Here is a 44966-nt window from a genome sequence, read left to right as displayed (position 1 = left end):
CACCCACTCTCCGCGTATCGTTAATTCACTAAGCATTTCGCCTAATGACACTGCAGTACCGCGGTAGTATCTTTGATATTTTTTACTGATCTCTTTGGCTAAGAAAAGCTCTCTGTTCTCATCCAGTATCGAAATCTCATTTAAAAGCTTTTCCAGACGGTGAGGTGCTTCATACAGTACAGTGTTGTAGCCATTGTTCATTGCATCACTAAGGGCAGCAGTTCTCTCTTTGCCTTTATGCGGTAAAAATGCGTAAAAAAGAAATTTTCCTTCTTCAAAACCACTCGCTGCATAGGCAGTCGTCACTGCAGAGGCACCAGGAAGTACATCATAGGGTATATTGTGTTTCTGAGCATGTGCTACAAGTATCTGTCCAGGGTCAGAGATAACCGGCATTCCTGCATCACTGACATACACAACCTCTTTATCTTGCAAAGTACTTCCAAACTCCTCAAGTCTTTCCTCTCCATTATGTTCATTAAAAGAATAAAATTCTGCATCAGGATACGCCATATCAAACCGCTCTTCGAGTAAACGTAAAAGCCGCTTGGTCTGACGTGTATCTTCACATAAAAAGAGTTCTGCTTTTTCAAAAATCTTCATAGCTCTGATCGTAATATCTTGTGGATTTCCAATAGGTGTAGGGATAAATGTTAACATAATACATACTTTAATGTTTGAAGAGAATAAGTGATTGCCGATGTTCAAGCAAACTTAGCATAAGTGCAAGCATAGAGAGCGATGCTCTCTATGTCATTAGGATTAACCTAATTTATATTTATTCTTAAACTTCTCTACTCTACCAGCAGCATCAAGAATTTTTTCAGAACCAGTAAAGAATGGGTGACATGCATTACAAATGTCAATACTCATCTCTGCTTTATTTGTTCTAGTTTCAAACTTATTACCACATGCACATGTAACTGCACATTCAACGTAATCTGGGTGAATTTCTTTTCTCATTTTCTAACCTTTTAGTTTATTTGGTGACAGGTAACTAACCTGTTCTAGTCGATGACTCTTCCTTTTTCTATGAAAAAAAGGGTCATTGCAACGCTCTTTGGCGAGACAACATAGGGCGAAATTATAGCAAAATATTTTTAAAAAATTATAAAAGTCCTCTCAATATATTAATTTATACTTTTTGCACTTTTGATTAACACTATTTGGTATATAATGCATAACACTATAAAAAAGGAAAAACAATGAAAAAAATAATTATTGCAATGACTCTCATTTTGATGTCATTCTCATCACTACACGCTATGAATATGGGCACGGGAATGAATAAACATGCGCTAAAACATGCTAATCCTATGCCAAATCTTATGCGTATCGCTATTAAAAATGCTGATCTTTTAGGTATTGACCAAAAACAAATGACTGCGTTAAAAGCATGGTCCGATACAAATAAACCTAAAATGAAACAGATGATTCAACAAGTCATGCACGAAGAAGCAATGCTTTTAGAAAATGCTCTGACCACTGACAATGATTCAGTGAAAGAAGCAGAGGTGATGCTAGAAACACGTAGAAAGATCATCGAGATGAAAGCAAACTGTAATGCAAACTTAAAAACGATCTTGACTAAAAAACAATATCAGCAAGTAGTCACTATCTATAGAAGTGTACGATAATTCTCGTACACACCTCTTTAGCTGGTAAAACGTTAGAGCAACAGTTTACTAGCTACTGCACAAACTGCACTTTCACTTTTTAAAACCAATGGTGTATCCAGTCCGATGATATTTTCAGGCTTAAAAAGTGCCACTTCACCTTCATGAAAACCACCCTCGCAACCTATGACAATCGTTGCAATATGATCTTGTGGACCTAACTTATTTTCAGAAAAATTCAACATTTTACTTTCCGGGTTTACATTAACAAAACTCTCCAGATCCTCTGCCATCTCCAACTGCATCATTTCGCTTCGTCCTGATTGCTGAGAAGAGTTTAAAAGTATCTTTTCCAAACGTTTAAAATCGACTTTAAAACTTTTTTGTGAACGTTTACAATAGATAAAAGTGATTTTTTCTACACCCATTTCATTCAAAGAAGGCAGTACTTTTTCAATGTTCTTGGGGTCAATGACACACCAACCTATATGTAACGGTACTTTTGCTTTAATTTCAAGTGTTTGACTCTCTTGAAGTTCAAGATTGACCGCCCGTTTGTCTATGTAGCTAATAAGATATCGATGAAGGAGTCCATCTTCAAGGTTACGAATGTACAGGGTATCCTCTACCTTATGTCTTCGCACTTTGAAAATGTAACGATGCTCATCTCCATGTAGAGTGAGCTGAGGATTACCTGCTTCTTTATGATAAAGATATAACATGATTACAGTGCTACTACGCCTTTAACTTTAAGTACCATAAGCACAATCATCACCACAACCAATAAGATCTGTACTGAAGATATTTTCAAGAATGCACCTTTAAGTAACTTGTGCGTATCAGGATTTTGTAAATTCGCCATCTTAATAAGTTTATATTTCTTGATCTCTATATACATCAACACAGCCCAAACCACTACCATGATTATAGTACTCAATGACCATCCCAAATCACCTGCGAAAACAGCTATAATACCTGCAAATGCTATCATCGTAGCAATCGCTTGAAAGATCATCGTATAGATAAAACTTGCTTTTCTGAATCCCAATGGATTTTTTGCTGTCAACATAGGGATAAACAATCCTCCGACCAAAAAGCCTAAAAAGACTTTCACTAAAATACTGTGTGCTGCTAACATCTCTGCTATCATATGAATTTCCTGTAATTTTGATTTGTTTAAAAGCGGATTATACCCTATTTTGTTATAATCGAACCCAACTTAATTTTAAAGGTTCAAAATGCCTGTTTCTATCACTCAAGCGCTTGATATTATTTATGAGAACAGCCCTGTAGTAGGCTCTGAACTACTACCTATAGAGATGACATTGGGACGGGTGATGAGTGAAGACTCCATCGCAACATTTGATCTGCCGCGTTTTGACAACTCTGCAATGGATGGGTATGCTGTAAAATGTTCAGATGCTAACAGCACAGTGGAATGTATAAATATTATCTATGCTGGAGATGATCCGCAGATGACACTTGAGCCTACACAAGCCATCAAAATCATGACAGGAGCACCTATTCCAGATGGTTGTGAAGCCGTGATCCCTATAGAAAATGTGACAGTAAATGAGACACAGATAACCTTACCAAAAGAGATACAAAAAGATGGACATATAAGACATGCAGGTGAGGATATCAAGCGAGGCAATGTCTACTTGCACAAAGGGGAGAAGGTCACTGCATACAGTATCGCACTGCTTGCCAGCCAAGGAGTAACACACCTAAGAGTAACACGCAAAATAAAGGTTGCTGTATTTGGCACAGGAGATGAACTGCGTCCACACTTCGAGAAGATAGCACCGAAGCAACTCTATAATTCAAATACGCCTATGTTCTTAGCACGTGCGAAAGAATTAGGTTGTGAAGTACAATATATAGGTAGCTCTGGTGACACTATGGAGTCTTTAGAATCTGCTATAAAATCTGCTCTGAATGCAGATATTATCATCACATCTGGTGGTATCAGCATGGGGGACAGAGACTTCACCAAGGATGCTTTTGCAAATTTAGGGATGGAACTGCACTTTGACAAAGTAGATATCAAACCAGGAAAACCTACAGCTTTTGGTACCATTGGAGACACGGTTGTGATCAATCTGCCTGGAAATCCTCTTGCCTCTATGGTGAATTATGAAATGTTTGTACGTGCAGCTATTCGTAAAATGTCTGGTATGAATGCCTATTATCATCATACGATATCTACACAGATGAAAGAAGATTTCAAATTAAGAGCCGGTAAACATACCGTACGTCTAGGGACATTTGACGGAAACACATTTATACCATTCAATAAGCAGCTTCCAGGGATGATCTCACCTTTAGAACAGGCCAATGCCATGCTCATTACAACACCGGATATTTCGAGCCTTGAAAAAGGTAAAACTGTGAAAATATTGCCAATATCATGGGAATTGAGTGCTTACGAAAAAGAAGATTTTTTTACGCGTTAATTTTGAAAGAGGGACTTCGCCCTCTAGATATTCTTATATCTGTGAAAGATAATCAGCTACTGCTTCAATCTCTTCATCGGACATAGTAGCGGCTTGTCCCTTCATGAGCGCACCCATACCAGCTACATTTTTTGTACCGGCTTTGTACTCATTCATAGAAGTAATCAATGCTTCCTTGTCTTGACCAGCAATGATCGCTGATTTACCAAGTGCTGCAGTCTTACCATCTACACCGTGACACCCTTTACATTTATCATAGGCTGCCGGCGGTGATGCCGGTGTCAATGCTGCAGTTGCCGCTTGCGTTAATTCCTCTGCTTTGGCCTCTGCTTCTACTTTGAGTTCTGCTGCTTTTTCTACCGCTTCAGCTGACATTTTGTCCGCTTCAACTTTTGCTTCTGCTGCCATCTCGGCTGCCGCTACTTTTGCTGCTTCAGCTGCTTCAGCCATTTTGATCTTTGCTGTCTCAAAAGCACTTACAGTATCTTTTTTAACCGCTTCTGCTATGGCAGTTTTATTCACTTCCTCTACTACTTTTTTTGTCTCTTCTCCACACGCTGTGAATATTATAGCTGCTACTGCGAGAGAAAATATTGTTATTTTTTTCATGATCTATCCTTTATTTTTATTTAGATACTGGTTTTGCAGGAGCTGCTGGTTTCGCTGCTACTGGGGGACATATTCCTGGTGCTGGTTTTGCTGCCTCTGCAGATAATGCTGGTTTCGCTGGGGTAGCTGCTTTTGCGACCTCTGCCGGTAGTACTTTTTCAGCTGCCATCGCTGGCTTTGCTGGTAAGGCTTTTTCTGCCGCCAGTGCAGGTTTAGCTGCCTCTGCAGGTAAAGCCTGTTTCGCAGGTTCAGCTGGTTTGGCTGGCTTTGCAGGTTCGGCTGTTTTTGCAGGCTCTACAGGTGTTGCAGGAGCTGCTGGTTTGGCCGGTTCCACACATTTCGCTGCTTCTGCAGGCAATGCTGGTTTTGGTTTTTTTGGATTTACAAGTGGTTCTGTAACTTTTTCAGTTACTTTTGCTTCTTCAGCATATGCTGTAAGCCATACACTCATTACTGCAAGAGAAAGAAATAATAACTTTTTCATAATCTATCCTTATTGTTTTAATAACTATATTATAGCAAAAAATAAAGAATCTAAACTTTTTTAGGATTTGTGATAAGGGTATGGTTTAAGAGTTTATCCCAAAGCGTAGTGTCACTCCACTCACTTTGTACCTGAGGTGAAAAGCGTATATCTTCAAGTTTTATGATACCCATCTGTTCACTATGCGCATCTTCTTTAAACCCTTGTGCATATCCTGTATCTGTTTCATGTACGATGATACTGTGAAGCTTTACTTCTTTTTCTCCATTTTGCATATCTGTACATGCCAAAACACGTTCTACCATAAGATAGATCACGCGGGAAAACTGTTCTGCCGAAGGAGAAACGGGAAGTTCCACCCATCTGTTACTATAGGTCTTCATGGCATCTATATACTTTTTATCATCTTTTGACCAAAGCGTGATCGCATGGTCAAAAGAGTCTATCAGCTCTTTGATATACCGTTTAGTAAGTCCAAAGTCGTACACCATTTGTCCATCGTCAAGATAGTTTGACTCTAAAAGTACTTCAATTTTATAAGAGTGTCCATGGATATTTTCGCTGCAGCGTTGCGTTGTACAGTCACGTACAATATGAGCATTTTCAAATTTAAAAAGTTTTCTGATTAACATCTTTCTTCCTCAACTAGGAGTATATGAATCTGATTTTAACCAAGCTAACTAAAATTTAGGTTACACACCCTGGGTTGTATCAAAAACACGTATATGTAGTCTATCGCTATACTTAAAATTATGTTTCATACAAAATTCAAAAACAGATTTGTCATTTTTCCAAATACTATCTCTGCTTTCACCTACAGGCATACAATACACGGAAAGTTCCGGCAAGATCTCTCTTATAACTTCTATCTCATCTAACGCTGAAGTTGCCGCCAGATGTGCATCAATAGTAAACTTCAAAAAAGCCTCTTTAGCATGATCGCCTATAGAACGAAGTGCTTGGGGAACGATACGTTTTTCTTCAGGTTCACCTGAATTCGCCAACTTTAATGAGAGTGCAAAGATACACGACTTGTAGGCTGGATACTTTTCAAAATCTATCTCGATCGTACCATTGGTTTCAAAAGTGATCTCAATCCCTTCTGAAACCAACCACTGAACTACTGCATAAAATACTTTATCATTGTGATACATTAAAGGTTCACCACCCGTAATAACCATGTGTGGTTTATACCCTATGATGCTAAATTCATTTTTAAGTTTGTCGATCAGTGTTTTGCTGTCATCTACTTTTGTCCATGATTTGGCATAGGCACTGTCTACAGCAAAATAAGTGTCACATCCGTAACGTACTTCACCATCGACTTCATAGCTTGCACCAAAACCAGGACAGTTCAGGTTACAGCCACCTGTACGTAAAAAATACGAAGGCACTCCAGCATATTTACCTTCACCCTGGATCGAAAAAAACTCTTCAGTAAGGTAAAACATCAGCCACCAGTTTCATAAAAAGCACGTGAGGATATCTCTTTCTCTTCATTAGGATTCTCTTCAGTCCAGCGGTTCTCTTTAGGTTTGTCTTTAAGTACCTGAGCCAAGACATCTGCTGCACCCTGGATATCACCCTTTTTTACTGACTCAGCAATGCTCATCGCCTCATCAAAATAGAGACAAGGAATAAGATTTCCTTCTGCCGTAAGACGTATACGGTTACAGTTTTCACAAAAATCGTGTTTATGCGGGTCTATCAGTCCAAATTCTGTACCATCTTCAAGTGCGTAGTTGAATGATGGGCTGGCACCTTCACGTCCTAAAGCACGAATCGTATGCCCTTCTTTTACTTTTTCAAGTATCTCTCTCCCATGCATACCCTTTAGTGCCTGATCTGCATGCCTGTTTTCCATATACTCTATGAAACGTATTTTAATATTTCGTGCTTTACAATATTCTAATACATCCAATATCTCACCATCATTGATGCCTTTGAGCGGTACCATGTTGATCTTGACCTTAAGCCCTACTTCTAACGCTTTTTCTATACCTTTTAGTACTTGAGGAAGTACATCTTTACCCGCTATCTTAGCTGCAACATCTGCATGCAATGAGTCCAGTGAGATGTTCAATCTTTTCAGTCCCGCATCTTTAAGCCTTTGTGCTGCTTCAGGTAACAGATATGCATTGGTGGTGAGTGCCAGATCTATGTCGGGTTTATAGTCAGATATCATTTTGATAAAAGTATCCAGATTTTCTCTCAAGAGAGGTTCTCCACCAGTCAGACGGATCTTAGTCACACCTTCATCTATGGCTACTTTTACAAATAAAAAGAGCTCTTCAAAAGAGAGCAAGTTCTCTTTAGGCACCCATGAAAAAGGTTTTTCCGGCATACAGTATTGACATCTGAAGTTACAACGTTCTGTGACTGAAATACGGAGATAATCAACCTTACGGCCATGTCCATCTATAAGCATATAAAATCCAATGTATAATTTTTTAATATTTTTTCTTAGGGTAGCAGAATGTAGATAAAAAAGGGGTGATGTGTATCAAGAAAGTATGGACAAGGCAGCGCCTTGTCCTAAATGGTTAGAGATTAATGTAAATCTCTCCATTGTGATTTCTTCCATAAGAATGCAAGAATTGAGAATACAATAAAGAAACCGATAACCCATGGTCCAAGTGCTTCTCTTTTCTTTTTACTAGGGTCACCTGCTTCAGTAAGGTATGCTTCTACTTTTTCATACCCTTCCTTATTTAAACCAACTCTAGGCATAGATGTACCAGGCATTTGACTTTGTGGGTTCTCCATAAATGTCTCCATAAAATGATGACTTCTTGCTCTAATGATCATAGAAAGATCAGGAGGAAGTTTCCCCATATATGCTTTCACTGCATCCTGCTCTTCGATCACTTTGATCTTATGTGCAAGCTCATCTTTTTCATATTTGAATGACGGTGTGTCTCCTAGTTGTGTCAACTTATCATAACGTACTGCATGACATCTTACACATGCTTCCATGTACGCTTCTTTAGGTGTTACTTCTCCAGCTTTATGCTCAAGCATATAGGCTACTACATCAGCGATCTGCTGATTGTCACTCATCATAGATTTGATCGAACCCATTGGATGCATCATCGTATCTGCATATTTATGGTCCACATTTGATGCCATTGCAGGGTCTTTGATCACAGCGATAAGATAGTTCTTATCATAGATCGCTCCTGCATGATCAAGGTTTGGTGGAATCACACCACCCATATTCATGTTTGCACCATTATGACAACCCATACACATACCATAACCTGCTTCACCTGCTGCAGCATTTCCTTCAAGTTTAGCTACCTCAGCTACATCAGCCCAGAATGCTTTTTTCTTAGCCACTAATGCTGCATCACCTTTACGTTCAGCTTGTATAATATCATCTGTTCCATCATAAGTGAATCCATGACTCTCTATAACGATCTCATTTCCCTGAGCATCCACTTTTTTATGCATCTCATGATGAGCAAACGGCTCAACTAACCAATATGTAAGTAGCGAAAAGAATACAACAACGCCAAGTATTTTTAATTCTCTCATATTACGCTCCTTTCTCTAACTTTTTTTCGAACATGGTTATAACAAACAATGCTGGACCCATCAACAAGAAAAGAATCGCAAAGAATGTTCCTAATGTATTGAAGATACCTTCTGGCGGTAATTTACCTAGTGCAGTCAGTGCAATCATATCAATAACAAGTACCCAGAACCATACCTGGAAAAGACCTCTCTTATGTGCCGGAGCTACATTTGGACTTCTGTCAATAAATGGCAAGAAGAAGAAGGATGCCTGAGCAATACCAAACGCAATTAACCCTACATCTTTATTAAATGGACGTAAGATCTCATATGACCACAAGAAGTACCACTCAGGGTAAATGTGTGCTGGTGTCTTAAGACCATCTGCCGGATCAAAGTTCACTGGGTCCATCGCAAAGTTAAAGTTATAGAACACCAAATAGAAGAAGAGTACAAAATAGACACCCATCACAAAAAGGTCCTTACTTAAAAATACTGGAGAGAATGGAATTACTTTAGACTCTTTTCTCTTTCCTGCCTTCCAAAGGTCTGCCGCTTCTTCAAAATCTATCTCTTCACCTTCTTGATTATTTACATGTGGGATTCTAAGTGTTCCAAAGTGTAAAACTATGAGACCGATAATTACCAATGGAAGCAAGAATACATGTAACATAAAGAAACGTGTTAAGAATGCATCACCTGGAACATAATCACCACGGATCCATTCAACAAGACCATACGCTTCAAGTGAACCACCAGAGAAAAGGTTAGTAATAACCATACCTGCCCAGTAAGACATTTGTCCCCATGGAAGCATATATCCAGAAAATGCTTCTGCAGAAAATGCAACAAAAAGTCCCATACCTGAAAGCCAGATAAGTTCTCTTCCTCTCTTATATGAACCATAGTAGATACCTGTGAGCATGTGAATGTATATAATGAGGAATACAAGTGATGCACCGATACCATGGATATGTCTCCATAACCATCCATAGCCCACTTCACTCATGATCGTATAGTTTACAGAGTCAAATGCGAGATTTGTATCTGGTTTGTAGTACATAAGTAAGAAGATACCAGAAAGTACCAGCATACCAAATGTTGCTGCCAATACCATTCCCATTGCCCATAAAAAGTTAATGTTTTTTGGGATCCAATACTCAGTGTTCATTACTTTCTTAATAGTATTGACAGCTAAACGCTGATCTAACCACTCATTAAGACTATTTGCTTTTTCAAATTTTGCCATAAACTCCCCCTTATACCGTAATGCCAGCTTCTAGCATTTTCTTATACTCTGGACCCGCTTCACCAAGAACAAGCTTTGTACCATCAATTCTAAATGGAGGGATCTCTAGCGGACTAGGCGGTGGTCCAAATGACTCTTTTCCGCTAATATCAAACAAACCACCATGACATGCACATAAAAAATCCTGCTTGTCTTTTCTATATGCCGGAATACACCCTAAGTGCGTACATAAACCAATAGAGACATGGAATCGGTCAGAACCTATAATCACATCTCTATCATCTTGTGGCATATCTGCAGTTTTCTTAAGAACGAAGATAGGTTTCCCTCTCCATTTCTCAACTGTAAGTTGATTCTCTTTAGCCCCTGCCAGATCAATCGTAGTAAACCCTGCTGCCTTTACACTCGGCAATGGATCCCACGAACGCTTAGCGGCATATAGTGCACCAACACCACCTACAGCAGCACATGCACCGAGTGCCATACCCATAAAGTCACGACGACTTTTTTCTTCATTTGCCATACTTCTTCCTCCTAAATGTAAATCAGTATAATGTGTTATTATATAGAACTTTTGATTAACCTATAATTAAAAGTTCTTATTTTATAGAGGGGGTTAAGGGAGATATAACTAAAAGTAAATTAAGACTGTTTCAGTCTTAATTTCTATCTATTAGTACATGTTATTTTAATACGATCTTTTGATCGTCATATTTTTCTATCTTATTTTTTGTTTTTTTGTGCCATTTTTATATGTACATGTATAATTTCTAAAGCCGCAGGTGTCACACCCGATATTTGTGATGCCGCGAACAATGTAGGAGGTGTAGAAAGTTCAAGTTTTTCTACTATTTCATTGCTCAATCCTGAAATATGACTATAGGCAAAACCTTCCGGTATTTTGATTTTAAGCATATCACCCATCTGTAAGATCTGTTGTTGCTGTTTCTCAATATATCGGCTATATTTTGCTTCTACTAGAATTTGCTCTATCACCTCATCATCGTACTTATCAAACTCTGGTAGGATCGTTACAAGCTTTTCTCTATTGAAATCACCACGTCCTATAACATCCATCATATACGTTTTATCACTTATTTTCACTGCACCTATAGACTCAAGTTTTGCTAAAAATTCTTTTGTAGGCGTTGCATGATGTATCCTCAAGTAATCCAAGGCCTCCTCTAAGTTCGCTTTTTTCTCTTCAAACTTTTCCATATAATCAGTATCCAAAAGGCCTAATTCTTTACCATAATGCGAAAGTCTCATATCTGCATTGTCTTCACGTAAAAGAAGTCTGTACTCAGCACGGCTGGTAAACATACGATATGGTTCTTTCGTTCCTTTGGTCACCAAGTCATCTATCAGTACGCCTATATACGCTTCATCACGTCTAAGTATTAAAGGCTCTTTACCCTGTATACTCAATGCAGCGTTAATTCCTGCCATGAGACCTTGTGCTGCTGCTTCTTCATATCCAGTAGTACCATTGATCTGTCCAGCAGTATAAAGCCCTTTGATTTTCTTTGTCTCAAGTGTATGTTTCAGGTCTGTTGGCTGTATGTAATCATACTCTATGGCATACCCGTAACGTACGATTTTTGCATTTTCCATTCCTGCAACAGAACGCACCATCTCAAGCTGTACATCAATAGGTAAAGATGTACTCATACCATTGATATAGTACTCTGTCTCATCGATGGTTTGAGGTTCCACAAATATCTGATGTCTAGGTCTGTCTCTAAAACGGCTGATCTTATCTTCTATACTAGGACAGTAACGTGGTCCCACACCTTCAATCTGACCAGAGAACATGGGTGCTCTATAGAAATTACTCTCGATGATCTCATGAGTATCTTCATTGGTATAGGTTATATAACAAGGCAATTGAGTAGGATTAAACGTTGCTTTGTCTGTTCTAAAAGAAAATGGTGGAGGCGGTGTATCACCCGGCTGTACTTCCATCACTGAAGTGTCAACAGACTTTGCATCGATACGCGCACAGGTTCCTGTTTTTAGACGACCAATATTCAATCCTAAACCACGTAAGTACTCAGCCAATTCTACAGAAGCAAATTCACCTTGTCTTCCTGCAGTTTGCTTTTTATCTCCTATGTGAATAAGACCATTGAGAAAGGTTCCAGCGGTAATAATGACTTTAGGTGCTGTATACGTGTTACCAAGTTGTGTCGTGACACCTTTGACTTCACCCTCTTCTATCACGAGACCATCAGCTATCTCCTGTTTTACATCAAGATTGTCTGTATTGAGTACCACGTTACGCATATAGATACGATACTGATCCATATCTATCTGTGCACGACTACCTCTTACTGCCGGACCTTTAGAAGCATTGAGTGTACGGAACTGTATACCTGTTTTATCGGTACACAGGCCCATCTCACCACCAAGTGCATCCACTTCCCGTACCAGATGGCCTTTAGCCAATCCACCTATAGCAGGGTTACACGAAGAAGCCCCGATCTGTTCTGCTAATATTGTGATCATCAATGTTTTACTGCCCATACGTGCAGATGCCAAGGAAGCCTCTATACCCGCATGTCCACCACCGATGACTATGACATCATAATTCATAAAAAACCTTACTTCTTATTCACAAGGAAGAAGAAAAAATATATATTTTGCTATAATAATCGAATTATATCCAAAAAATATCATTTTAAAATACGACTGGTCGTATGAGCCAACTGCTGAAGTTGACTTAGAGTCAGCGTAGTATTTTGGACTTTGTTCAAAATGCGTTCTAATCAAGGAAGTTTATGTTTACAGGTTTAATTCGTGAAATTGCTACTGTTAAAAGCTATCAAAATAACATTTTGACCATCAAATCAAAACATCCGGCTAAACTTGGTGATTCCATTGCCATAAACGGTATTTGTCTAACCGTCATCAAAGTACACAGTGACGGGTTTGAACTTGAACTGGCAGACGAAACACGTTCGATCATAGATGAAAGTAAGATCTCAGGTGCTGTACACATGGAACCTGCCATGATGATGAATGACCGTTTTGAAGGTCATATCGTACAGGGACATGTCGATTGTGTAGGTACTGTTTCACGGATCACCCCGAGAGAAAATGCCACAGACTTCATCATCACTGTTGACAAGAAATATATCGTACATATCATCCCTAAAGGATCTATCACCATCGATGGTATCTCACTCACGGTCAACGATGTAGGAAAAGACAACTTCAGGCTCACCATCATTTCCCACACACTTAAAGAAACTTTGATGAAAAACTATAAAGTGGGAACAAAACTGAATATAGAAACCGATGTTTTTGCCAGGTACATAGACCATATACTGGCACACAGAAGCTCGCAAAAAAGTATGAGCTGGAATGATGTGGATAGTTTACAGATGACATACTAGTGAATATTTACGACTATTTAACCCCACAAAGTGGTGAAACCCACACCACCCTTCTCGAACATAAAAATATCAAGATAAACCGTATCGCAAGTTCAGATGATTTAGATGAAAAAGTGTATATACAAGCAGAAGATGAATGGCTAGTTGTAATTGAGGGTCAAGCTACACTGATTCTAAATGATGAAAAGACAACTCTTATAAAGGGAGATACACTCTTCATCCCTTCAAAAACACCCCATCGTGTTTTAAGTACACAAAATGGTACTGTTTGGCTAACGGTTCACATCTTTTAAATACTCTGCATCTTTCATACTGCGTGCTTCTGTATTACGTACTTTTTTCAATTCCATATCTATATATTCCAAATCCAACATCTTTAAACTAGCCACAGTTGAATAGCGCATCAGTTCAGCTCTGTGTACAAAAATATAAAAATCGTTTTCATACAGTCCCAAACGTATGGCTGCTGCTGTTGAGTAGGTTGTTAAAAGTGCATCATCTTTGCAAATGTTCCTTATGTCACAGAAGTGTTCTGTTGTCCAAAGCAGTGGGTTGTGTGCAGGACTGAAGGCATCTTGATAAATAATGTCTACCTTCTCTTGAATCTTCGGTATGCTTTTTCTTGCATCTCCTAAAAGTATCTCTATCTTAAACTGTTCATCTTCATAGTAAAGGTCTTGGCTTATGGCTTTAATAATGTATTTGATGCTGTCAAACTCCGTAGGAAACTCAAAAGTATCCAGTGAACGAACAAGCCCTTCATCAAACTCCGGAGAGAGTATGTGTACTTTTGTCTTTAAGCCTTGTGTTTTGATGTAGTGTAGTGTGGAAAAAGTGTTATAGCCCAAACCAAAACAGATATCTAAAATAATCAGTTGCTGCTTATCTTTGCTTAAAGCCAAAGCGGGCTTTACATGTTTCTCTAAAGATTCATGTAAAGCACCATCTTTTGTGGAGTGATAGGGTTCATCAAATTCAACAGAAAAGAGTGTATTGGTACCATCTTCACATAGTACTAACTTTTTTTGTTCTCTTAACGATGCATCATATTTCATCAAGATCTTTAAATCTAGATACAAGGATAGATATAGACATTATTTATTTGCATCTTTAAGTTGTTTTTTTGTCATTTTTAACTTCTTATTGCTCATTGTACCGATGCCTCTCTTGATGACCTTTTCCGCAATGCGCTGTGCTTCATCCAACGAGTGCATTGTATAAGTACCACATTGGTGTAAATTAAGTTCTGGGATATCTTTTTCACTTTTCACTCCAAGTACATCTTCCATAGATTCTTTCCATGCTTTGGCTACAGACTTTTCTTTTGGTGAACCCAATACTGACATATAAAATCCTGTACGGCACCCCATAGGTGAAAGATCTATGATCTCAACTTTTTTGCTGTTTAAATGGTCTCTCATAAAACCTGCAAAAAGGTGTTCCAAAGTATGGATGCCTTTTTCAGAAAGTATCTCTTCATTTGGTACACAAAAACGTAGATCAAACACCGTAATGTCATCTCCGCTAGGTGTACCCATCTTTTTAGCAACACGTACTGCTGGTGCGATCATCTTTGTATGGTCTACTGTAAAACTGTCTAATAATGGCATAAGATTTCCTTAAATAATATTTTTTTGATTATAGCGAGATTTACTAATGTTTTAATCTTGCTTATTTTAGAGTGATAAATTTCACAGCTTCAAGAGCCGTTTTAGATACATTATCCGTATGTTTTAATAGCAATGCTTCATCTGCATATCCACAGGTCACAGCAACACTATTGATGTTCGCTGCGTTGGCTGCCAATATATCCATCGGTGTATCACCTATCATCCAATATTTACTTTTATTACTTTGTAATTTTGACAAAGCTTTTAAAATAGGTTCTGGATGTGGTTTTGGATTCTCAACATCTTCTCTACCCACCAATACATCAAAATAGGTCATTAATCCCATATGTTCCAACAATTCTATGGAATACTTCGCTGTTTTGGTCGTCACCACTCCAAGAACAGCATGTTGACTTGCAAGTTCCACAGCCTCTCTTGCTTCAGGGAGTAACACCGTCTTTGCACATGAGATCTTTCTATAATGCATCTTATAAGCTTGTACATGTGCATCTACATGATCTTCTTCTACACCCAATGTTGCAAACATTGCATCTAAAGGATGTCCTATCTCCGCTTTGATCAATTCTTTATCTGGTACAGGTGAATCAAATGTCTTAAAAGCGATATCGAAACTTTCCAATATTGCTTCTGTTGAGTCTATCAGTGTTCCATCTAGATCAAATAATATAATCATCTTTTTCTCTTCTTCTATGTAAGATATTTATTGTATAAAGATTATCCAATATTTTTATGCTTTTTTAAATTCTTTTTTTTAATACTCGGGTCTGGATTGAACTTTAATATAGTCACAATAGGTACAATGAAACCAACAATGATCGCTACCCAAAGCAACATACCCAGATCATCATAATTTGCAGGCACGACTATCTTTCCATCTTCTTTAATTTCTCTGGTCATGATAAAGATCTTATTGAGATATTTACTTAAAAGTCCTCCTGCACTAAGGGCAATATTCATAAGGCTGGCCATTAGTGCAAACCACGTTCCCTTATGTCCCTCCGGAGCATAGATAGCGACCAGGGTTAACATCAATACCCCTGCAATATAATCAAAAGGCGAAGCCACTGCTGTATCAACAAGAGCCACTGTTCTTGCATCGATACCAAGCATGGTATGGACATCATAATACATGGCTAATACCGGCAATGATAAAACACTCCCTATCACAGTCATCCAAATAAGTACTTTTCCTATGGCTTGATTGATAATAAACTTCGAACTGATCCACATACCTACCAGTGCCAAAGCAGCGCCTATTTGGCCCAATGTACCAAAAAATGCTTTGTCAAAGCCCAAGACATCTATCTCCCACCATGTAAGCGCCGGTCCTACACTTGGCATAGCCCTATAGACGAAAATAACGATCATTGCCATCTGTATATGCTTGATAGTCTCCGGCTCCAAGTCTTTGATAAGTGTACGCAGAAAATAGAGTACGACGCTCAAAGAGACAAAAAAGACTATTTCCTGAGAGTATGGAATTTCGTTATATCCTATTAGTACCACAAAAACAGCAAAAAGGAACCCACCAAAAAAGATCTGCTTATTAAGCGGTGAAGACTCTACCGGATTTAATTTCACCAATGTTACCCCTATGATAGAAAGTGCCGGAATAAACAAAGAGATCTTGAACATGGTTTCATAACTATATATTTCAGCAAGCCACCCTTTTAATCCTGCTACAGAGAAGATAGCCAATCCCAGAGAAAGTCGGGCAAGGACCTGGATCATGGCCAACTCTTTTCTTATCTCAACATCTGTTTGACTTTTATCTACTACTTCTGTACTCATAGTATCTGCCACGACATCTTGCATCACAAAACCCACTACGGACAACACTGATGCAAATATGTAGACCTTTTCTTTTGTGTAAGCAGCCAACCAGACTGCATCTGAAACCAATCCTATCATTAGTGTTGTACCTAATGCCATAAGCAACGCACCTATATAGACATAGACCTTACGGTTAGAGCCAAAAAAAGTAAAAGAGTCTACCATCTGGCCAAATATCATTTTGATCGTCCACGGTACAGTAAGCCATACTCCAAGAGATATAAGGTTTTCTGCAGACAAATTTAATTGTTCTTTTACCCAAAAAGTCTCGGCTACAGCTGAAAACCCGCTGGCACCATAGGCAAAATAGATGAGCAATAGTGGTACATACCGCATTCTAATTGCTCTAATAGGTGTCATGATCATGTCAAAAAAGTTTATCATTTGGTATCTTTAGGAGTAAATTTAAAAATCATTCTAGCATATTTTAAATTCATATGATATTGCTCTTATTTTCATACATATAATTTATAAATTCTAGGGGAAAGCGTACACTATACAAAATTCGTGAGGCTAAATCATGGTTTTATTATCGCTTAAAATGAAAAAAATTGTATATTAGAAAAGTTCAACTTTGATGTATACTTTTTTCTCCAGATCAAGCCGTATGCACATCTCTCTGCTTCTATCCTCAGTTTGGTAATTTTGGTGCTGATTTTAACAACTTCTGTGTATAGGGATGCTGTGGATTTTCCATCACATTTTCCACAAACCCCTGTTCCACTATTTTTCCCTCTTTCATCACCGCAATCTCATCTGCAATCGTAGGAACAATAGAAAGATCATGCGTAATAAACAAATAAGACACCCCTGACTTATGTTGCAGTTTTTGAAGCAGTTTGAGTATTTGAGTCCGGACAGTAACATCTAGTGCAGAGGTAGGTTCATCACAAATAATCAATTCAGGTTCTACTGCCAATGCTCTTGCTATACCTATACGTTGACGTTGTCCTCCGGAGAATTCATGAGGATAACGGTGCATATGATCTGCTTCCAATTCAACTGTCAAAAGAAGTTCACTTATCTTAGTATCTTGTAACGCTCTGTTCTTTGGACCTACACCTAAACTCACCATACCCTCTCGAATAATATCACCTATCGTCATACGAGGATTCAATGCAGAAAAAGGATCTTGAAAAATAACCTGGATCTTACGGCGATATGGCTTGAGTGCCAATGGGCTAAGATGTGCAAGATTTTGATCTTCAAATTGGATGATACCTTCAGTAGTCGGTATCAAAGAGAGTATCGCTTGCCCTGTGGTACTTTTTCCACTTCCTGATTCGCCTACCAAAGCCAGTGTTTTTCCTTTTGGGATCGAAAAACTAACCCCATCGACTGCTTTAACATAGCCAACTGTTCGTTGAAAAAAACCTTTTCTGATAGGAAAGTGAACCTTTAACCCCTTCACTTCAAGTAGTTTTTCTGGATTGTATGTCATCATTCTACTCTCTTGAGTAGGCATAGCATCTCTTAAAAGACTTTGTGTATAAGGATGCTGAGGATCAGAGAAAAAAACATCACACTCTGCCTTTTCCACAATCTCGCCATTACGCATTACTGCCACTCTATCTGCTACTTGTGCAACAACTCCCATATCATGGGTAATGAAAAGGATAGAAAGATTTCTTCTCACTTGTATCTTTTTAAGCAACTTCAACACTTTTGCCTGTATCGTAACATCCAGTGCAGTAGTAGGTTCATCTGCTATCAAAAGATCCGGTTCGCAAGCCAAAGCTATAGCGATCATAACTCTTTGTTTCTGTCCGCCTGAAAGCTGATGAGGATACCAATTGTATCTCTCTTTGGGATCTTTTAAAGCAACCTCCTCAAACAATGAAATCACCTTCTCTTTAATAGCTTCTTTTTTTAAACCCAGATGTATCTTTATCACCTCTGCTACCTGTGCTCCAATGGTCATTACAGGATTCAATGCAGTCATAGGTTCCTGAAAAATCATTGCAATAGCCTTGCCACGAATCTTTTGCATTTTATACTCAGGAAGTAAAAAAAGAGAATCATTTTTTAATTTAATATCTCCCGAACTCACAGAGATCACATCGGGAAGCAGTCTCATAATAGCCAAAGACGTAAGTGATTTACCAGACCCTGACTCACCGACCAATGCAAACACTTCTCCTTGTTGTACCTCAAAACTGATCTCTTTAAGAAGTTTTTCTCCAGCTACGGTAAGACTCAGGTTTTCTACACTTAAAAGAGGCTTCATGATTTATTCCTTGGATCCAAAACAGTCTGAACGCGGTCAGATAATAAATTTGCCGCCAAGACCAAAATGAACATAAAAACGAATGCAGAGAAAAGTGACCACCAGACCATTGGATCTCTTGCCATTTCAAGTCTTGCCTGATTGATCATATTGCCCCAACTGTGCATAGTAGGGTCAACCCCTACACCTACATAAGAGAGTACTGCCTCAGCCAATACCAGACCTGAGAAATCAAGCACCACTGAGATAAGAATAATATGCATCAAATTGGGAATAATATGGCGACTGATAATCGTTAGTTTACCCACACCAAATGCTTTGGCTGCTGTCACGAACTCCATTTGAGATATTTTTAATGTCTCGGCACGAAGCAATCTACAAAGTCCTGTCCAGCTGGTGATCCCCAGTATAAGTATCAAAAACAATAGCCGCAGATCCGATCTCTCCAGAGTGCTCTCAAACCAAGTAGGATTATTGTTCATCATCACCTGCATTGAGAGTACCCCTGCCGCGATAAGAAGTACACCGGGGATAGAACTAAGTGTCGTATAGAGATATTGGATCACATCATCCACCCAACCTCTAAACAAGCCTGCACTCACTCCTAAAAGTATGGCTACAGGCAACATGATCAAAGTGGTTAAGATACCGATCAATACTCCTGTTCGGATACTTTTTAAACTTTGATAGAGGACATCTCCTCCTACTTTATCTGTACCCAGTACATGATAATCAAAACTCAACATATAAAACCATGTGAAAAGTGTGATCAGTAGCGTCATCGTTACATACGCTGTTCGCCAGGGAAGTTCCGTTTTTCCTTGAAAGGTCAGTCTAAACGTATCTTTAAATCCTGTTTCACTACGCCAAAGAATATGCATAAGCACAAATATCATACTTATTGACAACCCCATCATGATCGCAATAAGAGATGTTTTCACACTTTCATCTCTGTTAGAAACATGCTTAAGCGGTAGGTACTCCTGCTTTGTCACACCATTCGCATCTACTACAATTGATTTGGTATATTCATTCAGTGCAAAAGGTTCAGAATAAGTACGTTCTGTACCTTCTATATTGTGCGCGAAGATCAAATCCAAAAGACTGACTATCTCTGAGTATTGCACTTGCTCATGCTTACTCTCAGTTGACTCTATCGCAAAACGTAAATGGACCGAATCCAGCAGTGTAAAAAAGATATAAAAAAGCAAAATAATCGTTGAAGCCATTGCAATACTTGATCTGAAAATAGTATGCCACTGCTGTCTTACCTGAGGAGAACGAGATGCTCCCCATCCGAGAAATATGAGTACACTGAGTAATCCCCAAACCAACATATCTGTCCAAAGTAAAGAAAATATCATAATTTCACTCTTGGATCAAACAACGTATAAGAGATATCTGTCAAGATAAGTCCTACAATATAAAGTACCGAACCCAAAAAGACCATCGCTTTGACAATCCCAAAGTCCTGTGAGCTAATAGCATCTATCGTATAGGAACCCAGTCCAGGGATACCAAAAAAAGACTCCATGATCAAACTTCCCATAAAAAGTGAAGGTATCACAACCACCACACCAGTCAAGATGGGTAACATCCCATTACGTAAAACATGTCCAAAGAGCACTCTAAGTTCTGAGAGACCCTTCGCTCTTGCAGTACGGACATAATCTTGGTTTATCTGTTCCAAAAAAATACTGCGGTACCATCTCACACCTGAACCGATCCCTGCAAAAACACCTATCATCACAGGTAAGATGATAAATTTGATCCCACTCCATCCACTATCATAACCGGAGATAGGAACCCAGTGCCACATTTTGGAAAAGAGTACCTGACCTGCAATGATATAAAAAAGTCCAGAGATAGACATGATCATAACAGCAACGATCATCATACTTGTATCCAAAACTGACCCACGAAAAAGTACCAGAAGCAAAGCCAGTGATATATTAGTGATCAGGGCGATCATAAAAGTAGGCAATGCAATGGCCAAACTAGGTCCCATACGCTCTTTGATATCTGAACCTATATTACGATTAGAGTCCGATACACCAAAATTAAAAGTGAAAAGCTTGAGTGACTCTTTCATAAACAATGTATCAGTCACCACAGAAACACCTTGTGCATTTAGATTGATGAAGAGTGGCTTATCATAGCCTCTTTGTTCTTTCCATGCCTGTATCATTTGAGGGCTGATCTGTTTTGCACCCAACTGTGCTCTTGCCATATCTTCAGGGCTGTTTACCATAAAAAAGAGCATAAATGTAATGAGGTTCACCCCTATCAATATGGGAACGGCATAAATGATTCTTCTTAAAATATAGGCAAACATTTAATGCTCCTCTTTAGCGATAACAGCTTTTTGTCTGTTTTTATAAACACGATGAGATACAAAGCCTATCATAATCATAAGCAACACAAAAAAGATCAAAGGCTGGATTTGAGGCTGATTCCACTCTTTTTGCTTGCTTGCTCTTAGCTTTGCATTCACACGTTTATATTTGAGTGTGTTGTTTGACATTGCATGAGGCAACACATTTTGATACCATTCGTGGAAGAGTGCCATTGAGGTAGGATGAACACCCCATATCCATGGTGCATCTTCTCTAACTATTTCGAGCATTTTTTCTATCTTCTTTTTTCTTTCAGGGCTATTTTTCATAGTTTTTACCTCATCAAACAGTGCATCAAATTTTGGATTTTGATAATTTGAACTATTGATACCTGCACCGTTCGTCTTCACTTTTGCATTGGGTCCATAAAGTAAGAAGAGAAAATTTTCCGGGTCGGGATAATCTGCATTCCAGCCCCATGAAAAAAGTTGTACTTTCCCTTTTCTTACTTTCCTCTGAAAGCGATTATAGTCTGTAGATCGTATCACTAACTCGATTCCCAGTTTTGCAAACTGCTTACGCTGCCAATCCATCAATGCCCTGTCATCAGGACCTGTAGCTGTAGCATCGTAATGCAATTTCAAAACTTTTCCTGTTATCTCTGAAATACCACCTGGATACCCTGCTTCTGCCAACAATCTTTTGGCAATCTCCATAGGTTTTCGTACACGTTTACCGTCAACCCAATCATAAATCACCCTATTCGTACCTTTTTCACCCTCTTCATAACCGAATATTCCAGGAGGGATAGGGCCTTGTGCTGCGATTCCGCGTTCATTGATAAAAATAGAGATATATTCTTCTTGATTTTGAGCGATACTAATAGCTTGTCTGAGCTTTTTGGCCGCCTCCGTGTACCCGCCTACAATAGGGTCTGTCATATTGAAAGCCATATAAAATATGGAGGGTTCAACCGAACCTCTCATCTTGATCCCTTTTTTACGCATTTCATCACTCAAATCCATACTTCCTGCTGAGGAGATTTGCACAGCCTGATCGAACGCTTCAGAACTTATGCCAGATGCATCATAATAGCCTTGTAAAAACTTATTCCATAAGGGAATACTCTCTTTTTCCAAAGAGTAAATGACCTCTTTTATAAAAGGTAATTTCTTGCCGGAATCCTCCAGTAACTCTTTTGGCACCTTCAACTTTTGACTCTCTTCGATACTAAGTGAAGGATATTTCTCAGGATGATAATTGGGATTGACCAACAAGCGCATCCGTTTATTGGGATTATTTTCAGCCAGATAATACGCACCTGTTCCTACAGGGAACCAATTCAATGTTATGTTTTTTTCAATCAAACCTTTTTGATAGTAAAAAAGATCTGCCTCCCAAGGAATTGGAGCAAAAAAATTCATACTCAGCCAGTAGCTAAATTGTGGGTACTTCCCTTTTATCTTGATGATCAACACCGAGTCATTGATTACATGAACTCCCTCAATGGAATAGTCACGAAGATCGGTCCATTGCCCCGCCTGGTCTTTCTCTTTGACTATTTTTGTTATTTTTTGCGAAAATGTTTCTAATCCAACAATATAAGCCTGCATATTGTCTAAAATAGGTGAATGGTTTTGTCTCACAGCCATTCTTTTGATTGAATACTCATAATCAGAAGCCAACAACCTACGCGTTTCCACTTCTTTAAAATCATCAATAGAATTTATCTTTTCCAATGCGTCTTCATTCAGTCCGCTATACTTCAATGTACCATCTGCATTTTTTACAAAAGCAGGATGATTTTGATATTTAATGTCTTTTCTTAGATCCAAACGGTACTCTGAATACATAAGATCTTTTGAATCCTCATCGACTTCATGATTATCTTTATCTAAGTAACGGATCTCTGGCATTTTTATAAGGGCTAGAGGTTCCAGTTCATAGGGCCTCTTAAGGTAATTATATTGTAAAGGTGGCTCATAGATCTGGCTAATTACAGCCCACTCAATTGCATTATAAGATTGCACGGGGTCAAGTTTTTTAAGTGGTACGGAAAATGATGAAAACAGCGTGTCTGTTTCTATTTTTTTTGAACTATGTGGATTATTCCAAACACTCGCATGAGTAGAAATATTTATACATAGTAGGATAAACATTTTAGCAAAGAATCTGTTCATTTATTTTCGATATACCTTTCTTTAAATCTAGAAGGAGAACTTAAATCGAATAGTATCATACTTCCATACCAATTAAGATAATGTATAAACATTAAAACTTTTAATAAAAAAACTTTTTATAACACCTGATTTCTTAATCATTTTATTATAGTTTAAATTCATACATTATCACTCCTAATTTCATAAATATTATTTATAAAATTTAGGAAAAATAAGGGTCATGCAAAAGTCAATAAAATGATAATTCCCTAAAATCATAAGTTTTCTTAATCAATTGCATAAAATATTCTAATTTTAAATTTGATTTAATCATCTCTATCTTACACTTTATATGAACATTTAATTTAACCATTTATGATAACAGGTATTTCATGATGGTTCAAAAAGGAAGAATAATGGCACGATTAATAGTAATGGGTGGTGGTGTTGCAGGACACACCACAGCAACATTCGCAAGAAAATGGCTTGGGAAAGAGCATGAGGTAGTAGTAGTTACGCCCAACTCTCAATGGAACTGGATCCCATCTAATATCTGGGTAGGTGTAGGTCAGATGACAAAAGAGGAAGTCGTTTTCCCTCTTGCACCTATCTATGAAAAAGCAGGCATTGATTATAGACAAGCATTGGCTACAGAGATCCATCCTAATGGTAAAGAGGGCAGCGATAAACCCTATATCGTTATTCAGTCTACTAAAGAAGAAGATGCTGGCGCAACAGAAGAGTTAGAGTATGACTACCTTGTAAATGCGACAGGTCCTAAACTTAACTTTGATGCAACAGAAGGGTTAGGTAACGGTAAAGGTGAGCTTGGTGAGCATACTGTTTCTGTTTGTACAGCGGACCACGCGGTTCATGCAAATGATGAGCTTGCAAAAATATTTGAAAAAGCAAAAGCAGGCGAAAGACAGAAACTTCTTGTGGGTACTGGACACGGTATGTGTACATGTCAGGGTGCCGCATTTGAGTACATCTTTAACATTGAACATGAAGCAAGAAAAGCGGGTATCCGTGATATGTTAGATATCAAATGGATCTCAAATGAAGCTTTCCTTGGTGACTTCGGTATGGGCGGACTTCACATGAAAGTGGGAGGTTACGCTGTAAGTTCAAAGCTTTTTGCTGAATCTCTATATGCCGAAAGAAATGTTGAGTGGATCATCGGTGCACATGTCAACAAAGTGGAAGAAGGTAAGATCCATTATGAACTTCTTGATGGTTCAATGGGTGAAGAGGAGTTTGACTTCTCAATGCTTATCCCTCCATTTGCAGGTGTAGGTCTTAAAGCCTATGATAAAGATGGATCAGACATGACGGATACTCTCTTTGCACCAAACGGATTTATGAAAGTGGATGCAAAATATGATGCAGGTGCTTATGAGAACTGGAAAGCATCTGACTGGCCAAGAACATACCAAAACCCATCATTTGATAACATCTTTGCAGCGGGTATAGCGTTCGCACCTCCACATCTTATCTCTAAACCTGCGAGTTCACCAAACGGAACACCGATCAACCCTACACCACCAAGAACAGGTATGCCTGCAGGTATCATCGGTAAGGCGGTAGCCCACTCTGTATGTGACTTGATCAAAGAAGGGGAAAAAGCACATCTTCATGAAGCTTCTATGGCAGAAATGGGTGCCGCGTGTGTTGCGAGTGCCGGTAAAGGATGGCTAGATGGTCAAGCAGCGGCGATGACAGTTTATCCAGTTGTACCAGACTTTGAAAAATACCCTGGAACAGGTCGTGATACAGACTATACATTTGGAGAGATCGGTCTTGCTGGTCACTGGATCAAACATATATTACACCATATGTTCATCTACAAAGCAAAACTCAAGCCAGGTTGGACGCTTATCCCTGAATAAGCCCACTATGTACACTATATAATTTGAAGGAGAGAACATGAAAAATGAAGAAGTAAATTTTCAAAATGAGCAGTTTAACTTAACAATGATCCCGGGGAAATTTGCAAGAGCCATGCGTACTTGTAAGATCTGGCAACTTTTTAGATTTATGGTGATCAACATCAAAATGTTGATCGTTGTAAGCAAAAGTCACTAAAACTACTGTACCTTAGAGTCTCTAAGGTACATATATCCTAAACTTTTATTCTATTTTTATCTTAACCTTCTAAACATAGCATAAGCGTTTTAAAGAGAAGAGATGATAAAAGAAATCACACAATACCCTACGGTCATGAGTTTGGAGTTTGGCGGACCTGTACGCCATTTTGATGAGTCCCTACTGGAACTCATTCAAGATCTTAAAGATACCATAGAGGCCAATAACCTAAATGCACTGGCAGCCTTTCAAATAGGTTCTCCTTTGGCTGTCATGGTCATAAAACAAAATGGAGACTTTTTAGAGATCATAAATCCTGTCATCATTAAAAGAGAAGGAACCATTACACCTACTGAGAGTACTGCGTATTTTCCCAGCTTAAGTGCAACCACAAAACGGTACGAGAAAATAAAAGTGATGTATGAAGACAGAGATGCAAAGCAGCAATTCCTCTCTGCTGAAGGTGACCTGGCCGTCACTATCCAAAGAAAAGCCGACTACTTGCTGGGAGCGAACTTCCGTATTAGGATGACAGAGGAAGAGAAACAGCTCTTTGATAACAAACTAGAATTTGGTACGGATGAGATCGATCACAATGATTGTCCTACAGTATTTAAAAAAGACAGAATACTTCACCTTATCAAATATGGGTTCATTCTAGGTGTACTAGGTTTGCTTTTGAGTTTTTTTCTCAATACAGAGACTGTTCATATCCTTAAAAGTGCAGAAAACACTCTTATGCTGATTCTTTTACTACTTATGGTTGTTTATTTTTTCTATGCACAGTATGAGGGAAAACAATATAAGCATTGTACTTCCTGTCAAATAGGAAATATTATAGGTACACTATTGATTTTAAGTGTCAAAATGATCTTACTATTTTTGGGTAATTATTTTTTACTCTGGTAATATTTGTTGTTGTGGGATAAGATAAATAAAAAAGTATAGATAGTGTGCAAGAGAAAAACACATGTAGACTGTTCCAAGGAAAAACCTTGGGGAAAGAAGTCGAAAATATCTCCGAAGAGATTTTCCAAAGACAAGCTTTGGAAAAAGATCGACTATCTTTTTGAGAATTGTGGAGATCTTCTCGCTTTTTTCTTTCCTGGTTTCTTTCTTTCAACTACTCTTGAGTCTCTCGTAAGAAGTCCCATAGGCTTAAGAATCGCTCTGAAAGATGGTTCAAACTCTACAAGAGCCTTTGTGATACCATGCTTAAGTGCATCTGCTTGAGCAGCATAACCACCACCAAGTGTAGTTGCTTTAATATTCATAGACTCAAGTTGCTTAGTTGCTTCAAGTGGAAGTCTAACTTTCATTTTAAGTGTTTCGTGTCCACCTAACCATTGGTCAAGTGTTTTACCGTTGATAAGCATTTCACCGTTACCTGGAGTGATCCAAACTTTAGCAATAGCCGCTTTTCTTTTACCTGTTGCATAAATAGTTGCCATGCTTACGCCTCCTTATTGATTTGAGCAGTATGTGGGTGTTCAGCACCTGCATATACTTTAAGCTTTTTAAGCATTGCTCTACCAAGAGTAGTCTTTGGAAGCATACCTCTTACTGCCTGTCTGAAAAGTTTTTCAGTATGGTTTTCTAACATATCATCAAGTTTTTTACTTTTAGTAGAACCGAAGTAACCACTGTGAGTAAAGTACTCTTTGTCGTCAAGTTTACTTCCTGAGAACTTCGCTTTTTCAGCATTGATGATAACTACATAATCACCACAATCTACATTTGGAGTAAATGATGGCTTGTGTTTACCTCTAAGAAGTGTCGCTACCTCAGTTAAGATACGACCAAAAGTTTTACCTTCTGCATCGATCAAAACCCAGTCACGTTGTACTTCAGCAGGTTTAAGAACTGATGTCAATTTCATGAATTTTCCTTGTTTAAATAGAACTATTTATCGTGTAAATGTTCTTTTGTGGACGGATTGTACCCACATAAACTTAAAATTTATTTAAATTAAGATTATTTTAAGTTTATGCTCTCAATTTCTCCTTCTAAAATATAAATGATCATTCCTTCTGTTCTTTTTCCTGTAATATTAGTAATGGCTTTTTTATAGTATCCAACCTGATTTTGATGTTTCATAGCATATTTCTTAGAGCTTTTATAATCTATAACCAAATAATGATCCTTATACTCTAAAAGTAGATCGATCTGTTTAAGTTCACCCTCGAAACTCAGTGATTGCTCTTTACGTACCTTTGCACCGTGAAGCAAAGTCTGAAACGCTTGGTTTTCTATGAGTGCTCTGATGCGCTGTTCTATCTCACTTTTACTCTCACTGCTCAGTTGCTGTCCATACCTATTGTTCATCGACATTATAGCCGTAGATAAACTTACCTCATCAAATGTACCTAACATCTCTAATGCATAATGCAAGGCCGTTCCAAAAAGAATGGCTTCATAATCTTTCTCTTCTTCCTCATCAAGTGCTGAAGTCTCTTGTGTTCCATAATTTGACAGTACAATAGATTGACTCATTTTCTCTCGCTGAAGGTTTGACCCTAAATGTTCTACACGCAATGTGCCAACGCATAGTGGCTCCATTCCTATCTCATCAAAAACAGACTCTTTAGGCTTTCGTATCACTATCAAACCTTCAACAGCACGTGTAAGTGCCACATACAGTACATTTTTACTGTCTTTTAACGCAGAAGCTTTTCTCTCTTCTATGATCTGAGCATAGTTTTCATCGAAGTTTTCTCTACCTTTGGTTCTGTAAAGAATTTGATCTATATAAAGGTTGTCATCGTAATGGTAAATGAGTGCAGACTTGTCAGCATTTTTGCGTGTTAGTTTATCCAAGAGTATGACATATTCAAATTCCAGACCTTTTGAACCGTGTACGGTCATGATCTTTGCACCGTGTACAGAGTTCGATGCCACAGCGATACTCGAACTCTTAAACTCTTCTACAAATGTTGGTATATCAGAAAAGGCAGAAGCAAATTCCAAAAGTTTTAAAATGTTCAAGTCGTCATCAAAATACCCAAACTCACGTACAAGTCTGTCTGTAGCCTGCAAAGGAGACATAAATGCAGAGAACCAGGAGAGATCTACCTCATCTAAATTTTTTCCTACATTGAGAAGCATTGCCTGAGCATCTATCTTCTCCCCAAAGAACAAATATTCACACATCGAAACCAACGCAGCTATTTTAGGCATATTTTTTAAAGAAGAAGAGGTTTTTAAAAGGGTATGTATACCTTCGTTTTCACAGGCTTCTTGTAAACTCTGTCCATCTTTGTTCGTATGTACCAAAAAAGCGATCTCATCTGCAGGTACACCCAGATCTAAAAGTTTTTTAGCCTGTGTGACTGCTTCAGTGATGAGCTCTTCAGACTCCAACACTTCTACATATCCTTCAGACGCTCCAACCTTGCTCTTTTGCGCTGTGTAACCCTCCATAGTTTCTTCAAACCAGCGATTGACCTGTTCCACCACATTTTTAGAACTTCTATAGTTCGTGTCCATAGGTAGTATATCTACGCCATAATTTTCTGCCACTTTGTCAAACAACTCCTCTACCCCGCCACGAAAACGGTAGAGTGACTGCTTGGTATCTCCCACATAAAAGAAGCTCTTAAATTCACTCTGACCATGTCCAGAAAAGATCTCATCAATAAGGGGTTTAAGTAAGAAAAACTGCAAGGTAGATGTATCTTGAAATTCATCAAGCAGTATATGTTTGAACTTAGCATCTATTTTAAAGTATAAGAATTCTTTACTCATACTCTCATGTAAAAGTCTGTAGGTAAAATAGGTCAGATCATCAAAGGTAAGTACACCTGAACTTTTAGCATTTGTAATAACAGCATTTTTATAATAGTCATAGATATGAAAAAGGTTTTGTAACACTATGGACTCTTTAGCCTGCGCCCATTTTTCCAACTCTGATTTCAAAGAAGCATAAAGCCCCTCCATCTCATTATTGGCTACTTTCTTAAACCAGCTGTGTTCTCCTAAAGTCTCTTTTTCAAAAAGTCCTTTAACAAAAAGTTCTTTGATACTCTTCGTTTCAAACTGACCCATACAACGTGCCGCAGCACCTGCATCTGCAAGTTCGTTTATCATTTTTAGGCGTAAAACCTCACACATCTCTTCTTGTTTTGACACATTTATGCCTGTCTCTTTTTGATCGGCTAAGAGTGGGTCCACTTTATAGAAGTTCTGCATCAGATCAAAGATCTTACCAAAACGTTTATCTTCGATATCCATCGCAAGTTTTACCAGGTTAGAAAGTAAACCGTTTACTTGTATCTCATCTAAAAAGTGCTTTTCCAGCGCATCTTCACCCTGCTCTTTAGTGACAAAATCCGGTTCAAGCCCCAACTCCAAAGAAGCCGCGCGTAAAATACCCGAAAAAAAGCTGTCCAGTGTTACGATGTAAGCACTGGAAGCTAAAAACCGTGCCAGTACTTCGGGCTGTTTTGCAAACAATACTTCTTTAGTGAATCCTGTTTGAACCACGATAGCATCTAAAAATGCTTCATTCTCCCCCAGGTTCCGTAAAGAGTCCACCACCCTTTGACGCATCTCTGCTGCTGCTTTATTCGTAAAAGTTGCTGCAAGTATGCTGTTCGGAGACTCTCCCATAAAGAGCAATGATATATAACGAACTGAGAGTGCAAAGGTTTTTCCGCTTCCCGCTGAAGCTGAGTAAGCAAGATAAGGTTTAAAACTCATAAGTACTCCCCTCTTCCACACATTAAAGTAAACTCGCACCACTTACATTTTTGCAGATCTTCACATTTTTCAGCCACAAAACGCTTAGTTTGTTTCAATGTAGATATATGCTCCTCCAAAAGTGTATTTCTCTCTTCAAGCAGTGTCACTTGCTGCATCTCTCCTCCATCTAGTATCTTTAAAAAAGCCAAAGAGATATTTTGGTATTTACCTGCCAACAGCTGCGAGTAGATGCTCATCTGGAAATCTGTGATCTTCTCGGGGTTTAGTTTTTTTGGTTCTTTATCCACATTCCCGCTTTTATAATCCAGCACCAAAGTATCTGTAGTATTCTGATCTATACGGTCGATGCGTCCTTTGAAGCGCAACCCGCCTATCTCTGCGCTAAACTCTTTTTCTCTGTGTATCACTTTCCAATCTGCTTGAAAATGTGCTATTTGTATCTCTATATACCCTTTTAGCTTCTCTTTCCAAAGCAGTTTTCTATAGGCAGTTTTAGCATCATCAAAAGGGAGAAGGATGTCTATTTGTTTATGTATGGCTAATGCTAAGTCCTTACTTGAAGTATAGTGGTCATTTCTCTCATGTATGCGTTCAAGTACAGTATGTAAAAAGGAACCCTCATTGAGTTCATCATCTTCTTTAGCCTCTATCTTCTGTATGTAGCGGTAATAGTATTTTCTCTTACATTCCAAATAGGTCTTTAGTCGTGAAGCCGACCAGGTGATATCCTGTGCATTAAAATGCTCTATAAGAGGAACATTTTCAACCTTAAGTTGTGAAGGTTGTGCATAAAGCAGGTCAAATTGTGCTTGTGTCTGTTCTGCTTTAGATAGACCTAACTCATAAAGGAACTTTGAGGGTAGCTTATTGTCTGAAGTACTGTAGAGTATGACTGACTGGGAAGCTTGCTCCAGTAAGCGTTTGTAATACTGCTTTTGTAACGCTTCCCTATCACTTTTTGTTGGTAGGCTTGCAAAAGCACGTACTGCTGAATTCAGGAACTGATCTTTACTGGAAGTTGCAGGTACTACCCCTTCATTAAAATCTACGATGACAACACCTTCAAAATACACACCTCTGGTCTCAAGCACTCCCATAACAGTGATCTTCCCGCCGCGTACATCATCCATTGTCACTTTCGAAAGTGACTTAAGCCATAAAAAGAGCCACTCTTTTAATCCCAGTTCTTCACCTTCTAACACTTTAATGAAGTGCAGATATTTCTCATACACCCGCTCATTGAACTTTTCTTTTTTCTTTCCTTCTAACAATGGGCTCTCGTGTAATCCCAATCCATCTATACAGCTAAAAAAATCTCCCATATTCATTTTCTTGCTAGCAGATATCTTTTCTATCTCTTCAATGTTAAAGCCATAACGCTCAAGCAGTTTTTTACTCTCTTTATCAAAACTTTTCCAGTACCCGTAAAGTGCCTCTAATGATTTATAGATACGTCCCTTACTGTAATCATATCCCATCGCAAAGTTCAGGTTATTATGTCTGTCAAAAAGTGTAAAGTGTTCTTTAAAGCTCTCATCTGGGAGTATCAGTACGATCTCTTCAGGTTTCAACCCAGAGCCTACCATCTCTTCTATCTTGGCAAATGCTACAGCAACCTGCTCTTCTCTCTCTTCTACAGCATAAACCTTTGCATCAATAGCACTCTCATTTTTTTGCATACTTAAGACTTTTTTATCCGTCATTGAAAAATGGATGTGTTGGTCATTTTCTAAAATAATGCCTAGCGACTCAAAACGCTCTTGCATTTTTTTGTTGAACTTGGAAGTGGTATAGTGTATAGTCAGTGATACTTCTTTTGAGATCTTTTCAAGTAACATCAGCTCAAAATAACTTAAGTACCCTTCAAGATGTACGGCTACACTCTCATAGGCTTGCAAAAAGCCCTTATTAAGCATGTAACCAGTGGGGATAAAAGCCTTGTCTGTGTAGCCTCTCTCCTCTAAAAGTGTTTGGTAGTTTTCCAAAAGTCTCTGAAGTATCTCCAAGTGTGCACCAAACTCTGCATAGGCATCTGCCTCGGCCAAAGTTAAAAAATCTATCTGTTCTGCTGCCAACTCTTCAAAAAATTTAAACAGTGCATCACTCTTTGTAAAGAACCGTACTAATGAGAGGTCAAGATTTAAATCTTCAAATGCTTCAAATGCTGCAGCTTTACGTAGGAGCAGTATACGTTGCAGGGGATCAATCTGTATTTTATTTTCAAGCAGTATGGCGCGCTGTTCAAACTCATCCATACGCATAAGTCCAGGTAAAAAACCATCTTGTTCTTTATGTTCAGAACTTACTGTTCTTAATGCTCGTGATGTTGGATAAATATGGAGTTGATTCATGTTAAGCAGTATAGCATAGAGTAGAAGATAAAAAAGAAAAATCTGTCATATTGACAGAGAAAGTCTAAGACAAGGGGATACCTTGTCTTAAAGGTTTACAGTTTATGGTTTGAGATACGCAGCTATTTCAGAGTAACCCATTGCATCAGCGACTTCTACTCTTAGTTGTAGCGAATATCTTCCCGCTTTCGTGATATTCACATCTGAAATTTGATATGTTCCATCAACATATGGAACATTCACAAAAAGCTGGTCTTCACGTCTACTGTGAGGCTGAGTCAGTAAAAATGTTACATTAGCATCAGGTACATTTGTACCATTTTTTTTAACCACTTCATACGTGAATACATTAGCCCCCTTTGATAACTTCACTGCATTTGGCTGGGGCCTGTTACTATTTACATTGTCAATCATGACCATCGTTTCTGCATTAACAATATTAATAGCATATGCTTTATCAAATGCCATTTTCAATTTCTCAATCTGATTGATATTCATGTCTGCCATCTGATACTTGAGCATATATTGATTGGACTCTTGTACCGGCATCGATGAAGCTGATTTTATAGTCCAATAGCCCAAGAAGATCCCAATAAAAAGAAACCCTAATATCATATGCGGCCAATAGGTTTTTTTGTTATTTGCTTCCATTTTTCATCCTCATATATCGTGGTCTAATTACATAAATCCAGAGTACCAGTATGGAACCGATATAGATAAAAAACCTTAATATCCAGACCATCGTTTGTGTCTCATTAGGTATCGTTTTAGTAAGTTCGATGCCTTTTGACTCTGCAATATTATCAGCAAGCTCTGAAAAAGCCTGCAATACACCAATGTTATGTTTATCTTCCTCTTCGTTGCTATCTTTTACAGCAACCACATCAACTCCAGCATCTCTGACTCTATTGTAGTCATATAAGCTTCGAACTTCATCAGATGAAGGGATCAATCCTACTCGACCCTTCATGTCTGCCTGTTCAGTTATTTTTGCTTGTGGTGCAAAGATAAATAATACATAAGGCTTGCTCATGTCCTTCTTAAACTTCTTGCTATACTCTACAAAATTAAAGCCAACTGGGTAATATTCGTTGGTTGCAATTACATATCCATTGATACCCGTTTTTGCAAAAAGTTCATCACCCATCTCATTAATAAGTTGTGAAGCTTCAATTTTTAAAATGTCATCTTTGAGTATATGTGTAGCGTTTAGAAGAAGTGGAAGGACCAAAGCAAGCAAGGTTGCCCTTACTGTTGCTTTGAACATATTTTACCCTACATATAAAAGGTTGCCACTAAATGACAAATAAACTGCCGCTATAGCTGCAAATACCATACATGCAATAAGTACTTTATCCATATATTTAATCATTATTTATCCTTTTTTGCATCAATAAATGCAAATTGTTTATTATTCACATCTATCTGTTTAAGGTTATTTATATCTCTGATAGCTGTCGGGTCATATGGGTTTACTGCTGCTTCTCTTTGTGTAACAATAGCCATAAGCTGCAAAGCAACAAGAATTGCAATTAACCCTACGATCGAGATCAATATCCCAAATATCCCATGAAGACCAAATACACTTCGTTTTGTATTTTCTGACATATTAAACTCCTTAGTTTGACAATGACTGAACATATACAGTCAAAGCTTTCTCTTGTACTGGTGTAATGAGCGTTTTAAATGATGGCATTTTACCAAGTATACCCTTTTTACCATGTTGCAATGTATGGCTCATTACCGCAGCATCATACTCTACAAGGTTTGGTGACATTCCACCGTTCCCTTTACCATCAGCGCCATGACATCCACTACATGCTCCAATATATGATGCAGGTTGTTCACCTTTCATACCACCAGCCACATATGCAGCGATCTCTTCAGCATGTTCACCTTGTGCTGTAGCAGGAGGCATCATACCTAATGGATAGCCAAGTTGGTTTTGACCGTTGTTGATCACATCTAAAACTTGTGCTTTAGTCATTCTAGTTGAGAAATCTTGTGCTCTACCAGAAAGACCATCACCAGAATTACCATGACACTGGGCACACTGCACTAGATAGATTGATTCACCCATCTCTTTTAGTGTTGCTTCATCTGCATTTTTATGAGTCTCTTCAAACTTTTTATTATAAGCTATAACCTCTTCATTATACTCACCGATCGAGCTATACGCGTTCACAGGATAACCTATCAAACCATACCACATTGACCAAAGGAACAGTGCTAAGAATGAATATGCCCAACCTGAAGGCAGCTCATTTTTATACTCACCGATCCCATCCCAATTTTCCTCTGCAAGTTCACCACCTGCAGTATCAGATTTAATCTGATTGATATATTTAACCGCAACACCTGCTGTGATCGTTGCAACTGCAATAGCACCACCCATTGTTATCGCAGTCATATCATCAGCAAGAACATCCATATCCAAGCTGTTTACTACTGCAATCGTTGCAATAATTAACAACGCTGCAAATCCCAACGCTTTTATCATTAATGCATTCATTTATTCTCCTCCTTGTATTCTCTTTGTGAAGCGGGTTTATCTTCTACAGGTGTACTTGTGACTTCATCATCAAGTGCAATATCCCCATATTTTTCAAAATCACGCTCACCTTTTTTTTCACTTCTGTATAGATGTACAATATATCCATACAGCATCACTACCAAAAAAATGGTCATAAAGAAACTGGCATAGCCTTGAATATCTCTAATGTCCATTTTATCTCGCCTACTTTAAGCTGTTAAGGTAAGCAATCAATGCTACGATCTCAGGTACTTGACCATTCGCAACTGCTTCTTTAACATCTTTGTTTTTCATATCATCAGCGATAGCTTTTGCATCAGCAACAACTTTTGGTCTGTGTGCTTCCCATGCAGCTCTAGTTCTTTTGAACTCTGGACCATATGGTGTATGAAATGCATTTTTAACTGTTACCGCTTCTGCATACGCAGTTTCGATATCAGCTAGATTTGTAAAGTGATGCTTATATGCCGGCATAATAGAACCTGGTACGATCTCAGAAGGATTCAACATGTGGTTTTCATGCCAATCTGTTGTTCTGTAGTTTCCTACACGGTGAAGATCCGGACCAGTTCTTTTTGAACCCCAAAGGAATGGTCTGTCATATGCATATTCACCAGAAAGTGAGTAGTCACCGTAACGATCTGTCTCAGATTTAAACGGACGGATCAACTGTGAGTGACATGAGTGACAGTTGTCTTTAATATAAACATTTTTACCCGCAAGTTCAAGAACGGTACGAGGTTTCGTATCAATTGTTGGTTTTGCAGCCAATGAGAAGTTTGGAACGATCTCAATAAGACCTGCAAACGCAATTACAATCGAAATTGCCGCAGCAAAGAAGAATGGGTTTTTTTCTAACCAATGAAACATAATACCTACCTCCCTGATGCCATAGGCGTTCTAAACTGTGGTTCTTCTGTAATCTCTTTAGAAGAAGTTATAGTTTTTATCATATTGTAAGCAAACATCATGAACCCAATAAGGTACATAACACCGGCAACAGTTCTGATCACATAATAAGGATGGAGTACATTTACTGTATCAATAAAGCTATACATCAAGTTACCATACTCATCAACTGCTCTCCACATCATACCTTGTGTGATACCTGCGATCCACAGTGATGTAAAGTAAAGAACAACAGCTGTTGTTTGAAGCCAGAACTGAGTCTCCATAAGCTTTTTAGAGTAAACCTCTCTTTTAAACATACGAGGAGCCATATGGAACAATGCAGCCATAACCATAAATACAACCCAACCAAGTACACCATCATGCACGTGTCCTGGGATCCAGTCTGTAAAGTGCGCAATTGCATTGACTGATTTGATCGATTGGATAGGACCTTCAATAGTTGACAACATGTAGAATGTTGAAGCAAGTATCATGAATTTGATCAGTGGATTCTCTGTTAACTGATTCCACTCACCTTTCATCGTAAGGAGCATGTTAATTGCTGAACCCCAAGATGGCAAGATAAGTACTACTGAGAACGCAGAACCCATTGTTTGCATCCAGTCTGGAACAGTTGACCATAAAAGATGGTGTGAACCAGCCCATAGGTATACGAACATTAATCCCCAGAAAGAAAGTAAAGAAAGCTTATATGAATAGATCGCTTGTCCAGACTCTTTTGGAAGGAAATAGTAGATCATACCAACAATAGGTACAGTAAATCCAAATGCAACCGCATTGTGTCCATACCACCACTGTACTAGAGCATCATTTGTTCCAGAATACATAGATACTGAGTGAGTGATAGAACCTAATCCCTCAGTCATAAGGTAAGTAGGTAAAGCCATATTGTTGAATAAGTACAACATAGCAATACCAAGGAAACAAGCTAGATAATACCATACAGAGATATAAAGTGCTTTCTCTCTTCTAATTCCTATAAGTCCCATCATAGACAGACCCCACAGAACCCAGATCACAACGATCACAAGATCGATAAACCACTCAAACTGTGCATATTCTTTACCACTTGAGATACCTAATAAAAGTGTAATTGTCGCAAGTAATGCCCCTACAAAATAAAGCCAAAAATGGATTTTACTAACAACCATAATGAACTTAGATTCTGCCATAGATACTTTCAGTACCCTTTGACCCAGATAATACCATGTAGCGAAGATGGCACTTACCGTAAATCCGAATACCACTACATTTGTATGAATTGGTCTAAGTCTTGAAAATGTCCCATACTCACCCAATAGATAGTTTAATTCAGGAAATGCCATTTGTGCGGCAATAATTGTACCGACTAACATACCTAAAAATCCAAACAAAATTGTTGTATATGTAAACAGTTTTGCTATTGAATAATCATATTCCAATGCTGCGTTTGATTGCATGCATACCCCCTTGTATAAATTATATGCTGTAAATTAATTACAACACTCAATAATTATTATAATCTTATTTGATTATAAGTGTACTTAAATAATTCTTTAATAATTTTATTTGAGGGAAAAGGTTACATCTGACGTATATATGGGGCCTGTTAAGGCATCAAAGGAGTAATTTTATCCTATTTATTTAATCAAGTTTATTGATTTTTTTAGGAGTAATTTACTCCTAAATATGGTCCTGTAAAGAAGATAATTATTGAAACCAACCCTTGATTGTAGCCCAGATCCCGGTTTCTATACCTTTGTCTTCATTATCTAAATCTGTGAATCTATCACACCCGGCTTTCAGACCTGCATCACAGCCCTTTTTATAATACTCTTTTTCTTTCACACGACTTTTAGTTACACCAAATCCACCGCGATATATGATAGCAACATTATAGCAGGCATCACCACTTTCTAATTCACATGCTTGTTCGTAGTACTCTCTTGACTTTACATCATCCTGTCTTACATCATGCCCGTCACGATAAATAGTTCCCATAGCTTCACATGCAGATTTAATACCTCTTGCACATGATTTTTCAAGATATGGTATAGCCGCACGGTAACCTTTATCCTTGTAGTAATTATCCCCCATAATATCACAAGCTCTATTTTCCTCAAGTATGCATGCCTTACGTATATAACTCATACCCTCTTCTTTGATATCCTGTACCTTTGCATTATCACCTGTAACCATAGGCAGTGCATACTCATAACATGCTGTTGCATTATTATCACCACATAAAACTTTTAATGTTTCACTCTGTGATGCTGAAAGTGTAGATAAAATAAATAAGCTTAATGTGACAAAAATCTTTAACATACTATTTACCTTCTCTTTTCTCTTTATCTCTTTTCATTGCTTCAACCAGATGTGTATTATCATCTTCCATTTGATTAAATGCCTGAGTCATTCTCTCTTTAAATACTTCCCCATCCAATCCATCACTGAGTGCTTTTTCATAATGCGTTTTAAAATCTTTATACGGTGTGGCACCAGAGGAGAGTATCATTTTCATCTCTACACCCGGGAAATACTTCTCCCATGCTTCTGTAGCTGTTTTGAGTACTTTTTTATTATTAAAGTATGAGACTGCCACAATGATCTGCATAGCAAATACAAGTAATATAATATAAAATACAATCGCTTGTGCTATGCCTAACTCCTTAAAAGATGCAGGGTTAAAAATGGCTGCATACATTGCAAAAGGTAAAATGAAAAAAGCTAACTTGATCCACTTACTACTCAATCCTCCAAATTTTGAATTATCATAAATGAGTCTTTTTTTTATTTTGTTATTCTTTTCTTTAAAAACGCTCTCTGCGATAGTTTGAATGCTATATTGTTTTTCTTGCATGGTTTTTCCTTGGGATATTGCTATAGAAGTGTAGTTAAATTTAATAAACTAGAGATTAATAGCAGAAGAAATTTCTTCTACCATTTGAAGTGTGTTACAGATGATGTTTAATATACTCATCAACACTTAGAAGTACAATGATACCCAAAAAGGCTGCATTGATCTTCCAAAAAATTGCACGCGCATCTGTAAGTTTAAACTCTTTTTTGAGCAGTTTCATTGAGGTGAGAAACGCCCAGATACCTAGTGCTGCAGCAAGTACAATAGTGATATTTGAATAGACATTAAATGTATATACCAAAAATATACCTGCATGTATAGTTAGTACCAACCACACAAATGTTAGTCTTTGCAGTGTACCTTCACCAAATAAACGCATTGCTGTTGGATAACCCCCATCTTTGTAGTCACCGTGAAATAACATCACCAATAACCAAAAATGTGGTACTTGCCATATAAAATAATATACCGCTAAGGCAATGAATTCCAACTCAAACAATGAATGCCCTGCAACAAGCCAACCAATTGCAGGTGGGATTACCCCCAGTATTGCACCAGGCACAACTGCCAAAGCAGATCTCTTCTTCAAAGGTGTATACATGAGATTATACCAAAGAAAGGCAAAAGCAAAAAAGTTTATACCGGTAAGCCCCAAAAGTGAATAGATGAAAGCAAACGAGAGCAAGATCAAAACAACAGCTATGATCGTTCCTGTACGAGGTGACATACGACCCGCTGCGATAGGACGATTCTTTGTACGTTCCATCTTGGAATCTTCTCTATACTCTTGTACTTGATTAAGAGTAGAAACCCCCATCGCTACTAGAAGTACTGAGAAGGTAGCAAGAAACATATCCGGACCAATCTCTCCCTTTGCCATGATATAGGCAAAGAGTGCAGATAAACTTACTGCAAAAGAGAGAACGAACTTTGTAACAATAAAAAAATCTTTTATCATTTATTCTTGTCAAGATATTCAGCAATTAGTGAAATATCTTCTTCTGTCATATCAGGGTATGCTGGCATTCTACCGATTGTACCTTCTTTACCGTGTTTAAATACCTGGCTCAAAAGTGTAGCATCATATCCTACAAGATTCGGAGACATTCCACCCATTCCTTTGCCATCTTCACCATGACATGAAGAACATGCAGAAAATGATGCAGGTTGTTGACCTTTCATTCCACCAGCTACATATGCAGCGATTTCTTCAGCATCTTTACCTAAAGCCAACCCAGCTGGCATTGCTCCCATAGGATAACCAAATTGATCTTGACCATTCTTGATGACATCTAATACTTGTTCTTTACTGAATCTAGTTTTGAGAGAAGGTCCAATAAGTCTAGTATCTTTTTCAATTGCATGACATTGTTTACATCCATTGTCTCTCAATAGTGAATCACCTGTTTTAGCAAAATTACCTTTTGGAGTCTCTTGAGTACTGTTGAACCAAGCATTATACTCATCTTTTTCCATAACAACGACCTTTGAATACATATAAGAGTGAAGTGTACCACAGTATTCAGCACACTCTACATCATACTCACCCACTTGATTTGCATTGAACCATTGTTTTGTTGTTCGTCCAGGAACAACATCTTCTTTCATACGGAAAGCAGGTATATAATATGAGTGAATCACATCGTCTAATGGTGCACTCATTTTTAAAATAATGTTTGTATTTACTGGTACATAAAGTGCAGAGATACCCATTGTACCCGGTTCAATGACTTTACCATTCTCATCCATTACTGGTTTTTTAAACACACCACCAATTTTATGAACATACCCACTTGCATTTGCTGGGTATTCATACTTCCATTTCCATTTAGATCCTTCAACATTGATCACAATACTTTGTGATTCAGCCGGCATTGTTCTGAACATTTGCATGGTTGTATTACCGTAGTAAAAGAAAATCATCACTGCGATGATTGGTACGATCGTCCACGTTAACTCTAAACCGGTATGGTGAGTCAAGTTACCGACATCTTCATTTTTAACCTTATCTGCACGGTACTTCCATGCAAAATAGAACATCGGTACAACTACTGATAAAAATAGTGCTACCGAAATCCATACGTGCAGCCAAAATGCAAAATCCATATCTGCGTTAAAGCTTGATGCACTTGAACTAAATCCTTCTAATTTATTACTCATAAATAAAACCCCTCTTAGTGTGCTGCAGGAGCAGTAATATGACTTTCAGCTCCATATTGGAAATTTGGTACATCTATACCAATTACGATCAGAAAGAATACTGTTACAAGTGCTAATGAAAACCATACCATGGCTGTAATCAGTTTCTCACCTTTTAGGTGCATATAGTAGATAACAATTAAATATGCTTTCACTACTGCAATTAGCATTTGTGCCAAAAATGTTGAATGTGTCATAAACATATGTGGCTGTATAAATGTCACTGCTGTTAATAATAACAGTCCTACAAGTACTTTATAATATACTTTTTTCTCTTCTTGATAATTTACTGTTTTAGTGTCCACCTGTAACTCCTCCTGCTCCGATCATATAATAATAAGGGAATACAAATACCCAAATAAGGTGTACGATGTCCCAATAGAGTGCGATATTCCAATATAAAATATAATGATCCGGTGTTACGTTACCAGCATTTATACGCTTAAGTAGCCATAACATAAGACCAATACCAATAATAATATGAACTCCATGAAGTCCAGTCATTGAAAAATAAAGACCAAAGAATAATTTTTGACCAAATGGTAAAGTTGACTCAGGTAATAACTTATCATGCATCAAGAAGATACCGTGATTATACTCCGCTCTCCACTCAAAACCTTTGATGATCAAGAATGCTGTTGCTAATATGATAGTTGCCCAGATCATAAGCTTAGCACCTTTTACATCACCGGCTCTCATTTTTAGTAACCCTAGACCCATTGTAAGTGCAGACACAAGTAGAATTACTGTATTTGTACCACCAAGTAGTCTATTTAAAGATGCTGATGCATCTAAAAAATCTTGAGGGTGTAATGTATTATAGTAAGCAAGTGCAAGGAACATCGCTCCAAACATCATTACTTCTGTTAACATAAACAGCCAGAAACCTAGTTTCCCGCCGTAAAAGTCACCTTGCCATCCTTGAACCTCATGCTGGTTCCCCTCGCGGTCTGTCGCGATCTCAGGTACGTATTCGTGTCCCATTAGTCAATCCTTTGCATAGTTTCATAATTAAATTTAACCACTGGTTCACCATGGTGATACTCGTATGGATCGAAGTCAACATAAGGTACTTTAGTATGGTTCTCTAACGGTGGTGGTGATGTTGGTAAGTGCCACTCAAGTGTTGTTGCATTCCATGGATTTGGCGTTGCTGCCTCACCTTTTGTCCAACCTTTAAAGAATACCCAGAACATATAGATAAGACCAGCGATGAAGATCACTGCACCAACAAATGAAAGCTGGTGATAGATTTGGAACTCTGGAAGGTAGTCAAAGTAACGTCTTGGCATACCGTAGTAACCGGCGATGAACATTGGGAACCATAGAAGGTTAAATCCAACAAAGTTTAGGTAGAAAGCAATTTTTGCTTTTCTTTCGTTATACATTTTACCTGTAATAAGTGGGAACCAGTAGTGCATACCGGCAAACATCAAGAATACAACCCCACCAAGAATAGCATAATGGAAGTGAGCAACAGTATAGTAAGTATCTTGTAAGTGAATATCCATACCGATCATTGTGATCGTAATTCCAGTGATACCACCGATAGCAAAAGTAATAATTGTTCCTAAAGCCCATATCATAGGAGTTGAAAGAACAATTTTACCTTGGTACATTGTAGCAATCCAGTCATAGAACTTAACACCTGTTGGAATAGCAACAAAGAAAGTCAAGAATGAGAATACTGTTTTAGCAACATCTGACATACCTGATGTATAGAGGTGGTGACCCCATACTAAGTAACCGATACCAGCAATTGACGCTGATGAAAGAGCGATCGTTCTATATCCAAATACCTCTTTTCTTGAGAAAGTAGGGATGATCTCAGACATAATACCAAATGCTGGAAGAATCATAAGATAAACAGCCGGGTGAGAGTAGATCCAGAATAAGTGTTGGAATAATACTGGATCCCCACCTTTTGCCGGATCAAAAATACCAATACCAAAATACTTTTCTAAAATTGCAAGAATAAGCGTAATACCAACAACTGGTGTAGCAAGAAGCTGAATCCATGCAGTTGCGTAGATACCCCATACAAATAGTGGCATTTTAAAGAATGTCATACCTGGTGCTCTAAGTCTGTGGATCGTTACCAGGAAGTTAAGACCTGTAAGAATAGAAGCAAAACCAAGAACAAATGCAGCTACAAGCGCCATAATAACGTTTGTTCCTGTGTTCATTGAGTATGGTGCATAGAATGTCCAACCTGTATCTGCTACACCTTCACCAATAAATAGTGATGCAAGTGCAATACAACAACCAGCGATATATAGCCAGAATGTAAACCAGTTAAGTCTCGGGAAAGATACATCTTTCGCACCGATCATAAGTGGCATAACAATGTTTCCAAATATCGCAGGAATCCCTGGAATAATAAAAAGGAAGATCATAATTACACCATGAAGTGTAAACGCCTGGTTAAATGTATCTCCGTCCATGTACTGCCCACCTGGTGCGAACAGTTCCAATCTCATAATAAATGCTGTAAATACAGCTACAAAAAAGAATACAAACATAACAGCTGCATACATAATACCAATTCTTTTATGGTCAACAGTAAGCATCCACTGCATGAATGTACTTTTAGGGTGCCCAATGGCACAGTGTGTTTCGTCGAAATAAGTTTTACTCATCTAAGTTTCTCCTTTGGTTTTGATGTTCTTCTTGATCTCTTCTTCCTGCTTTAACAAGCCAGATAAAAAAGATGATTGTAATGATTAGTATCACTGTGGCAACTACTTTTTCCCAAGCAAAAATATATGTTTTTCCTTTTGGGTCGTAAGTGAAGCAGTACAGTAATGTTTTAGCTATGGTTGGTCCAACCTTCCCCTCCGCTGACTCCAACACTGCCATTTTAACATCGAATGGAAGTTGTTCGATACCATTAAGGTAACGCGTGATCTTTCCTTCTGGTGAAATGACAATTAATGTTGCAGCATGGATCCAGTCCACTACACCTGCTTTTGAAATAACTTTTTTATAGGTGAATCCTACTTTATCAGCTATGATAGCTGAAGAGTTATTCTCACTCAATAAAAAATGCCATGCATCTTGCACATATGGTCTATCCATCGATTCCAAATACGTTTTTCTTTTCGCTTTTGCTAAAGGTGGTGTTTCATCCTGTGCAAAGCTGATAGTCAATGCTTTGTAGTCAGTGTTTTCAGCCAGATCAAGTCTAGACAGCATTTTTGCCATATCTGCCAGTTGTGGGCCACAAATTCCCGCACATCGGTAGTAGTTCAAAGAAAGAATAGTTGGCTTTCCATCCATATACTCTTTGAGTGTTCTACTTTTTCCGTCTTCATCAATAAATGTTAGATCAAGTGGAACATATTCACCTAATTTTTCATTTACGCCTAAAGACTCGGCTTGTAGTACAGTTAATAACAGTAATACGAGCATCACAATTTTCTTCATGTACCCTCCCCATGGTTATCTCTATATTATAAAAATACGCACTTATTCTAGACCACAATCACTTAAATGGCAATGAAAATGCATAGTTTATATTATATTTAACACATAATTAACACTTTTGTGTTACAGAAAGAAATCTTTCATATTTCATATAAGATTTTATAATTTTTTTATATTTTGTAGAGTAACTATTAGGAAAGCGTTATTTTTTTGGGGTAGGGAAAGTTTACGCTTTCCCTTTTGCACTCTGGATCGAATGGATGTATTGGTAATCTACCGCTATGTTTTGTTCTTTAGGTAGGTTACTTGAGAGTCTTTGTACCATACCTTCAAAGTCTTCAAACAGATAATTCGCCATAGAACCAGGAATAGGGTTGATCTCATTAAGAAGCACTTCATCATCCAC

Annotated in this window: 47 protein-coding genes and 1 pseudogene; 7 read left to right on the top strand and 41 right to left on the bottom strand. The window is 38.1% G+C overall.

The genetic code is table 11. From position 1 onward, the window contains the following. A partial coding sequence (gene rsmI / locus WBM70_RS01130) for a 16S rRNA (cytidine(1402)-2'-O)-methyltransferase (RefSeq protein WP_424556680.1) occupies positions 1–660 on the bottom strand: 660 nt, incomplete at its 3' end. Between the two features lie 102 nt (positions 661–762). Then, positions 763–963 carry a 50S ribosomal protein L31 gene (rpmE, locus tag WBM70_RS01125; RefSeq protein ID WP_424556679.1) on the bottom strand — a complete coding sequence of 67 codons (201 nt, stop codon included), beginning with the start codon at positions 961–963 and terminating at the stop codon, positions 763–765. Between the two features lie 242 nt (positions 964–1205). On the opposite strand from rpmE, the gene WBM70_RS01120 reads away from it, so the two are divergent. Next, complete coding sequence (locus WBM70_RS01120; protein ID WP_424556678.1) at positions 1206–1637, top strand: hypothetical protein; 432 nt, start codon at positions 1206–1208, stop codon at positions 1635–1637. Positions 1638–1669: 32 nt separating this feature from the next. On the opposite strand, the gene WBM70_RS01115 is transcribed toward WBM70_RS01120, so the two are convergent. Then, positions 1670–2338, bottom strand: coding sequence for a 16S rRNA (uracil(1498)-N(3))-methyltransferase (locus WBM70_RS01115; protein ID WP_424556677.1), 669 nt, complete (start codon positions 2336–2338; stop codon positions 1670–1672). Between the two features lie 2 nt (positions 2339–2340). Then, complete coding sequence (locus tag WBM70_RS01110) at positions 2341–2766, bottom strand: hypothetical protein (RefSeq protein WP_424556676.1); 426 nt, start codon at positions 2764–2766, stop codon at positions 2341–2343. An 88-nt stretch (positions 2767–2854) separates the two neighbouring features. Between WBM70_RS01110 and glp the strand changes: the two genes are divergently transcribed. Beyond that, complete coding sequence (glp, locus tag WBM70_RS01105) at positions 2855–4072, top strand: gephyrin-like molybdotransferase Glp (protein WP_424556675.1); 1218 nt, start codon at positions 2855–2857, stop codon at positions 4070–4072. A 33-nt stretch (positions 4073–4105) separates the two neighbouring features. Here glp and WBM70_RS01100 read toward each other — a convergent pair whose 3' ends face one another. The 9 genes from WBM70_RS01100 to mnmG form a co-directional block, all read right to left on the bottom strand. Next, the gene (locus WBM70_RS01100; protein ID WP_424556674.1) at positions 4106–4681 is read right to left on the bottom strand and encodes a c-type cytochrome; all 576 of its coding nucleotides are present in this window, start codon (positions 4679–4681) and stop codon (positions 4106–4108) included. 16 nt (positions 4682–4697) lie between these two features. Beyond that, on the bottom strand, positions 4698–5165 hold the full coding sequence (locus tag WBM70_RS01095) for a hypothetical protein (RefSeq protein ID WP_424556673.1): 468 nt from the start codon (positions 5163–5165) through the stop codon (positions 4698–4700). A gap of 50 nt (positions 5166–5215) precedes the next feature. Continuing rightward, a complete protein-coding gene (locus tag WBM70_RS01090; protein WP_424556672.1) occupies positions 5216–5797 on the bottom strand; it encodes a 6-pyruvoyl trahydropterin synthase family protein in 582 nt (193 codons plus the stop codon). A gap of 60 nt (positions 5798–5857) precedes the next feature. Then, positions 5858–6616, bottom strand: coding sequence for a 7-carboxy-7-deazaguanine synthase QueE (locus WBM70_RS01085; RefSeq protein WP_424556671.1), 759 nt, complete (start codon positions 6614–6616; stop codon positions 5858–5860). Beyond that, entirely contained in the window at positions 6616–7593 is a 978-nt protein-coding gene (gene moaA, locus WBM70_RS01080; protein WP_424556670.1) for a GTP 3',8-cyclase MoaA, read from the bottom strand. Before moaA ends, WBM70_RS01085 begins: the two co-directional genes overlap by 1 nt. 122 nt (positions 7594–7715) lie before the next feature. Next, positions 7716–8702 (bottom strand): c-type cytochrome, encoded by a 987-nt coding sequence (locus WBM70_RS01075; RefSeq protein WP_424556669.1) that lies wholly within the window; start codon positions 8700–8702, stop codon positions 7716–7718. A 1-nt stretch (position 8703) separates the two neighbouring features. Then, positions 8704–9930 carry a cytochrome b gene (locus WBM70_RS01070; protein ID WP_424556668.1) on the bottom strand — a complete coding sequence of 409 codons (1227 nt, stop codon included), beginning with the start codon at positions 9928–9930 and terminating at the stop codon, positions 8704–8706. Positions 9931–9940: 10 nt separating this feature from the next. Next, positions 9941–10453: a Rieske 2Fe-2S domain-containing protein gene (locus WBM70_RS01065; protein ID WP_424556667.1), complete on the bottom strand. Its 513-nt coding sequence runs from the start codon at positions 10451–10453 to the stop codon at positions 9941–9943. A 200-nt stretch (positions 10454–10653) separates the two neighbouring features. Then, on the bottom strand, positions 10654–12525 hold the full coding sequence (gene mnmG, locus WBM70_RS01060) for a tRNA uridine-5-carboxymethylaminomethyl(34) synthesis enzyme MnmG (protein ID WP_424556666.1): 1872 nt from the start codon (positions 12523–12525) through the stop codon (positions 10654–10656). A gap of 185 nt (positions 12526–12710) precedes the next feature. Between mnmG and WBM70_RS01055 the strand changes: the two genes are divergently transcribed. Beyond that, on the top strand, positions 12711–13328 hold the full coding sequence (locus WBM70_RS01055; protein WP_424556665.1) for a riboflavin synthase: 618 nt from the start codon (positions 12711–12713) through the stop codon (positions 13326–13328). Beyond that, positions 13328–13621 carry a cupin domain-containing protein gene (locus WBM70_RS01050; protein ID WP_424556664.1) on the top strand — a complete coding sequence of 98 codons (294 nt, stop codon included), beginning with the start codon at positions 13328–13330 and terminating at the stop codon, positions 13619–13621. Before WBM70_RS01055 ends, WBM70_RS01050 begins: the two co-directional genes overlap by 1 nt. Here the strand turns inward: WBM70_RS01050 and WBM70_RS01045 are convergent. From WBM70_RS01045 to WBM70_RS01010, 8 genes are all read right to left on the bottom strand, one after another. Then, the gene (locus WBM70_RS01045) at positions 13601–14383 is read right to left on the bottom strand and encodes a tRNA (5-methylaminomethyl-2-thiouridine)(34)-methyltransferase MnmD (RefSeq protein ID WP_424556663.1); all 783 of its coding nucleotides are present in this window, start codon (positions 14381–14383) and stop codon (positions 13601–13603) included. The two genes, WBM70_RS01050 and WBM70_RS01045, sit on opposite strands and share 21 nt — an antisense overlap. 39 nt (positions 14384–14422) lie before the next feature. Further along, on the bottom strand, positions 14423–14938 hold the full coding sequence (gene luxS / locus WBM70_RS01040; protein WP_424556662.1) for an S-ribosylhomocysteine lyase: 516 nt from the start codon (positions 14936–14938) through the stop codon (positions 14423–14425). A gap of 61 nt (positions 14939–14999) precedes the next feature. Further along, positions 15000–15632 (bottom strand): HAD family hydrolase, encoded by a 633-nt coding sequence (locus WBM70_RS01035; RefSeq protein ID WP_424556661.1) that lies wholly within the window; start codon positions 15630–15632, stop codon positions 15000–15002. A gap of 41 nt (positions 15633–15673) precedes the next feature. Continuing rightward, complete coding sequence (locus WBM70_RS01030) at positions 15674–17176, bottom strand: hypothetical protein (protein WP_424556660.1); 1503 nt, start codon at positions 17174–17176, stop codon at positions 15674–15676. A gap of 247 nt (positions 17177–17423) precedes the next feature. Further along, positions 17424–19019: an ABC transporter ATP-binding protein gene (locus tag WBM70_RS01025; RefSeq protein ID WP_424556659.1), complete on the bottom strand. Its 1596-nt coding sequence runs from the start codon at positions 19017–19019 to the stop codon at positions 17424–17426. Further along, positions 19016–20383: an ABC transporter permease gene (locus tag WBM70_RS01020; protein ID WP_424556658.1), complete on the bottom strand. Its 1368-nt coding sequence runs from the start codon at positions 20381–20383 to the stop codon at positions 19016–19018. The genes WBM70_RS01025 and WBM70_RS01020 overlap by 4 nt, the downstream gene beginning before the upstream one ends. Further along, positions 20380–21354 carry an ABC transporter permease gene (locus WBM70_RS01015; RefSeq protein ID WP_424556657.1) on the bottom strand — a complete coding sequence of 325 codons (975 nt, stop codon included), beginning with the start codon at positions 21352–21354 and terminating at the stop codon, positions 20380–20382. Before WBM70_RS01015 ends, WBM70_RS01020 begins: the two co-directional genes overlap by 4 nt. Continuing rightward, positions 21355–23535: an ABC transporter substrate-binding protein gene (locus tag WBM70_RS01010; RefSeq protein WP_424556656.1), complete on the bottom strand. Its 2181-nt coding sequence runs from the start codon at positions 23533–23535 to the stop codon at positions 21355–21357. It abuts the gene before it with no gap. 395 nt (positions 23536–23930) lie between these two features. Between WBM70_RS01010 and WBM70_RS01005 the strand changes: the two genes are divergently transcribed. From WBM70_RS01005 to WBM70_RS00995, 3 genes are all read left to right on the top strand, one after another. Then, positions 23931–25403 carry an NAD(P)/FAD-dependent oxidoreductase gene (locus tag WBM70_RS01005; protein WP_424556655.1) on the top strand — a complete coding sequence of 491 codons (1473 nt, stop codon included), beginning with the start codon at positions 23931–23933 and terminating at the stop codon, positions 25401–25403. 37 nt (positions 25404–25440) lie between these two features. Continuing rightward, positions 25441–25599 carry a hypothetical protein gene (locus WBM70_RS01000; protein ID WP_424556654.1) on the top strand — a complete coding sequence of 53 codons (159 nt, stop codon included), beginning with the start codon at positions 25441–25443 and terminating at the stop codon, positions 25597–25599. Between the two features lie 102 nt (positions 25600–25701). Next, positions 25702–26508: a peptide deformylase gene (locus WBM70_RS00995; protein ID WP_424556653.1), complete on the top strand. Its 807-nt coding sequence runs from the start codon at positions 25702–25704 to the stop codon at positions 26506–26508. A 152-nt stretch (positions 26509–26660) separates the two neighbouring features. On the opposite strand, the gene rpsI is transcribed toward WBM70_RS00995, so the two are convergent. The 20 genes and pseudogenes from rpsI to WBM70_RS00895 all read right to left on the bottom strand — a co-directional run. Continuing rightward, the gene (gene rpsI / locus WBM70_RS00990; protein ID WP_424556652.1) at positions 26661–27050 is read right to left on the bottom strand and encodes a 30S ribosomal protein S9; all 390 of its coding nucleotides are present in this window, start codon (positions 27048–27050) and stop codon (positions 26661–26663) included. 2 nt (positions 27051–27052) lie between these two features. Then, positions 27053–27478, bottom strand: a complete 426-nt coding sequence (rplM, locus tag WBM70_RS00985; RefSeq protein ID WP_424556651.1) for a 50S ribosomal protein L13 — start codon at positions 27476–27478, stop codon at positions 27053–27055. Positions 27479–27573: 95 nt separating this feature from the next. After that, positions 27574–30297: a RecB-like helicase gene (locus WBM70_RS00980; RefSeq protein WP_424556650.1), complete on the bottom strand. Its 2724-nt coding sequence runs from the start codon at positions 30295–30297 to the stop codon at positions 27574–27576. After that, on the bottom strand, positions 30294–32651 hold the full coding sequence (locus WBM70_RS00975; protein WP_424556649.1) for a RecB family exonuclease: 2358 nt from the start codon (positions 32649–32651) through the stop codon (positions 30294–30296). The genes WBM70_RS00980 and WBM70_RS00975 overlap by 4 nt, the downstream gene beginning before the upstream one ends. Positions 32652–32753: 102 nt before the next feature. Then, entirely contained in the window at positions 32754–33302 is a 549-nt protein-coding gene (locus WBM70_RS00970; RefSeq protein WP_424556648.1) for a FixH family protein, read from the bottom strand. Then, positions 33289–33918: a hypothetical protein gene (locus tag WBM70_RS00965; RefSeq protein WP_424556647.1), complete on the bottom strand. Its 630-nt coding sequence runs from the start codon at positions 33916–33918 to the stop codon at positions 33289–33291. The genes WBM70_RS00970 and WBM70_RS00965 overlap by 14 nt, the downstream gene beginning before the upstream one ends. Before the next feature lie 104 nt (positions 33919–34022). Next, a complete protein-coding gene (locus tag WBM70_RS00960; RefSeq protein WP_424556646.1) occupies positions 34023–34259 on the bottom strand; it encodes a DUF4006 family protein in 237 nt (78 codons plus the stop codon). Positions 34260–34269: 10 nt separating this feature from the next. After that, positions 34270–35163, bottom strand: coding sequence for a c-type cytochrome (locus WBM70_RS00955; protein ID WP_424556645.1), 894 nt, complete (start codon positions 35161–35163; stop codon positions 34270–34272). Beyond that, a complete protein-coding gene (locus tag WBM70_RS00950) occupies positions 35160–35378 on the bottom strand; it encodes a cytochrome c oxidase, cbb3-type, CcoQ subunit (protein WP_424556644.1) in 219 nt (72 codons plus the stop codon). Before WBM70_RS00950 ends, WBM70_RS00955 begins: the two co-directional genes overlap by 4 nt. A 10-nt stretch (positions 35379–35388) precedes the next feature. Then, positions 35389–36054 carry a cytochrome-c oxidase, cbb3-type subunit II gene (ccoO, locus tag WBM70_RS00945; protein ID WP_424556643.1) on the bottom strand — a complete coding sequence of 222 codons (666 nt, stop codon included), beginning with the start codon at positions 36052–36054 and terminating at the stop codon, positions 35389–35391. A 5-nt stretch (positions 36055–36059) separates the two neighbouring features. After that, on the bottom strand, positions 36060–37535 hold the full coding sequence (ccoN, locus tag WBM70_RS00940) for a cytochrome-c oxidase, cbb3-type subunit I (protein WP_424556642.1): 1476 nt from the start codon (positions 37533–37535) through the stop codon (positions 36060–36062). Positions 37536–37785: 250 nt separating this feature from the next. Beyond that, positions 37786–38400, bottom strand: a complete 615-nt coding sequence (locus tag WBM70_RS00935; protein ID WP_424556641.1) for a tetratricopeptide repeat protein — start codon at positions 38398–38400, stop codon at positions 37786–37788. 1 nt (position 38401) lies between these two features. Further along, positions 38402–38935 carry a hypothetical protein gene (locus tag WBM70_RS00930; protein WP_424556640.1) on the bottom strand — a complete coding sequence of 178 codons (534 nt, stop codon included), beginning with the start codon at positions 38933–38935 and terminating at the stop codon, positions 38402–38404. A 94-nt stretch (positions 38936–39029) separates the two neighbouring features. Further along, positions 39030–39893, bottom strand: a complete 864-nt coding sequence (locus WBM70_RS00925; protein WP_424556639.1) for a protoheme IX farnesyltransferase — start codon at positions 39891–39893, stop codon at positions 39030–39032. Beyond that, complete coding sequence (gene coxB / locus WBM70_RS00920) at positions 39890–41095, bottom strand: cytochrome c oxidase subunit II (RefSeq protein ID WP_424556638.1); 1206 nt, start codon at positions 41093–41095, stop codon at positions 39890–39892. Before coxB ends, WBM70_RS00925 begins: the two co-directional genes overlap by 4 nt. Before the next feature lie 14 nt (positions 41096–41109). Beyond that, positions 41110–41439 (bottom strand): cytochrome C oxidase subunit IV family protein, encoded by a 330-nt coding sequence (locus WBM70_RS00915; RefSeq protein ID WP_424556637.1) that lies wholly within the window; start codon positions 41437–41439, stop codon positions 41110–41112. Continuing rightward, positions 41429–42118, bottom strand: coding sequence for a cytochrome c oxidase subunit 3 (locus tag WBM70_RS00910; protein ID WP_424556636.1), 690 nt, complete (start codon positions 42116–42118; stop codon positions 41429–41431). The genes WBM70_RS00915 and WBM70_RS00910 overlap by 11 nt, the downstream gene beginning before the upstream one ends. Further along, on the bottom strand, positions 42118–43773 hold the full coding sequence (locus tag WBM70_RS00905) for a cytochrome c oxidase subunit I (protein ID WP_424556635.1): 1656 nt from the start codon (positions 43771–43773) through the stop codon (positions 42118–42120). The genes WBM70_RS00910 and WBM70_RS00905 overlap by 1 nt, the downstream gene beginning before the upstream one ends. After that, positions 43766–44560 carry an SCO family protein gene (locus tag WBM70_RS00900; protein ID WP_424556634.1) on the bottom strand — a complete coding sequence of 265 codons (795 nt, stop codon included), beginning with the start codon at positions 44558–44560 and terminating at the stop codon, positions 43766–43768. Before WBM70_RS00900 ends, WBM70_RS00905 begins: the two co-directional genes overlap by 8 nt. 226 nt (positions 44561–44786) lie before the next feature. Continuing rightward, positions 44787–44966 (bottom strand): annotated as a pseudogene (locus tag WBM70_RS00895) (D-alanine--D-alanine ligase); the annotation flags it as partial.

The organism is Sulfurovum sp., from assembly GCF_049668085.1.
GTDB lineage: Bacteria > Campylobacterota > Campylobacteria > Campylobacterales > Sulfurovaceae > Sulfurovum.
This window is presented reverse-complemented; position numbering and strand designations above follow the sequence as displayed.

What these genes read in the sequence shown, in the direction of transcription:
- WBM70_RS01090 (WP_424556672.1), bottom strand. Translation starts at nt 5,797, where the DNA reads ATGTTAATCAGAAAACTTTTTAAATTTGAAAATGCTCATATTGTACGT.
- WBM70_RS01095 (WP_424556673.1), bottom strand. Translation starts at nt 5,165, where the DNA reads ATGAAAAAGTTATTATTTCTTTCTCTTGCAGTAATGAGTGTATGGCTT.
- WBM70_RS00930 (WP_424556640.1), bottom strand. Translation starts at nt 38,935, where the DNA reads ATGCAAGAAAAACAATATAGCATTCAAACTATCGCAGAGAGCGTTTTT.
- WBM70_RS00905 (WP_424556635.1), bottom strand. Translation starts at nt 43,773, where the DNA reads ATGAGTAAAACTTATTTCGACGAAACACACTGTGCCATTGGGCACCCT.
- WBM70_RS01065 (WP_424556667.1), bottom strand. Translation starts at nt 10,453, where the DNA reads ATGGCAAATGAAGAAAAAAGTCGTCGTGACTTTATGGGTATGGCACTC.
- ccoO (WP_424556643.1), bottom strand. Translation starts at nt 36,054, where the DNA reads ATGTTTCATTGGTTAGAAAAAAACCCATTCTTCTTTGCTGCGGCAATT.
- WBM70_RS01005 (WP_424556655.1), top strand. Translation starts at nt 23,931, where the DNA reads ATGGCACGATTAATAGTAATGGGTGGTGGTGTTGCAGGACACACCACA.
- WBM70_RS01025 (WP_424556659.1), bottom strand. Translation starts at nt 19,019, where the DNA reads ATGAAGCCTCTTTTAAGTGTAGAAAACCTGAGTCTTACCGTAGCTGGA.
- WBM70_RS01120 (WP_424556678.1), top strand. Translation starts at nt 1,206, where the DNA reads ATGAAAAAAATAATTATTGCAATGACTCTCATTTTGATGTCATTCTCA.
- WBM70_RS01035 (WP_424556661.1), bottom strand. Translation starts at nt 15,632, where the DNA reads ATGATTATATTATTTGATCTAGATGGAACACTGATAGACTCAACAGAA.
- glp (WP_424556675.1), top strand. Translation starts at nt 2,855, where the DNA reads ATGCCTGTTTCTATCACTCAAGCGCTTGATATTATTTATGAGAACAGC.
- rplM (WP_424556651.1), bottom strand. Translation starts at nt 27,478, where the DNA reads ATGAAATTGACATCAGTTCTTAAACCTGCTGAAGTACAACGTGACTGG.
- WBM70_RS01075 (WP_424556669.1), bottom strand. Translation starts at nt 8,702, where the DNA reads ATGAGAGAATTAAAAATACTTGGCGTTGTTGTATTCTTTTCGCTACTT.
- moaA (WP_424556670.1), bottom strand. Translation starts at nt 7,593, where the DNA reads ATGCTTATAGATGGACATGGCCGTAAGGTTGATTATCTCCGTATTTCA.
- coxB (WP_424556638.1), bottom strand. Translation starts at nt 41,095, where the DNA reads ATGAGTAATAAATTAGAAGGATTTAGTTCAAGTGCATCAAGCTTTAAC.
- WBM70_RS01045 (WP_424556663.1), bottom strand. Translation starts at nt 14,383, where the DNA reads ATGAAATATGATGCATCGTTAAGAGAACAAAAAAAGTTAGTACTATGT.
- WBM70_RS00970 (WP_424556648.1), bottom strand. Translation starts at nt 33,302, where the DNA reads ATGGAAGCAAATAACAAAAAAACCTATTGGCCGCATATGATATTAGGG.
- rpsI (WP_424556652.1), bottom strand. Translation starts at nt 27,050, where the DNA reads ATGGCAACTATTTATGCAACAGGTAAAAGAAAAGCGGCTATTGCTAAA.
- WBM70_RS01000 (WP_424556654.1), top strand. Translation starts at nt 25,441, where the DNA reads ATGAAAAATGAAGAAGTAAATTTTCAAAATGAGCAGTTTAACTTAACA.
- WBM70_RS01070 (WP_424556668.1), bottom strand. Translation starts at nt 9,930, where the DNA reads ATGGCAAAATTTGAAAAAGCAAATAGTCTTAATGAGTGGTTAGATCAG.
- WBM70_RS00965 (WP_424556647.1), bottom strand. Translation starts at nt 33,918, where the DNA reads ATGTTCAAAGCAACAGTAAGGGCAACCTTGCTTGCTTTGGTCCTTCCA.
- WBM70_RS00910 (WP_424556636.1), bottom strand. Translation starts at nt 42,118, where the DNA reads ATGGGACACGAATACGTACCTGAGATCGCGACAGACCGCGAGGGGAAC.
- WBM70_RS01010 (WP_424556656.1), bottom strand. Translation starts at nt 23,535, where the DNA reads ATGAACAGATTCTTTGCTAAAATGTTTATCCTACTATGTATAAATATT.
- WBM70_RS01030 (WP_424556660.1), bottom strand. Translation starts at nt 17,176, where the DNA reads ATGATAAACTTTTTTGACATGATCATGACACCTATTAGAGCAATTAGA.
- WBM70_RS00955 (WP_424556645.1), bottom strand. Translation starts at nt 35,163, where the DNA reads ATGAATGCATTAATGATAAAAGCGTTGGGATTTGCAGCGTTGTTAATT.
- WBM70_RS00925 (WP_424556639.1), bottom strand. Translation starts at nt 39,893, where the DNA reads ATGATAAAAGATTTTTTTATTGTTACAAAGTTCGTTCTCTCTTTTGCA.
- luxS (WP_424556662.1), bottom strand. Translation starts at nt 14,938, where the DNA reads ATGCCATTATTAGACAGTTTTACAGTAGACCATACAAAGATGATCGCA.
- WBM70_RS01085 (WP_424556671.1), bottom strand. Translation starts at nt 6,616, where the DNA reads ATGTTTTACCTTACTGAAGAGTTTTTTTCGATCCAGGGTGAAGGTAAA.
- WBM70_RS00900 (WP_424556634.1), bottom strand. Translation starts at nt 44,560, where the DNA reads ATGAAGAAAATTGTGATGCTCGTATTACTGTTATTAACTGTACTACAA.
- rpmE (WP_424556679.1), bottom strand. Translation starts at nt 963, where the DNA reads ATGAGAAAAGAAATTCACCCAGATTACGTTGAATGTGCAGTTACATGT.
- WBM70_RS00995 (WP_424556653.1), top strand. Translation starts at nt 25,702, where the DNA reads ATGATAAAAGAAATCACACAATACCCTACGGTCATGAGTTTGGAGTTT.
- WBM70_RS00960 (WP_424556646.1), bottom strand. Translation starts at nt 34,259, where the DNA reads ATGTCAGAAAATACAAAACGAAGTGTATTTGGTCTTCATGGGATATTT.
- WBM70_RS01055 (WP_424556665.1), top strand. Translation starts at nt 12,711, where the DNA reads ATGTTTACAGGTTTAATTCGTGAAATTGCTACTGTTAAAAGCTATCAA.
- WBM70_RS01015 (WP_424556657.1), bottom strand. Translation starts at nt 21,354, where the DNA reads ATGTTTGCCTATATTTTAAGAAGAATCATTTATGCCGTTCCCATATTG.
- WBM70_RS00950 (WP_424556644.1), bottom strand. Translation starts at nt 35,378, where the DNA reads ATGGACATTAGAGATATTCAAGGCTATGCCAGTTTCTTTATGACCATT.
- WBM70_RS01100 (WP_424556674.1), bottom strand. Translation starts at nt 4,681, where the DNA reads ATGAAAAAAATAACAATATTTTCTCTCGCAGTAGCAGCTATAATATTC.
- WBM70_RS01020 (WP_424556658.1), bottom strand. Translation starts at nt 20,383, where the DNA reads ATGATATTTTCTTTACTTTGGACAGATATGTTGGTTTGGGGATTACTC.
- WBM70_RS01115 (WP_424556677.1), bottom strand. Translation starts at nt 2,338, where the DNA reads ATGTTATATCTTTATCATAAAGAAGCAGGTAATCCTCAGCTCACTCTA.
- WBM70_RS00975 (WP_424556649.1), bottom strand. Translation starts at nt 32,651, where the DNA reads ATGAATCAACTCCATATTTATCCAACATCACGAGCATTAAGAACAGTA.
- ccoN (WP_424556642.1), bottom strand. Translation starts at nt 37,535, where the DNA reads ATGCAATCAAACGCAGCATTGGAATATGATTATTCAATAGCAAAACTG.
- WBM70_RS01110 (WP_424556676.1), bottom strand. Translation starts at nt 2,766, where the DNA reads ATGATAGCAGAGATGTTAGCAGCACACAGTATTTTAGTGAAAGTCTTT.
- WBM70_RS00980 (WP_424556650.1), bottom strand. Translation starts at nt 30,297, where the DNA reads ATGAGTTTTAAACCTTATCTTGCTTACTCAGCTTCAGCGGGAAGCGGA.
- WBM70_RS00935 (WP_424556641.1), bottom strand. Translation starts at nt 38,400, where the DNA reads ATGTTAAAGATTTTTGTCACATTAAGCTTATTTATTTTATCTACACTT.
- mnmG (WP_424556666.1), bottom strand. Translation starts at nt 12,525, where the DNA reads ATGAATTATGATGTCATAGTCATCGGTGGTGGACATGCGGGTATAGAG.